Annotated in this window: 54 protein-coding genes, 2 tRNA genes, 2 pseudogenes and 1 riboswitch (1 of these 59 running past the window's edge); of the genes and pseudogenes, 45 read left to right on the plus strand and 13 right to left on the minus strand. The window is 52.9% G+C overall.

Annotated features, from left to right (window positions below; translation table 11 throughout):
* A partial coding sequence (locus tag IEW70_RS14720; RefSeq protein ID WP_505712056.1) for a transposase occupies window positions 1-559 on the minus strand: 559 nt, incomplete at its 3' end.
* Between the two features lie 822 nt (window positions 560-1381).
* On the opposite strand from IEW70_RS14720, the gene msrA reads away from it, so the two are divergent.
* Complete coding sequence (msrA, locus tag IEW70_RS14725) at window positions 1382-1855, plus strand: peptide-methionine (S)-S-oxide reductase MsrA (RefSeq protein ID WP_188648680.1); 474 nt, start codon at window positions 1382-1384, stop codon at window positions 1853-1855.
* A gap of 156 nt (window positions 1856-2011) precedes the next feature.
* Here the strand turns inward: msrA and IEW70_RS14730 are convergent.
* Together IEW70_RS14730 and IEW70_RS14735 are read right to left on the minus strand one after the other, a co-directional pair.
* A pseudogene (locus tag IEW70_RS14730) lies at window positions 2012-3091 on the minus strand (M36 family metallopeptidase); the annotation flags it as partial.
* A gap of 156 nt (window positions 3092-3247) precedes the next feature.
* Window positions 3248-4513, minus strand: coding sequence for a YeeE/YedE family protein (locus IEW70_RS14735; protein WP_188648681.1), 1266 nt, complete (start codon window positions 4511-4513; stop codon window positions 3248-3250).
* Between the two features lie 256 nt (window positions 4514-4769).
* Between IEW70_RS14735 and IEW70_RS14740 the strand changes: the two genes are divergently transcribed.
* Complete coding sequence (locus tag IEW70_RS14740; protein WP_188648682.1) at window positions 4770-5096, plus strand: ArsR/SmtB family transcription factor; 327 nt, start codon at window positions 4770-4772, stop codon at window positions 5094-5096.
* Window positions 5097-5188: 92 nt separating this feature from the next.
* Window positions 5189-6142, plus strand: coding sequence for a thioredoxin-disulfide reductase (trxB, locus tag IEW70_RS14745; RefSeq protein ID WP_188648683.1), 954 nt, complete (start codon window positions 5189-5191; stop codon window positions 6140-6142).
* Between the two features lie 94 nt (window positions 6143-6236).
* Here the strand turns inward: trxB and IEW70_RS14750 are convergent, their stop codons facing one another.
* Window positions 6237-7166 (minus strand): 1,4-dihydroxy-2-naphthoate polyprenyltransferase, encoded by a 930-nt coding sequence (locus IEW70_RS14750; protein WP_188648684.1) that lies wholly within the window; start codon window positions 7164-7166, stop codon window positions 6237-6239.
* A gap of 298 nt (window positions 7167-7464) precedes the next feature.
* Here IEW70_RS14750 and IEW70_RS14755 point away from each other — a divergent pair, with 298 nt between their 5' ends.
* The 7 genes from IEW70_RS14755 to IEW70_RS14785 all read left to right on the plus strand — a co-directional run bounded on the left by IEW70_RS14755 (window position 7465) and on the right by IEW70_RS14785 (window position 15647).
* Window positions 7465-8880: an isochorismate synthase gene (locus tag IEW70_RS14755; RefSeq protein ID WP_188648685.1), complete on the plus strand. Its 1416-nt coding sequence runs from the start codon at window positions 7465-7467 to the stop codon at window positions 8878-8880.
* Window positions 8867-10639, plus strand: coding sequence for a 2-succinyl-5-enolpyruvyl-6-hydroxy-3-cyclohexene-1-carboxylic-acid synthase (gene menD, locus IEW70_RS14760; protein WP_188648686.1), 1773 nt, complete (start codon window positions 8867-8869; stop codon window positions 10637-10639). The genes IEW70_RS14755 and menD overlap by 14 nt, the downstream gene beginning before the upstream one ends.
* A complete protein-coding gene (gene menH / locus IEW70_RS14765; protein WP_188648687.1) occupies window positions 10630-11475 on the plus strand; it encodes a 2-succinyl-6-hydroxy-2,4-cyclohexadiene-1-carboxylate synthase in 846 nt (281 codons plus the stop codon). The genes menD and menH overlap by 10 nt, the downstream gene beginning before the upstream one ends.
* On the plus strand, window positions 11472-12290 hold the full coding sequence (gene menB, locus IEW70_RS14770) for a 1,4-dihydroxy-2-naphthoyl-CoA synthase (RefSeq protein ID WP_188648688.1): 819 nt from the start codon (window positions 11472-11474) through the stop codon (window positions 12288-12290). The genes menH and menB overlap by 4 nt, the downstream gene beginning before the upstream one ends.
* A 199-nt stretch (window positions 12291-12489) precedes the next feature.
* Window positions 12490-13995 carry an o-succinylbenzoate--CoA ligase gene (locus tag IEW70_RS14775; protein ID WP_188648689.1) on the plus strand — a complete coding sequence of 502 codons (1506 nt, stop codon included), beginning with the start codon at window positions 12490-12492 and terminating at the stop codon, window positions 13993-13995.
* A gap of 1 nt (window position 13996) precedes the next feature.
* Window positions 13997-15115, plus strand: coding sequence for an o-succinylbenzoate synthase (menC, locus tag IEW70_RS14780; RefSeq protein ID WP_268234890.1), 1119 nt, complete (start codon window positions 13997-13999; stop codon window positions 15113-15115).
* Window positions 15116-15224: 109 nt separating this feature from the next.
* Window positions 15225-15647: a hypothetical protein gene (locus tag IEW70_RS14785; protein ID WP_188648690.1), complete on the plus strand. Its 423-nt coding sequence runs from the start codon at window positions 15225-15227 to the stop codon at window positions 15645-15647.
* Here the strand turns inward: IEW70_RS14785 and IEW70_RS14790 are convergent, their stop codons facing one another.
* The gene (locus tag IEW70_RS14790) at window positions 15648-15986 is read right to left on the minus strand and encodes an ASCH domain-containing protein (RefSeq protein ID WP_188648691.1); all 339 of its coding nucleotides are present in this window, start codon (window positions 15984-15986) and stop codon (window positions 15648-15650) included.
* Between the two features lie 386 nt (window positions 15987-16372).
* A riboswitch (TPP riboswitch) is annotated at window positions 16373-16487 on the plus strand.
* A gap of 67 nt (window positions 16488-16554) precedes the next feature.
* Here IEW70_RS14790 and thiE point away from each other — a divergent pair.
* From thiE to IEW70_RS14820, 6 genes are all read left to right on the plus strand, one after another.
* Complete coding sequence (gene thiE / locus IEW70_RS14795) at window positions 16555-17202, plus strand: thiamine phosphate synthase (RefSeq protein WP_188648692.1); 648 nt, start codon at window positions 16555-16557, stop codon at window positions 17200-17202.
* A complete protein-coding gene (gene thiS, locus IEW70_RS14800) occupies window positions 17193-17390 on the plus strand; it encodes a sulfur carrier protein ThiS (protein ID WP_188648693.1) in 198 nt (65 codons plus the stop codon). Before thiE ends, thiS begins: the two co-directional genes overlap by 10 nt.
* The gene (locus tag IEW70_RS14805) at window positions 17390-18160 is read left to right on the plus strand and encodes a thiazole synthase (protein ID WP_373285981.1); all 771 of its coding nucleotides are present in this window, start codon (window positions 17390-17392) and stop codon (window positions 18158-18160) included. Before thiS ends, IEW70_RS14805 begins: the two co-directional genes overlap by 1 nt.
* 33 nt (window positions 18161-18193) lie before the next feature.
* Window positions 18194-19312: a glycine oxidase ThiO gene (gene thiO / locus IEW70_RS14810; protein ID WP_188648694.1), complete on the plus strand. Its 1119-nt coding sequence runs from the start codon at window positions 18194-18196 to the stop codon at window positions 19310-19312.
* Window positions 19313-19336: 24 nt separating this feature from the next.
* Window positions 19337-20158 carry a bifunctional hydroxymethylpyrimidine kinase/phosphomethylpyrimidine kinase gene (thiD, locus tag IEW70_RS14815; protein ID WP_188648695.1) on the plus strand — a complete coding sequence of 274 codons (822 nt, stop codon included), beginning with the start codon at window positions 19337-19339 and terminating at the stop codon, window positions 20156-20158.
* A 468-nt stretch (window positions 20159-20626) separates the two neighbouring features.
* A complete protein-coding gene (locus IEW70_RS14820; RefSeq protein WP_188648696.1) occupies window positions 20627-21670 on the plus strand; it encodes an oxidoreductase in 1044 nt (347 codons plus the stop codon).
* A gap of 41 nt (window positions 21671-21711) precedes the next feature.
* Here IEW70_RS14820 and IEW70_RS14825 read toward each other — a convergent pair whose 3' ends face one another.
* Together IEW70_RS14825 and IEW70_RS14830 are read right to left on the minus strand one after the other, a co-directional pair.
* The gene (locus tag IEW70_RS14825) at window positions 21712-21903 is read right to left on the minus strand and encodes a hypothetical protein (RefSeq protein ID WP_188648697.1); all 192 of its coding nucleotides are present in this window, start codon (window positions 21901-21903) and stop codon (window positions 21712-21714) included.
* 4 nt (window positions 21904-21907) lie between these two features.
* Window positions 21908-22798 carry a GAF domain-containing protein gene (locus tag IEW70_RS14830; protein WP_188648698.1) on the minus strand — a complete coding sequence of 297 codons (891 nt, stop codon included), beginning with the start codon at window positions 22796-22798 and terminating at the stop codon, window positions 21908-21910.
* Window positions 22799-22964: 166 nt separating this feature from the next.
* On the opposite strand from IEW70_RS14830, the gene curA reads away from it, so the two are divergent.
* From curA to IEW70_RS14845, 3 genes are all read left to right on the plus strand, one after another.
* Entirely contained in the window at window positions 22965-23978 is a 1014-nt protein-coding gene (curA, locus tag IEW70_RS14835; RefSeq protein ID WP_188648699.1) for an NADPH-dependent curcumin/dihydrocurcumin reductase, read from the plus strand.
* A 426-nt stretch (window positions 23979-24404) separates the two neighbouring features.
* Complete coding sequence (locus tag IEW70_RS14840) at window positions 24405-25616, plus strand: chromate transporter (protein WP_188648700.1); 1212 nt, start codon at window positions 24405-24407, stop codon at window positions 25614-25616.
* Window positions 25617-25737: 121 nt separating this feature from the next.
* The gene (locus tag IEW70_RS14845; protein WP_188648701.1) at window positions 25738-26340 is read left to right on the plus strand and encodes a trimeric intracellular cation channel family protein; all 603 of its coding nucleotides are present in this window, start codon (window positions 25738-25740) and stop codon (window positions 26338-26340) included.
* 237 nt (window positions 26341-26577) lie between these two features.
* On the opposite strand, the gene typA is transcribed toward IEW70_RS14845, so the two are convergent.
* Entirely contained in the window at window positions 26578-28407 is a 1830-nt protein-coding gene (gene typA, locus IEW70_RS14850) for a translational GTPase TypA (protein ID WP_188648702.1), read from the minus strand.
* A gap of 198 nt (window positions 28408-28605) precedes the next feature.
* Between typA and IEW70_RS14855 the strand changes: the two genes are divergently transcribed.
* Both IEW70_RS14855 and lplA read left to right on the plus strand, forming a co-directional pair.
* Window positions 28606-30144, plus strand: coding sequence for a Na+/H+ antiporter NhaC family protein (locus IEW70_RS14855; protein ID WP_188648703.1), 1539 nt, complete (start codon window positions 28606-28608; stop codon window positions 30142-30144).
* 51 nt (window positions 30145-30195) lie between these two features.
* Entirely contained in the window at window positions 30196-31185 is a 990-nt protein-coding gene (gene lplA / locus IEW70_RS14860) for a lipoate--protein ligase (protein WP_188648704.1), read from the plus strand.
* 33 nt (window positions 31186-31218) lie between these two features.
* On the opposite strand, the gene IEW70_RS14865 is transcribed toward lplA, so the two are convergent.
* Both IEW70_RS14865 and IEW70_RS14870 read right to left on the minus strand, forming a co-directional pair.
* A complete protein-coding gene (locus IEW70_RS14865; RefSeq protein ID WP_188648705.1) occupies window positions 31219-31656 on the minus strand; it encodes a peptidylprolyl isomerase in 438 nt (145 codons plus the stop codon).
* A 326-nt stretch (window positions 31657-31982) separates the two neighbouring features.
* On the minus strand, window positions 31983-32534 hold the full coding sequence (locus IEW70_RS14870) for a GNAT family N-acetyltransferase (RefSeq protein WP_188648706.1): 552 nt from the start codon (window positions 32532-32534) through the stop codon (window positions 31983-31985).
* A 218-nt stretch (window positions 32535-32752) separates the two neighbouring features.
* Between IEW70_RS14870 and IEW70_RS14875 the strand changes: the two genes are divergently transcribed.
* The gene (locus tag IEW70_RS14875; RefSeq protein ID WP_188648707.1) at window positions 32753-33019 is read left to right on the plus strand and encodes a metal-sensitive transcriptional regulator; all 267 of its coding nucleotides are present in this window, start codon (window positions 32753-32755) and stop codon (window positions 33017-33019) included.
* Between the two features lie 378 nt (window positions 33020-33397).
* Here IEW70_RS14875 and IEW70_RS14880 read toward each other — a convergent pair.
* Window positions 33398-33781 (minus strand): annotated as a pseudogene (locus IEW70_RS14880) (RNA-guided endonuclease TnpB family protein); the annotation flags it as partial.
* Window positions 33782-34156: 375 nt separating this feature from the next.
* Here IEW70_RS14880 and IEW70_RS14885 point away from each other — a divergent pair.
* The 13 genes from IEW70_RS14885 to IEW70_RS14940 all read left to right on the plus strand — a co-directional run bounded on the left by IEW70_RS14885 (window position 34157) and on the right by IEW70_RS14940 (window position 44574).
* Window positions 34157-34360 carry a hypothetical protein gene (locus IEW70_RS14885; protein ID WP_188648708.1) on the plus strand — a complete coding sequence of 68 codons (204 nt, stop codon included), beginning with the start codon at window positions 34157-34159 and terminating at the stop codon, window positions 34358-34360.
* A 30-nt stretch (window positions 34361-34390) separates the two neighbouring features.
* The gene (locus tag IEW70_RS18200; RefSeq protein ID WP_268234893.1) at window positions 34391-34522 is read left to right on the plus strand and encodes a hypothetical protein; all 132 of its coding nucleotides are present in this window, start codon (window positions 34391-34393) and stop codon (window positions 34520-34522) included.
* Between the two features lie 95 nt (window positions 34523-34617).
* Complete coding sequence (locus IEW70_RS14890; RefSeq protein ID WP_188648709.1) at window positions 34618-36399, plus strand: serine/threonine-protein kinase; 1782 nt, start codon at window positions 34618-34620, stop codon at window positions 36397-36399.
* Between the two features lie 109 nt (window positions 36400-36508).
* The gene (locus tag IEW70_RS14895) at window positions 36509-37264 is read left to right on the plus strand and encodes a sirohydrochlorin chelatase (protein ID WP_188648710.1); all 756 of its coding nucleotides are present in this window, start codon (window positions 36509-36511) and stop codon (window positions 37262-37264) included.
* 125 nt (window positions 37265-37389) lie between these two features.
* Window positions 37390-38001 carry a TetR/AcrR family transcriptional regulator gene (locus IEW70_RS14900; protein ID WP_188648711.1) on the plus strand — a complete coding sequence of 204 codons (612 nt, stop codon included), beginning with the start codon at window positions 37390-37392 and terminating at the stop codon, window positions 37999-38001.
* The gene (paaA, locus tag IEW70_RS14905) at window positions 37946-38920 is read left to right on the plus strand and encodes a 1,2-phenylacetyl-CoA epoxidase subunit PaaA (protein WP_188648712.1); all 975 of its coding nucleotides are present in this window, start codon (window positions 37946-37948) and stop codon (window positions 38918-38920) included. The genes IEW70_RS14900 and paaA overlap by 56 nt, the downstream gene beginning before the upstream one ends.
* Before the next feature lie 13 nt (window positions 38921-38933).
* Window positions 38934-39308, plus strand: a complete 375-nt coding sequence (locus IEW70_RS14910; RefSeq protein WP_188648713.1) for a phenylacetic acid degradation protein — start codon at window positions 38934-38936, stop codon at window positions 39306-39308.
* 5 nt (window positions 39309-39313) lie between these two features.
* A complete protein-coding gene (gene paaC, locus IEW70_RS14915; protein ID WP_188648714.1) occupies window positions 39314-40108 on the plus strand; it encodes a 1,2-phenylacetyl-CoA epoxidase subunit PaaC in 795 nt (264 codons plus the stop codon).
* A gap of 7 nt (window positions 40109-40115) precedes the next feature.
* Window positions 40116-40616, plus strand: a complete 501-nt coding sequence (paaD, locus tag IEW70_RS14920; RefSeq protein WP_188648715.1) for a 1,2-phenylacetyl-CoA epoxidase subunit PaaD — start codon at window positions 40116-40118, stop codon at window positions 40614-40616.
* Window positions 40617-40658: 42 nt separating this feature from the next.
* Window positions 40659-41957, plus strand: a complete 1299-nt coding sequence (locus IEW70_RS14925) for a phenylacetate--CoA ligase family protein (protein ID WP_188648716.1) — start codon at window positions 40659-40661, stop codon at window positions 41955-41957.
* A 46-nt stretch (window positions 41958-42003) separates the two neighbouring features.
* Window positions 42004-42324 (plus strand): EthD family reductase, encoded by a 321-nt coding sequence (locus IEW70_RS14930; RefSeq protein ID WP_188648717.1) that lies wholly within the window; start codon window positions 42004-42006, stop codon window positions 42322-42324.
* A gap of 336 nt (window positions 42325-42660) precedes the next feature.
* Window positions 42661-44166: an aldehyde dehydrogenase family protein gene (locus tag IEW70_RS14935; RefSeq protein WP_188648718.1), complete on the plus strand. Its 1506-nt coding sequence runs from the start codon at window positions 42661-42663 to the stop codon at window positions 44164-44166.
* A 12-nt stretch (window positions 44167-44178) separates the two neighbouring features.
* Window positions 44179-44574, plus strand: a complete 396-nt coding sequence (locus tag IEW70_RS14940; protein ID WP_188648719.1) for a thioesterase family protein — start codon at window positions 44179-44181, stop codon at window positions 44572-44574.
* Between the two features lie 154 nt (window positions 44575-44728).
* Here IEW70_RS14940 and IEW70_RS14945 read toward each other — a convergent pair whose 3' ends face one another.
* Window positions 44729-45046, minus strand: a complete 318-nt coding sequence (locus tag IEW70_RS14945) for a hydrolase (RefSeq protein ID WP_188648720.1) — start codon at window positions 45044-45046, stop codon at window positions 44729-44731.
* Window positions 45047-45231: 185 nt separating this feature from the next.
* Here IEW70_RS14945 and IEW70_RS14950 point away from each other — a divergent pair.
* Together IEW70_RS14950 and IEW70_RS18565 are read left to right on the plus strand one after the other, a co-directional pair.
* A tRNA-Leu gene (locus IEW70_RS14950) sits at window positions 45232-45317 on the plus strand.
* Between the two features lie 250 nt (window positions 45318-45567).
* Window positions 45568-45894, plus strand: a complete 327-nt coding sequence (locus IEW70_RS18565) for a site-specific integrase (protein WP_188648778.1) — start codon at window positions 45568-45570, stop codon at window positions 45892-45894.
* 71 nt (window positions 45895-45965) lie between these two features.
* On the opposite strand, the gene IEW70_RS14960 is transcribed toward IEW70_RS18565, so the two are convergent.
* Window positions 45966-49565 carry a carbohydrate-binding protein gene (locus IEW70_RS14960; RefSeq protein WP_188648721.1) on the minus strand — a complete coding sequence of 1200 codons (3600 nt, stop codon included), beginning with the start codon at window positions 49563-49565 and terminating at the stop codon, window positions 45966-45968.
* Between the two features lie 373 nt (window positions 49566-49938).
* Here IEW70_RS14960 and IEW70_RS14965 point away from each other — a divergent pair.
* The 8 genes from IEW70_RS14965 to IEW70_RS15000 all read left to right on the plus strand — a co-directional run.
* Window positions 49939-50015 (plus strand) — tRNA-Pro (locus IEW70_RS14965).
* Window positions 50016-50194: 179 nt separating this feature from the next.
* Window positions 50195-51196 carry a LacI family DNA-binding transcriptional regulator gene (locus IEW70_RS14970; protein WP_188648722.1) on the plus strand — a complete coding sequence of 334 codons (1002 nt, stop codon included), beginning with the start codon at window positions 50195-50197 and terminating at the stop codon, window positions 51194-51196.
* 82 nt (window positions 51197-51278) lie between these two features.
* Window positions 51279-52205 carry a ribokinase gene (gene rbsK, locus IEW70_RS14975; protein ID WP_188648723.1) on the plus strand — a complete coding sequence of 309 codons (927 nt, stop codon included), beginning with the start codon at window positions 51279-51281 and terminating at the stop codon, window positions 52203-52205.
* A 53-nt stretch (window positions 52206-52258) separates the two neighbouring features.
* The gene (gene rbsD, locus IEW70_RS14980; protein WP_188648724.1) at window positions 52259-52654 is read left to right on the plus strand and encodes a D-ribose pyranase; all 396 of its coding nucleotides are present in this window, start codon (window positions 52259-52261) and stop codon (window positions 52652-52654) included.
* 27 nt (window positions 52655-52681) lie between these two features.
* Window positions 52682-54190 carry a sugar ABC transporter ATP-binding protein gene (locus IEW70_RS14985; RefSeq protein WP_188648725.1) on the plus strand — a complete coding sequence of 503 codons (1509 nt, stop codon included), beginning with the start codon at window positions 52682-52684 and terminating at the stop codon, window positions 54188-54190.
* Window positions 54177-55169, plus strand: coding sequence for an ABC transporter permease subunit (locus IEW70_RS14990; RefSeq protein ID WP_229752023.1), 993 nt, complete (start codon window positions 54177-54179; stop codon window positions 55167-55169). The genes IEW70_RS14985 and IEW70_RS14990 overlap by 14 nt, the downstream gene beginning before the upstream one ends.
* 58 nt (window positions 55170-55227) lie before the next feature.
* Window positions 55228-56178 (plus strand): sugar ABC transporter substrate-binding protein, encoded by a 951-nt coding sequence (locus IEW70_RS14995; RefSeq protein ID WP_188648727.1) that lies wholly within the window; start codon window positions 55228-55230, stop codon window positions 56176-56178.
* 530 nt (window positions 56179-56708) lie between these two features.
* A protein-coding gene (locus IEW70_RS15000; protein WP_188648728.1) for a hypothetical protein crosses the window boundary here: on the plus strand, window positions 56709-57080 show its 5' portion. 3 nt of this gene lie beyond the right edge of the window; the window shows 372 of its 375 coding nt (coding positions 1-372); it begins with the start codon at window positions 56709-56711; its stop codon lies beyond the right edge, outside the window.

Below are 57080 nucleotides of genomic sequence, written 5' to 3' on the forward strand. Positions count from 1 at the left end.
GTATGTTGTATTCTGCTGCACGTTCAAATAAACGCCTGACGTCGTAGGCGCCATCCCCCAGTAGTCGAAAAACAGAAAACAATGTGAGCTCTCCCAGCATGGAACCGGTTTGGCTATCGTGGATATTGGCGGGTGTGACTCGCCAAACCAAGGGAAGAAGGTCCTCGGATACGATGGCATGCAATTTGTACCCCACATACCATCCCAACCGGGTCCCTTTGCCCTTTTGAGCCTCTTGATCAAAGCGGGAAGCCCGTAGAGGCGTACTATCCCAATAGGTAATGCAAGTCTGAGGGTTCAACCGGTGCAATATCTCATGAAACAGCAATTCATACGAGGATTTTTCGATAGTAGTTACTCGACGAGACAGTGTACTATGATCCGGCACCTCAGAGAGCCCGATCCAAGTCCGGGCATGGGAATCGTAACGCAGACGCCATTCTAACTCTCGTAAACTCTTGATTCGGTAAAATACTTGGTAGATCATGCATTTGACAATTTGAGCATCAGAAAATTTTGGAGGACGACCACGTCTGGGCTGGTGAACATGAAGCATCATGGAATCAATTTGTTGAAACAATTGCAGCAGTGGATGTTGGTGTTTATGTAAGTTATGTGCTAAACTCAAATCAATCCGCCTCGTGGTTTGATGTTTGGGTGAGAGCTTACATCGTACCACGGAATGGCGGATTTTTCTTATCGATTTTAGAAATTATTTATGCAACAGGCTCGATATACCAGATAAGTTATTAAATGACCAAGAGGCTAAAATATTAGCAAATAAAGTACTCAAAATAAAGCCAGAAAGTGAAGTGGCAAAAAAATACATTTAAATATCATTTTTTCTTCGATCTGCCGAATTTCCTCAATAGTGGCTGGTTCCTTTAAAAACCTGCTATACCCCTTCACTTTTTGATTCAAAAGCTCTTGTAATTCGGTCCACAAGGTTGTAAAGGTTTGCTCTACTTTCATTCATCTCATGCCTTTCAGTCGATATGTTCTCCCAGAAATGAAAGAAATGTTTGGCTGGGCCTTGGTTGGATTTTTAAACAAACAAGATCGATATCCACTAAAGTACAAGACTCTCCTTCAACGAGATAACCAAAAGCATCTCCCATGCCGAATCTCCTATCAACCGCACTTCGCGAATCGGTTGTACTCTTTTGGATCTTTTTCCTTTAGGTATTCGTAATCAAAAAATTCGTCTGCTGGAATCAGCCCACTGTAAATATACACGAAGAAATCTCCATAGCTACTAAAAAAGGTATCGTTCGGGATGATGAATATAATCAGCTGTTCTTCCTGTAATTTCCGTGCTTTGAATTTTCCTTGAGCCTCTGGTATGCTGTTATTCAATCCAGCTGTGAAGGAGTGAAGCACAATGGCCACAGCAACGTTTGGTGCAGGATGTTTCTGGGGTGTCGAAGCCTTGTTTCGGCAAATAGACGGGGTAACAGATACAGCTGTCGGGTATATGGGCGGCAACAAAGAAAATCCGAGTTATGAAGAGGTATGCACAGATACAACGGGGCATGCTGAGGTTGTTCATCTGGAGTATGATCCTAAGGTCGTTACCTATGAGGAACTGCTGCAAGTCTTCTGGGAAAATCATGATCCGACCCAGTTGAACCGGCAGGGTCCTGATGTGGGAACACAGTACCGTTCCGTCATTTTTTATCATACTCCGGAACAAAAGGAAGCTGCGGAAAAATCCAAAGCAGAGCTGGAGAAGTCCGGTAAATATGACAAACCGATTGTAACGGAGATCGCCCCCGCTGGTCCATTTTACAAAGCGGAAGAGTACCATCAACGCTATTTGGAAAAGCGGGGACTTCGCTCTTGCAACATCCGTTGAGACTCCACATGGGTTGCTCTTGCCGTCCCCACAAGGGGGATTTCAAGCAACGCCGTCTTTCATCCCACGTGGGTTTTCAGTCGGCGCTTTCTGTAAACGAACAAGCCCGTCCAGCTTGAAGCTGAGACGGGCTTTCTTTCGCATAAAGATCGTATGCTATTGTGTGGAGATACCGCGAGCCGCCCAGATGGAATCGATCTGATCACCGTGGGAACCACCGTAAAGCAACAGATCTGCTTGCTTGATCGCTCGGGCCCCGTCGTTGAAGGTCGCGTCTGGAGTGAGGGACCAGTGGGATTGCAGGATGATCTTCGTCGCCACATCCCGCCCGAATGCTTTATACATGTCGTACAGACCTTGGGACCAGATCTCCCCGTCCGCATGCACTTCTCCCACCCAGTCGCGGGGGTAAACCTTGTTGTTGTCCAGACGGCGCAAGCAAGGAGGATTGGAAGAAGAGTAGGATGTAGCATCCCATTCGCCGATGCATCCGGTACCAAAGCTGGTCGAAGAAGTGGCATCTTCGTAAGTAGCTCCCAGGAAATCCCCAAAGCCTTCACCCATCGCCCCGCTTTCTGCAGAGTTTCCAAAATTGGGAAGCTGATTGTCCTGAATCGAGTGTCCGTATTCATGAGCGATGATTCCTGCATCTTCTGCGTCATCCACACCGCCGGATCCGAAGGTCAGTTCTTTCGTCGAGGGGGAGTAAAAGGAGTTGTCTTTTTTGTAGGTGTTGACGTTGGCTGTGATGGACCGGTTGTTGATATTTGTAAATCCGAGGGACTGGATGTAGCGTTGCAAGGTGTCGATGTGATAATACGCCATGACATCTTCAAAGCTGTCCTGTGAACGGGTAAAGTTGAACGTATGGGTTGCGGAGTAGGTTTTGGCGCGGGAATAGATGTTGACATACGCGTCTTTCAGATAGCCGGAGCCGTCCAAACCCAGCAGGGACACCGATTTCAACTGGTTGTTTAGTGCCGCGCTGTCGGCGTCGTTGTTATCGGAAAATCCGGTGGCGGACCCTTGAGATTCCAACGGATTCGGTGAGAACACATTGCCGGTACCTGTTGCCCGCCGGTTCAAGTCTTTCTTTTTCAGGAACTTGCCGCTGTCCGCGTGGATATAGGTTTCCCAGGCCCCAAACGGTGTTTTTGCATGCACTAGTACACGATAAACCGGGACGGCTGTACTGTTTTGGATGATATAACCGAACTGGCGGGAGGTCGGTGCCCATTTGTCATTGTTTTCGGCCCCGATTTGCTGAAACGCTTGGGACTCGGCCGCATCTACTATTAATCATTCGAGGCAATAGAGCATGACTGTATAAGTCGTTTGTTTTAGACGTGAAAAAAGCCCGCCGGTATTTAACGCCTGGCGGGCTTTTTTAAATTAGCAAACGAAATCAGTCGGTTTGGGATTTTTCATGCCGAACAGCGGACGGAACCACATGCCAACGACGCTTCCGGCAAGTGCAAGGATCATCCACACCCATCCGTGCAGGCTGAAGGAGGCGATCCCGGCGAAGTAAGCGCCGATATTGCAGCCGTAAGCGAGGCGGGCGCCGTATCCCATCAGCAGGCCGCCGATGATGGAGCCGACGGCGAGACGTCCGTTCAGTTTACTCAAAGTAAACACACCGCCAATAGAGGAAGCCAACAACGCTCCCAATACGAGTCCGAAGTCCATCACCGAAGTCGCGTCAGCAAAGACAGATGACTGAAGGGCCGCAGCGCGTTCCCCGCTCCAATACCCCCAGGAGGCGACATCGACCCCCATGGCTTGCGCTGCTTTGGATCCCCAAAGAGCGAAGGCGGAGGTGATACCCCAGGGCTCTCCTTTAACCGTAAGGGTGACAGCATTCAGGACAGCCAGCAGGATAGCGGCTGCCCACAGGGGCCAAGATCCCCGGACGATGCGAACCCATCCGCGGGCTGTAGGCAGCGGCTTCCGAACGGGCGGGTTTTTCCGTTTGGCAATTACCACGGTCAACCAGGCGATGATTCCGAATACGGCCAGTTGGACCACCAAGGCTCCGCCATAGCCCAGGGGAGTGTTTTCTGCCAGGGAGAATGCGGGGAAGGAGGGCATCTGCTTTGTCCAGAACTCCCAATGGTACGCCCCGATCACGCTTCCCGCGATGAATCCGGCCAAGGTCAAGAAAGCAGCAGTTCGTCCGCCGCCGGCAGCGTACAAGGTGCCCGAGGCGCAGCCACCGCCCAGTTGCATGCCGATCCCGAAGAGGAAGGAACCGACGACCAAGCTGACACCGAGCGGTTCCACGGAAGCTTCCGGCTTCGTACCGAAAAAGCCGATCCCCAGGGACAAAATCGGGGTGAAAAGCAGGCAAGCGACAGCTATCATCAACATGTGAGCCCGCAAACCTTCGCCTTGTCCTACGGAGAGTAGCTGACGGAAGGCGGATGTGAACCCGAAGCGGGCATGAAACAATGTATATCCCAACAAGATTCCCAAGGTGTAGAGAACTCCTTGTTTCAACCCAAACCCGTTGAATATTACGTAGCTTAACAGCAAGGCGGCCCCCAGCGTGGTGAGTGAGAGTGTGGTTTTGGGGGACGGCAATCCTGCTGGCGTAAGAGGGATTGCCGGTTGTTTTTCCTTTTGCAAAGGAGCAACTGACGCAGAAGAAACAGCCATGTTCTTTCACCTCTAATTCCTATATAATTAATCGGGATTTATATAATTAGGACTATATTACAACAGGATGGATCATTTGTAAACTGTTGGTTATAAGGAAAGATCATTTCCTTTGGCGGTTGGGCGGTCTGTTTATAGGAGTTCGGTTTTGGGTATCTTTTGTATTGTGGATAACTCTTGACCTGGGGAATGGATGGAACCAATCGGGATTTGACACATATATAAGAATATGCTTATATATACATGAGGTGATGGGATGGGGTTCGAGGAAATGGCGGAATGCTATAAAGCGCTGGGAGATAAAACGCGCTTAAAAATCCTGGCTTTGTTAATGGTTGAGGATCTATGCGTCTGCGAGTTTGTCGAGGTGTTGAAAATGACACAGCCGGCAGTTTCCCAGCACATACGGAAGTTGAAGAATGTAAAGCTGGTGAAGGAGCGGCGCCAGGGTCAATGGATTTTTTATTCCTTGGACCGGGATCGCTATCCCCATCTCCATTCTGTATGGGAATCCTTGCCGGATCTGTCCGATGAAGTAGAAAAGTTGAAAGTGAACGGAAAAAAGGTGTACTGCACAGACTGAGCACTTGCTTTTTTGGGTGTATTTACACCCCGAACGCAAAAGCGGTATGCTGGAAATACTTCAGATGGATGAACAGCAGGAGGTTGAAACGTATGCGTAAAGTAGTCGTGTTGGGTACGGGACCTGCAGGTTTGACCGCGGCCATTTATTTGGCGCGTGCCAATATGCAGCCGCTGGTGATCGAGGGACAAGAGCCGGGGGGTCAGTTGACCACCACCACGGATGTGGAAAACTTCCCCGGATTTCCGGATGGCATCATGGGACCGGAATTGATGGCCAACATGCGGAAACAAGCGGAACGATTCGGGGCTGAGTTCAAACGGGGTTGGGTAACCGATGTGGATCTTTCCCAACGTCCGTTCACATTGACCGTTGAAGGAGACGGCCAGGTGGAAACCGATGCCCTCATTATCTCCACCGGTGCTTCCGCCAAACTCCTCGGCATACCGGGTGAAAAAGAATACATGGGGCAAGGCGTCAGCACCTGCGCCACCTGCGACGGATTCTTCTACCGTGGCAAAAAGATTATCGTGGTCGGCGGTGGCGACTCGGCCATGGAAGAGGCCACTTTCCTGACTAAATTTGCTACCGAAGTACATGTCATCCACCGCCGGGAAGAGCTGCGAGCCTCCAAGATCATGCAGGACCGCGCTCGGGCAAATGAAAAGATCACCTGGGGTTTGAACCGGGTGCCGGTAGAAGTGGTCCCCAACGAAAACGGCGGCGGAATCAAAGGACTTAAAGTCCGTAACAAAGCGACGGATGAAATTGAATTTGTGGAAGCTGACGGAATTTTCGTCGCCATCGGTCACAAGCCCAACACCGATTTTCTAAAAGGCAAGCTGGAAATGGATGAGCTGGGCTATCTCAAAGTGCAGCCTGGCACTACCCGAACCAATGTGCCGGGTGTCTTCGCTTGCGGCGATGTTCAGGACAAAGAATACCGCCAGGCGATCACCGCTGCCGGTACCGGCTGTATGGCGGCGCTGGACTGCGAGCGGTTCCTGGAAGGCAGCGCCACCCACGATTGGAGCCAAGCCCTGTAATCAAGCTTCTCTGTGTAACAAAACCCCGCACCCTGAAAAAGAAGGATGCGGGGTTTTGCTTAGTGCCCACAGGTGTCCTTGTGGGCTTTCGTCGTCATATCCAGGTTTGCAAAAACAACCCTAGAGCCAGCAAAAAGCCGAATTGGGTATTTACCTGGGCGGTACATGCCATGGCCGGCATCATCTCCGCGGGTGAGGATTTGTCCTGAAACCCCCGGATGGCTTGAACAGCTTTTGGCACACTTAAAAAGACGATCAACAGCCAGGGGCTGAACATGCCGGTGACCACCCATCCCGTTACCCAGAGGTATGAGAAGAGGAACATGCCCGCCAGGAACCGGACCGCTCCGGTATGGCCCAAGAGGATGGCCAAGGTGCGGCGTCCGTTTTTCTCATCACCTACCCGATCCCGGATGTTGTTGGCCATCAGGATGGCGCCGATCAAGAGGGCAATGGGGATGCTGACCAGGATGCTTGCCAACGAAACGGTTCCGGTGTGAATGAAAAAGGAGATCACGATGATGATGAAGCCCATGAACAAACCGGCGACCAGCTCTCCGAAGGGAGTGTAGGCGATGGGCCACGGACCGCCGGTGTAAAAGTAACCTGCAGCGATGCAGAGGGAGCCGACCAGGGCCAACCACCAGCTGGACTCCATACAGATATAGATGCCTATACCGACGGCAGCCGCGCAAAAGCTGACGGCGATGCCCATCACCGTTTTGGGAGAGACACCGTCTCGGACAATGGCACCTCCGATGCCGACGGATTTCTCGTTGTCCAATCCCCGGACATAATCGTAGTATTCGTTAAACATATTGGTGGCGGCCTGAATCAGGATCGATGCGAGCAGCATTGCCAGAAAGAGCGATCCTTTGACTTCTCCCGTGGGCAAGGCCAACGCCGTTCCGATCAAAACCGGCACAAAAGAAGCCGTCAACGTATGAGGCCGCAGCAATCGCCACCATACACGCCAGCGGGAATCATTGCCCTTGGGCTGGGTTGATTGAATGTTTGGATCCAATGATGATTCTCTCCTTTTTATATAGAAACCGATGAAGAATGGAAGGAAAATGGACAGATATATTCAGAAATACTGGTCCGTTCTTAGCGGTGGAGATTCAACCGTGTCCATTTTCAGCAGATTGGGCTACAATAGTATAGATGGATACAGGGCTTTTTTCGCGGATGGTTGTTTGTCAAAAATCCGCGTGATTTGACAGTTTCAGCCTGTCAATTGTATTCTAAAGGAAGCCCGACCGATGTGCAATCGGTCCTTTTTGCATGGTTTTTTGCACGGAACGAAGTGGGGGGAAACCGTCGTGGCACTCATAAAAGTAATGGATCTGGAGGAATTGCTGGCGCGAGGCGGACAGCGAGCACGGGCGTTGGGAAGTCCTGTGCTGATCAGTCATACCCGCCTGGTCAGCGAGGTGGATCCCCTGTCTTTCTTTGCAGCTGGTGAAGACCTTTTTACGGGACAGCGTAGCTATTGGGCGGATCAGGATCGCCGGGTCCAACTGGTGGGATTGGGAGCGGCTCGCTATGTCGAAGCGAACGGGACCAACCGCTTTTCCGCAGTGGAAACCGAGTGGCAAAGCCTGTTGGACAATGCGCTGGTAGAACCCCGGGATACCCATATGGCCGCCGGCCCAGTATTGTTGGGCGGCTTTTCCTTTGACCCGCTGAAGCCAAAAAGCAAGCTGTGGGCTTCTTATGCGGATGCATCCTTTCAATTGCCTCGTCATCTGTTGGCGGTGATGGACGGGGAACTGACGCTTACTTTCAATGTCTTGCTGCAACCGGATGAATCCTGGCAAGCAACCGCCATCCAGGCGGCAGACGAACAGAATAAGCTGATGGAACGGGCGCATCGGCTGACGGTAAAATTGCACCCTGCATCCGGGAAGATTCGGGAGCGGGAGCCGGAATCCTACCATCGTATCGTGGAAAAAGCGGCAGGACACATCCGGGAAGGGGCACTGGAAAAAGTGGTACTGGCCCGGAAAATGGAAGTGGATATGGACCATGTGATCTCACCCGGACAGGTATTGAAGCGTTTACACGATCAACAAGCGCACAGCTTTCTTTTTGTCTTCGAGCGGGGGGCATCGTGTTTTATCGGGGCGTCGCCGGAGCGGCTGGTGAAACGGGAAGGCAATCGCCTGATCTCCACCTGCCTGGCTGGATCCATTCCCCGCGGCAATACCCCGGAGGAAGATGAACAGTTGGGACAGGCGCTTTTGGAGGATCACAAAAACCGAGTGGAACACGCGGTAGTGGTCCATATGATCCGGGAAGCGTTTGAGTCGGAATGCACCGATGTTCAAATACCGGAAGCGCCGCGTCTGTATAAGGTACGGGATATTCAACATCTGTATACACCGGTGGTGGGTAAGGCCGGAGCGGATACTTCTCTGTTGCGGATGGTGGAGCGGCTGCATCCGACACCAGCGCTGGGCGGCTATCCACAGCAACAGTCGGTGGAAATGATCCGGGAGATGGAAGGATTTGACCGTGGATGGTACGCAGCTCCCATCGGTTGGTTCAATCACCGGGGCGACGGGGAGTTTGCGGTAGCGATCCGCTCCGGGTTGCTGCATCGTGAGCGAGCGGTTTTGTTTGCCGGCTGTGGTATCGTGGGAGATTCCGATCCCGACAGCGAGTACGAAGAGACGTGGGTCAAGTTTCGGCCGATGTTGTCGGCATTGGGAGGGATATCCCGTGACGACCGATGATCTGACGCTGTATGTGGGCGCCTTTGTGGACGAACTGGTGGAGAGCGGTGTGGTTCATGCCGTGATCAGTCCCGGTTCCCGTTCCACTCCGCTGGCGATGATGATGGCTGAACATCCCGGCATCAAGGTGTGGATGCATGTGGATGAGCGATCCGCCGGTTTTTTTGCTTTGGGCTTGGCCAAAGCCCGGCAAGAACCGGTGGTTTTGTTGTGCACATCAGGCACGGCGGCAGCCAACTACCTGCCTGCGGTGGTGGAGGCCAAGCTGGCTCGCGTTCCGCTCTTGGTACTGACGGCGGACCGGCCTCACGAACTGCGGGATGTGGGAGCACCGCAAGCGATCGATCAAATCAAGCTGTTCGGCTCCCATGTGAAATGGTTCACGGAGATGGCACTCCCCGAATCCTCGGAAGCCGCGCTTCGATATGTTCGAACGGCGGCAGGGCGGGCAGCGGGAGCGGCTCGTACCGGACCCAAAGGGCCGGTCCACCTCAACTTCCCCTTCCGCGAGCCTTTGCTGCCCCGTTTGGATGCGCCGGATCTATTTCAGGGAGGAAAACGGGACCGGGGAGCTTATGTCCGGCTACATACGGGCAGACGAAACCTGGATCCGGTTTTGTTGGACTCCTTGGCCGCTGAACTGACAGCGGTCCAGCGCGGAGTGATCATCTGCGGACCCCAAGAAGATCCCCGGTTGGCCGAAGCGGTGGTTCCGTTGGCAAGAGCCCTCGGTTTTCCTATTTTGGCAGATCCTCTGTCCCGGCTGCGCTACGGCTCCCACGACAAAGAGTTGGTGCTCGACGGGTACGATGCCTTTCTGCGGGTGCCGCGTGTGGTGGAAGAGATGGCTCCGGAGGCGGTCGTCCGTTTTGGAGCGATGCCGGTTTCCAAAGCGTTGATGTTGTATCTGAAAGACCATTCCGCGTGTCGGCACATCGTTGTGGATGCCGATGAAGGGTGGCGGGAACCGACAGCCCTTGCCTCGGACATGGTGTATGGGGATCCGGCTGCCTTTTGCGAAGGGATCCTTACCCGGATCGGCGGCGGACAAGCCCGTTCTTCTGTTTGGCAGCAGCAGTGGACTCGCCTGAACCGGATCACCGGGGAGGTGCTCCGATCGGCGGCAAAACGGGAGGGTGCTCTCTTTGAAGGGCGGGTGTTCGCAGAGCTGCATGATTGGCTTCCGGAAGGGGTGGTCCTCTTTGCCGGCAACAGCATGCCGATCCGGGATATGGACACCTTTATGACCAACCGGGAGGGTGCCCTCCTCCCCCTCGCCAACCGGGGGGCCAACGGGATCGATGGCGTGGTTTCTTCCGCGATGGGGGCTGCTGCGGCAGGCAATCCGGTGGTTTTGGTGATCGGGGATCTGTCCTTCTTTCACGATATGAACGGCTTGTTGGCTGCCAAGTGGTATGGCCTGAACATCACGATTGTGCTGGTAAACAACGACGGCGGCGGCATCTTCTCCTTTTTGCCCCAGGCGCAGGAGAAGACGCATTTTGAACAGTTGTTCGGTACGCCCATCGGGCTGGACTATGCCCAGGCGGTTCGGATGTATGGGGGCATTCATCAACGTGTGACAGAGTGGAACGGATTCCGTGAGGCGGTGCTCAAAGGGATCAGCGGATCTGGTTGGACGGTGGTGGAAGTTCCTACGGATCGCGAGGAGAATGTCCGGATGCATCGGGAGATCTGGCAAGAGGCGGCCGCTCGGGTGGAGAGCGCGTTGCAAGAGGAGTGGGACACATGCGATTAACGGTTCGCGGTGTCACGTACCGGGTGGAAACGGTCGGGCACGGGCCGCCGCTCTTGTTACTCCACGGTTTTACCGGCTCCCGTACCACCTGGTATCCCTTTGCGGCAAAATGGGCTGCGCATTTTCGCTTGATCATGGTGGATCTGCTCGGTCATGGGGAGTCGGATGCACCGGCCGACCCGCAGCGGTATGCCGTGGAGGAATCCGCTGCCGACTTATCCGCCCTGTTGGATCGGCTTGCGATCGATTCGGCGCATGTGCTGGGATACTCCATGGGCGGTCGGTTGGCCGTGTCTGTTGCCGCGCTGTATCCGGATCGGCTCCGTTCGCTGGTGTTGGAAAGCAGTTCCCCGGGCTTGGCGGATCCGGAGGCGAGACGGAATCGGAAGGAGCTGGATGATGCCTTGGCCGAGGGGATTGAAGAAAAAGGCATCCCTGCTTTTGTTCAGCGGTGGGAGACCATTCCCTTGTTTGCTTCCCAACGGCAGCTTCCTTGTGAGGTGAAGGAACGTCAACGGGCGGAGCGCCTCCGGAACCGGCCGGAAGGGTTGGCTAACAGCTTGCGGGGAATGGGCACCGGGGTGCAGCCGTCCTGGTGGACACATCTGTCTTCTTTCTCTTTTCCGGTCCTGTTGATCACCGGTGAATGGGATGAAAAATTTTGCCGGATTGCCGAATCGATGGCGAAACAGCTGCCCCGTGCAGAGCACCGTGTGGTTCCCCGGGTGGGCCATGCGGTTCATCTGGAACAACCCGATCTTTTTGGTACAATGGTAATGGACTTTCTTCAAGGTTTGGATGTCTCTTCAGCAAATGAGGGAGGTTGGAGCCAGTGACAGTGGAGTGGAAACCGGTTCGCAAATATGAAGATATTTTGTATGAAACCTACGGCCAAATCGCCAAAATCACCATCAACCGGCCGGAAGTGCGCAATGCATTCCGTCCGAAAACGGTGATGGAAATGATCGATGCGTTTTCCCGGGCACGGGATGATTCCGAGATCGGTGTGATCATCTTGACCGGCGCCGGAGAGAAAGCGTTTTGTTCCGGCGGCGACCAAAAAGTGCGCGGCCACGGCGGCTATGTGGGAGATGACCAAATCCCGCGTCTCAATGTGTTGGATCTGCAACGCCTGATCCGCACCATCCCCAAGCCGGTGATCGCCATGGTGGCAGGCTATGCTATCGGCGGCGGCCATGTACTCCATGTGGTCTGCGACTTGACCATTGCTGCGGATAACGCCATTTTCGGCCAAACCGGCCCCAAAGTGGGCAGCTTCGACGCCGGTTATGGTGCGGGTTACCTGGCACGTATCGTCGGTCACAAAAAAGCCCGGGAGATCTGGTATCTCTGTCGTCAATACAATGCCCAGGAAGCTTTGGAGATGGGCTTGGTCAACACCGTGGTTCCGTTGGAGAAGCTGGAGGAAGAAACCCTCAAGTGGTGCGAGGAAATCCTGGAGAAATCCCCGACGGCGCTGCGTTTCCTGAAAGCCTCCTTCAACGCCGATACCGACGGCCTGGCCGGTTTGCAGCAGCTGGGCGGCGACGCTACGCTTCTCTACTACACCACCGACGAAGCCAAAGAAGGCCGGGATGCTTTCAAAGAAAAACGGAAACCCGACTTCAAACAGTTCCCTCGCTTCCCGTGATCGGCGCGGGGAATACGCGGGATATATACTGGATGATCAGCGGCAACCTCCGTGGCGGGGTTGCCCTTTTGGCATCCGTGGGAAAGTGTTTCGGTCGATGGAAGCAGTTGTTTCCGTTTATCCCGACGAAGCATTTGCTAGGGTAAGAGTGATTTAAAGAAGGTTTGGCAATGTATTTTCAGACGCGAGGTGGAAGCGAATGATGCAGGAGTTGAGCTCCCGTTCCCTCCCTCACTGGCATACCAAACGGGCGGATTTGACCCCGGATCGCCCGGCGTTGCTGGCGGAAGGGGTGCAATGGTCCTTTCGTGAACTGCATGAACGGGCGCGGACGACTGCCGGGAAATTGGCCGCTCTGGGGATTCAAAAGGGGGACCGGGTCGGGGTGCTGATGCACAACCGCCCGGAAATGGTGCAACTGGTTCACGCTTTGTCCTACCTGGAGGCGGTGTTGGTGCCGTTGAACATCCGTCTTTCTCCCGTGGAAGCGGGTTGGCAGATACAAAACGCCGAGGCCAAGTTGACAGTATATGATGGGACCAACCGGAAGACCGCGCAAAAAATCCGGGAGATCGACGGTGCCCTTGCTCTCCTCGCCTGGGAGGAGTTGGAGCAACAACAGCCGGTCGATTTCCAGCCGCCGGTGAGAGTCGGCTTGGACAGCCTCCATACCATCATGTATACTTCCGGCACCACAGGCAAGCCCAAAGGTGTCATGCTCACTTATGGAAACCACTGGTGGAGCGCTGTCGGTTCCGTGCTCAACCTGGGGCTTCAACCCGACGACCGCTGGCTGATTTGTGTTCCCTTGTTTCATATGAGCGGTCTTTCCATCCTGATGCGGAGTGTGATTTACGGCATAACGGCGGTGCTTCACGCTTCTTTTGAGCCGTCCGCGGCCAACCGCGCGATCCGGAAGGAAGGCATTACCCATATGTCGGTGGTAAGTGCGATGCTCACCAGGATGGTAGATGATTTGGGGGATCAATGTTATCCTGCTTCTTTCCGCTGTATGCTGCTGGGGGGAGGGCCGGCGCCGCGGCCTCTCTTGGAGCGATGCAAGGAGAAGGGGATTCCTGTTTTTCAAACTTACGGGATGACGGAAACCGCTTCGCAAATCGTCACTCTGGCGCCGGAGGATGCGCTCTCCAAATTGGGGTCTGCCGGTAAGCCCCTATATCCGGCTGAACTTCGCATCCTTCGCGACGGGCGGGAGGTCCCCCCGGGAAGTGAAGGCGAGATTGTGGTTCGCGGCCCCAATGTAACGCCGGGTTATTGGCGTCGGGAAGATGCGTCTCGGGAAGCGATCCGGGATGGCTGGCTCCACACCGGAGATCTGGGCCGCATGGATGAAGAAGGGTTTCTGTATGTGCTGGACCGGCGCAGCGACTTGATCATTTCCGGCGGAGAAAACATCTATCCGGCGGAAGTGGAGGCAGCCCTCCTCGCTCATCCTGCTGTGGCCGAGGCGGGAGTAACAGGCCTGCCGGATGAACGGTGGGGACAAGTGCCGGCAGCAATCGTGCGGCTGCAGGATGGTGCCGAGGTGACGGAAGCCGACCTGATGAAGCACTGCCGGGAGCGGTTGGCGAAATACAAAGTGCCTGTCCGCATCCATCAGGTGGGCCGGCCCTTGCCCCGGAACGCCTCCAACAAGCTGTTGCGACGCAAGCTGGCGGAACTGCTGCCGAAAGGGGAGTGCTGAGGTGAAGGCGGTTTCCATTCGCAAAGTTACTCTGTATCAGATTCGCATGCCGCTGCGCGCCCCCTTTGTCACCAGCTTGGCCACGGTGACAGACCGGGAGCTGATTTTGGCAGAAGTGACCGATCAGGATGGGATGACGGGGTTTGGCGAGTGCGTCGCCTTTGACACCCCTTGGTATACCGAAGAGACGGTAAAGACCGCATGGCATGTGATGGAAGATATTCTGATTCCCCTTCTGTTGGAGGAATCGCTGGCACATCCGACAGAGGCGGCCGGCCGCTTTGCCCTGGTACGCCGTCATTTCATGGCCAAAGCGGCCTTGGAAGGAGCGGTGTGGGACCTTTTTGCCAAGCGGGCGGGCGTGTCTCTCGCCCGGTATGTGGGAGGGACACGAGAACGGATCGCATCCGGGGTGGCGATCGGTGCCCAACCCACCCTCGAAGCGATGGTGGAACAGGTGGGCCGGCGGGTGGCGGAAGGGTATCGCCGCATCAAGGTGAAGATTAAACCGGGAGCGGATGGGGAGATCTTGTCCGCGATTCGTCAGGCCTATCCGGAAGTACCCTTGATGGCTGATGCCAACTCGTCTTATACGCTGCAGGATATCGAGCGTTTAAAGGAATGGGATGATCTTGATCTCCTCATGATCGAGCAACCCTTGGCCGCAGATGACATTATTGATCATGCCCGATTGCAGCAAGCGATCCGGACGCCTGTCTGTTTGGATGAGAGCATTACCTCGGCTGAGGATGTGCGAAAGGCGGTACAGCTGGGCAGCTGCCGCATCATCAATGTGAAACTGGGCCGGGTCGGCGGCTGGACGGAAGCCTTGCGCATTCACGAATGGTGTCGGGAGCACGGTGTCGATCTGTGGTGCGGGGGCATGTTGGAATCCGGCATCGCCCGTGCGCACAATATTGCCCTGGCCTCCCTTCCCGGATTTACGCTGCCCGGGGATATCTCCGCTTCCGCCCGCTACTGGGAAAAAGATGTCATCCATCCCGAGGTGGTCGTGGAGGAGGGTATGATCCGGGTTCCGACAGAGCCAGGGATCGGGGTCGATTTGGACTGGGAATATTTGGAGCATGTGATGGTACGGAAACAAAGCTGGACCCCATGAGAGAAAATCCAGGAGGATTTTCCCTGCTGTTTCCAAAAAATATAAAATCGGGTACAATGCAAGAAGAGAGAATCGCGTCGATATCGACTCGTAAAGAGGGTGCAGTCGAGTGAGAAAGGAAACGTGGCTGGTGTTGAATGTCTCCTTTTGGTCTTTTGCAGCAGGGTTCGTCATTCATCTTTTCAGCGGCTTGTTTTACGTCTCTTCGTTTGTAGGAGAAAGAGATCCGCTTCTGTTGCTTATGCTCACAGTGTATATGCTTTCCGGCAATCTCGTTTTGCATGGTTTCCTCTACTTTGCTGTGGCTGTCCCCCTGATGGCCGGTCTCTTTCGCTGCTGGAATCCTGCCGACCCGGCGATGTATCCTCTGTCAGGTTCGGGAATCGGGCTGGCAGTTGCCCTGGTTGCAGCGTTTTTGGTGAAGACGGTTGACTGGTATTCGATGATGTTATGGGTGTCTGCAGGGTTTGTGTTTGGCTGTTTGTGGTGGAACCGGCTGTATGCTGCGGGGGAGAGTCAGTATGCCACCTGATTAATGGCCCATCGGTTCAAATTCATGCACCCACATGGGCATATCCGGAGTCAGAGGAATCCCTGGATGAATCTGTTGGATAGCATCAACATAGGCATGTACGCTTTTAAATCCTTCACTCTGTGCATCACGGTCGGTCATTTCGCCCAGTCGTTGCCGGTAGACCGCTGTGATGCGAAAGGATTCGCCTTGAAGCAACAGGATCTCACCGGGGTCGGCGTAGCGTCCATTGCGGCGGGTGGCCCGTTTTTTTCCGGTGAGTACTCTCTGAATATCTTCCTGTCGCGTAATGAGACGGTCAATGGAACAAGTTTTCGGCGGCAGTGGATCAAGGGACATGAAATTCCTCCTCTTCATGGGGATAATGACTCTATTTTCTCATCAGCATGATTGGTTGTCATCCGTTTTCACTCAGGCTATGAATTTCCTATTCGATTTCATAAATTCATCGATGGAGCCCCGGGTAAATTCGCAGTATAATGAAAGCATATCATAGAGGCGTTTCTAAGTATAATCCTCACCGGGGTGGCATACATGATTAAAAAATTAATCAAATACGCTGCGATGGAAATCGGAAAGCGACTGGTGAAAAAGCTGGTGAGAAAGTTTGTCAAGTGAGGGCAAGGAACGGGTGGCAGGATATAGGTAATGGGAGCTTGCCACAGGTTTATCTTGTCCTTCAACGGTATTTTTGCCATAATGAAAGAAACAAACCCATAGAGCTATCAGTGGACTAGGGGTGCCTGGATGACGGCCGGGCTGAGAAGAAGAGCCGCTCTCTCTTCTACCCTTGCACCTGATCTGGATCATACCAGCGTAGGGAAGTCCGTCGGAAGAAGTATTCTCATACTCTCATTCCAACGCTGGGATGAGGGTTTTTATTTTGCCTGAAACAGAGGAGGGGTCGATGGTGGACTTTCGCTTGTATGGGATTACCGGGGAGCGGTTTCATCCGGGGCGAGATCTGGTGGAAGTGATGGAAGAAGCTATTCAAGGAGGAGTCGATATCCTTCAGCTCCGGGACAAAACCGGAAGCAAACGGAAAGTGCTGGAGAAGGCCCGGCGTTTACGGGAGCTGACCCGTCGATACGGGATTCCTTTTATCGTAAACGACCATCTGGATATCGCCTTGGTGGTGGATGCAGATGGAGTTCATTTGGGACAGGACGATTTGCCGCTGCCGGAAGCGCGCAAGATTCTGGGCCCGGACAAGATTATCGGCATCTCCACGCATACCATCCAGGAAGCACGGCAAGCGGAACAGGAGGGTGCCGACTATATCGGCGTGGGACCGGTGTTTCCCACGGATACCAAATCCGATGTGGTGGATCCCGTGACGACAGCGTATGTTCGGGCAGTGGCGGAAGAGATCCGCATTCCGTTTGTAGCGATCGGCGGCATCAAGCTGCACAACGTGGATGAAGTCCTGCGGGCGGGTGCAACACGCATTTGCGCCGTGAGTGAGATTGTGGGCAGCTCCGATGTAAAGGGGACATGCCGGCAGTTTTTGCAGAAGATCGAACAGGCAAGGGAGACGTCAGCAAGATGCAACTGAAGATTAACGGGGAAACGCGGGAAGTTGCGGCTCGGACTTTGTCAGAGCTGATTCATCAATTTGGTTTGAATGAACGGTTGGTTGTAGCAGAAGTAGACGGGGAGATCATCGATCGGAGCGAATGGGAAGAGGCCCGGTTGACAGAAGGCATGTGCATTGAACTGGTGCAATTTGTGGGGGGAGGTTGATACGTGTGAAATGGAAAATTGGCGGCAAACCGTTAACTTCGCGCATTTTTTTGGGAACAGGACGCTTTCCCAGTCCGCTGGTGCAAAACCAGGCTATCGAGGCTTCCGGTGCGGAAGTGCTGACCTTCGCCATCCGCAGAGTGCATCTGGACGCTCCCCACGATGATGCGATTTTGCAGCATTTGGAGGGGGATCATTTCATCTACCTTCCCAATACCTCCGGGGCGAGCAACGCGGAGGAAGCGATCCGGATCGCCCGGCTGGCACGAGCGTCTGGACTGAGTGATTGGATCAAGGTAGAGATCCACGCAGATCAAAAAACCTTGCTTCCGGATCCGGTAGAAACTTTAAAAGCGACAGAAGCTTTGGTGAAGGAAGGATTTGTTGTGCTTCCTTATACATCGGATGATCCGGCATTGGCGCGCAAGCTGGAAGAGGCGGGTGCCGCGGCCGTCATGCCAGGAGGATCGCCGATCGGAACGGGGCTGGGGTTGTTAAATCCGTACAACCTCGGCTTAATCGCCGAAGAATTGCGTGTGCCGGTGGTGGTGGATGCCGGGATCGGCAGTGCAGCCGACGCCGTTCAGGCGATGGAGCTGGGAGCCGATGGCGTCCTGATCAATACCGCGATTGCCCGGGCAAAAGATCCCGCTGCTATGGCTCAAGCGATGAAGTTGGCAGTGGAGGCTGGACGCCTGTCCCGGATGGCGGGCCGGATTCCCAAGAAAAAGTATGCGACTGCCAGCAGTCCGCTGGGATTAGGAGTATAAAGGCGGCCAGGTTTTTCGGAAAAGAGGGGTTTCATGAGCAAACATATCCTTGTTATCGGAGGAGGCGTGATTGGCCTTTCCGCAGCCTTGGAATGCCGTCATCGCGGACATGAGGTCACCGTATTGGAAGCTGGCACCTGCGGCGGGCAGGCTTCCGGAGCAGCAGCCGGAATGTTGGCGCCTTATGCGGAAGCGGGAGAAGAGCCGGATGCATTGTTCCGATTGTGCCAGTTGTCTCTCCGGCGGACCGCGGACTGGGTGCAGAAGGTGGAAGAGGAGTCGGGAATCTCTGTGGGCTATCGGAAAAACGGCAGCCTGCAGGTGGTTTTTCATGAGGCAGATGCGTTTCTGTTGGAATCCAAACGCCGTTGGTTGCGAGAAGCAGGTGCAGAAGCGGAGGTCGTGTCTGGAAACCGGCTCGGACAGATGGAACCGGGACTGGGGCAAGGGGCTGTCGCGGCACTTTGGTGTCCGGAGGAGGCGCATGTCTACTCGCCGGATTATGTCCAGGCTCTACAGTCCGCATGCCGTAAAGCCGGTGTGCGGATTCGGGAACAGTTGGGCCGCTTAATTTGGCAGGGACATCAGGGGGACAAAAGAGTGAAGTCGCCGGCAGGTGAAGCGTTTGAGGGAGACGAGGTGGTGCTTGCGGCCGGGGCTTGGTCCTGTGAGTGGGAACAAAGCCTGGGGATGGCGGTTCCGGTACATCCGATCCGGGGACAGATTTGTGCATATACGGGTGTAGATGCTCCCCGTCACCTCGTGTTTACCAGTCAGGGATACCTGGTGGCCAAGCCGAATGGCACGCTGGTGTGCGGAGCGTCGGAGGATGTGGCCGGCTTTGACACCCGGGTCACGGAACGGGGCATTCGTCGGTTGGAGAGTTGGAACAAAGACGTATGGCCTGCCTTGCAAGGAGAACAACCCTTTCACCACTGGGCGGGTTTGCGTCCGGCTACGCAAGACGGCTTTCCTTTAATCGGAAGGCTGACGCGTCATCCCGAGGTGATCCTGGCGACGGGCCATTATCGAAACGGGATCTTGATGAGCCCGATCACAGCAGAAATCATAGCCGATCTCGTCGATGAAAAAAGCCCGGCTTTACCATTGGATTCCTATCATCCTGAACGATTTGCAGTTACATCCTATTAATTCACTGTGAGAGGAGGAGAGCGGATGAAGAAAGTATTGACCATTGCCGGTTCGGACAGCGGCGGCGGAGCCGGTATCCAGGCGGATCTGAAGACGTTTCAAGAGCGAGGGGTTTTTGGCACCAGTGTGATCACTGCCATCACCGCACAAAATACATTGGGCGTACACGGTGTATATCCACAGGAGTTGTCCGCTGTGGAAGCCCAACTGGATGCGGTTTTATCCGATATCGGCACCGATGCCGCCAAAACGGGCATGTTGTTTTCTGCGGAGCTGATCCAGTTGGTAGCACGCAAAATCCAAGAATACAGTGTCCCATCCCTGGTGATCGATCCGGTGATGATTGCCAAGGGAGGTGCCCCTCTCCTGAAAAAGGAGGCGGTGGAAGCGCTGCGGAAAGTACTGCTGCCACTAGGAGCGGTGATTACCCCCAATGTGCCGGAAGCGAGCGAGCTGCTTGGGGGCAGGAGGATTGAAGGTGTGAAGGAGATGGAAGAAGCGGCCAAGGAACTCTATCAACTGGGTCCGAAAGCCGTTGTGGTTAAAGGCGGGCATTTGGACGGGGAACAATCCGTTGATGTGCTTTTTGACGGAGAGAAGTGGTACCACTTTGCCAGCGACCGGATCGAGACGCGGCATACCCACGGTACAGGGTGTACCTTCTCCGCCTGTATCGCAGCAGAAATGGCGAAGGGACGGACGATCCCGGAAGCGGTACGAACCGCCAAAGATTTTATCACCCATGCCATCCAGCATTCCTTGGAGATCGGAAAAGGGGTCGGCCCCACTCACCATGCCGCCTATCGGTTGGTTGGGGAAAAATCTCCAAGCAGTCCAACTGTTTAAAAAAGCTCAAAGCCGCTGTATCCCTTCAACAAAGCTCCTTCTGCTGGTGGGATCGATTCCGTTCGCTTTAAAACAAACATTCTCCCCTTTCAGGTATAATGTAACGGAAGGGAGGTGCGTCTTGTAATTCGGCCGCAAGATGCACCGCCAAATGGAGCTCCAACTGCTCGGACGGAGCCTTCGAGGAGAGGGGGAGGTGGCTACCCTCGATGATCCGAGAAGCCCACGGTTTGAAGGCGTGTCTGGTCATTTAAGCTGCTTCGAAAGATGGGGAGTCGGTGTGATCGGGAAGATCCTGTGCGCTTTTTTCAGGAGATCGGAGACGGCCATACCGAACCGGCCCCCTATAACAAATGATCAGACAAACCCTAGCCGTGTGGAGCAAGTCACGATATTCTGAGACGAAAAAAAGGATCTCCATCTTTATTTGATACCCACTATCATCGCTGCAGAAGGAGAGAAAAGGATATGAGTATCCGAGTTGGATTGGTTGGCTATGGGTTGTCGGGTGCTGTGTTTCACGCCCCCCTCATTGAAAGTGTCGAAGGATTGAAGCTTGTATCTGTCGTATCTTCCCGTCCCGAAGCCGTGCACCGGGATTATCCGGGAGTTTCCGTTTTCCCTGCGCTGGATCAGATGTTGGAGAACGGGGAAGAGATCGATCTCGTCGTGATTGCCACCCCCAATACCTCTCATTATGAATATGCCAAACAAGCCCTTACGAAGGGCAAGCACGTCGTAGTCGAAAAACCATTCACGATCACTACCCGGGAAGCCGAGGAATTGATCGAGCTGGCTAGGGAGAATGACGTGTTGCTCAGCGTTTACCAGAACCGCCGCTGGGACAATGATTTCCTTACGGTTCGCAGCCTGTTGGAGGAGGGATTACTTGGGGAGCTGGCGGTTTATGAAGCCCACTATGACCGGTATCGCCCCCAGGTTCGGGATCGTTGGCGGGAGCGTGAGGGAGAGGGAAGCGGGATGCTCTACGATTTGGGATCCCACCTGATTGATCAGGCGCTGTTTCTATTTGGCCGCCCGCAAGCGGTTACCGCCGATTTGGGAGCCCAACGAAAAAAGGGAACAGTCGTGGATTATTTTCATTTAAATCTGGATTACGGGACGTTAAAAGTGATTCTCCATTCCGGATCCCTTGTCAAGAAGCAGGGACCCCGATTTCAGCTTCATGGCGAAAAGGGAAGTTTCATCAAATACGGACTCGATCCGCAAGAGAATCAGTTGAAGCAAGGAAAACGGCCCGGAGATGAAGGGTATGGGGAAGATACGGAAGATCAATACGGACAGCTGGCCTTGGAACTGAACGGTTTATGCGTGGACGGGAAAGTCCCGACGCTTCCAGGTCGCTACCAGTCCTTTTATGAGGGGATCTATCAATCCATCGTATCGGGGCAAGTACCGCCGGTCACCGCGGAAGAGGCACGCGATACCATCCGCGTGATTGAATTGGCGATGCAGAGTCATGAGGAAAAGAGAACGATCCCTTGGGAGTAAGTGGTATCAAGAGGAAAGGCCATCGGTTTCGATGGCCTTTATTACTTGTGGAAGAGGCGGGCGTATTTTTTTCGCAATGCTTTCCGTTCACTGTCAAAAAAGCCGTTTTGAATCACTTCCTGAACCAACTGATTCCGGGTAATTTCGCCGTTCACATATTTCTCGTTCAACTCACGGCTGCGCTCAAGGGAAAGATGAGGACCATCCATTGGATGTTTCTCGGCCACAGACATGCATTCATCCCCTTATATTAGTGGTTTTACAGGCTCGGCGCTCGATTTCTTCCAGATGACGATAGATTAATGGAAACAAGATTCCGGCCCAGAGGGTGACACGGTCACGAACTGCTTTGCTCTCCGGATTCGCTTCATTATATGCATCTTTTGGAATCCCAGTGATCGATAGAACCCCGATCCTTACGGTTTCTTTACCCTTCTCACAGAGGATTGGAACACAAAGTAGGGATCGGAATTCCGGATCCTCGCGGTATTCATATCGCTCAAACACATACTGGGGATCGTACGTATCAGGTACATAATATTCCTTTTTCGTTAACCAGGCAAGTCCCGCTGAGCTTTCATGGATTCGGGGTCGCCGCTGTTTCACCTGGGGGGAATGGCGGTAGGCTGCCAAGCATTTTAACATGCCCGGTTCCTCTTCATTTTCCACCCAGATGGCCATACGCGGATTGAGATCCCGATGATGTTTGATCGTGCTGATCAAGCAATCCATGATCGTTTGATATATCCCTTCCGGTTCCTCCAAAAACCCTTCGAAATGACAAAAACACCAGGATACCCATTTGTATGCATTCATCGCTTGGTTGATGGTATGAGTATTTTCTTTTAATATTCCATCTTGTTCTTCAATCAACAGCAAAGCTTCTTTCAGTGTTTCATCGGTATCTTCCGCTGCAGAAACCGGATCGTCGGATGCTGCTGAGTGGGAAAAAACGTTTAATGCCACCGCCAATAGAAAGCCAACGAACAGAGAGACCCACAGGGGGATTTGATAAGAGAAAAAGTCCCAGTTGGAATAAAGCATGCCCACGAAAGTCAAGATGCTGGATAATCCCAGGAGGATCGTCATGAACTTATGTTGATTCCACCACGTTCGAATACGCTTCAATGACCTCCCTCCCGTATTTTTCATACAGTGTATTCGCTTTTCGCTCTTCTTTTCCTCTGAAAATGTCAGAGTTTATTTAAAATATGTTAAGCTAGAGTTGGTTAGTCTTGTGTGATGATGGGCAGGGAACCCGGTGAAAGAATCGATAACTTTTGGGGGGAACAACATGGCTCAGACCAATCGCCAAATCTTGTTTATGCAACGGCCAAAGGGCATGCCGAATGATGCTGTTTTTCAAATGACCGAGACGGCCATTCCCGAGTTGCAAGAGGGAGAAGTGCTGGTTCGGACGGTCTATCTCTCTGTAGATCCCTACATGCGCGGGCGGATGAATGATCGGAAATCCTACATCCCCCCTTTTGAATTGAATCAACCGTTGACCGGCGGGGTGGTCGGACAAGTGGAAAAGTCCCGCCATCCCGAATTTGTTGAAGGGGATATTGTGGCCGGTATGATGGATTGGGCGGATTACTCCGTCGTCAAAGGGGATAAGCTGAACAAGGTGAATACCGGCCTCGCCCCGATTTCTACGGCGTTGGGCGTGTTGGGCATGCCGGGATTGACGGCCTACTTCGGCTTGCTGGACATTGGGCAGCCCAAGGAAGGGGAAACAGTGGTGGTCTCCGGTGCGGCTGGAGCTGTCGGCAGTATCGTGGGTCAAATCGCCAAACTAAAAGGCTGTCGCGTGGTAGGGATCGCCGGTTCCCAGGAAAAAGTGAATTACCTGATTGATGAGCTGGGCTTCGATGGGGTTATCAACTACAAAACGGATGATGTGAAACAAGCGTTGAAAGAAGCCTGCTCCGACGGAGTGGACGTTTACTTTGACAATGTCGGCGGTGATATCTCCGATGCGGTGATGTCCCTCATCAATTATCAGGCACGCATCGTCCTCTGCGGTCAGATCTCCCTGTACAATCTGGAAAAACCGGATGTGGGTCCGCGGATGCAGGGGCAGCTTCTCATCAACAGTGCCCTAATGAAAGGCTTTATCGTCCGGGATTATCAAGATCGCTTCAAAGAAGGGATTTCCCAGTTGGCCGAGTGGGTGGCCCAAGGGAAAATCGGCTACCGTGAGAATATCGTAGAAGGTTTGGAGAACGCGCCGGATGCCTTTTTGGGCCTGTTCAAAGGCGAAAACATCGGCAAGCAATTGGTCAAAGTTTCGGAAGTGAAGTAAGCAGTATTTCTGCGAGGTTGGCCCCCTTACGTGATGAAAGGGGAGACATCTGACAAGCCCCTCTTCGGGAAAGAAGAGCACATCTCACAAGAAGCGACCTTTGAACGCCGGGTAGAAGGGCATCGTCTGTTAACTAGACAGGTTTTTATCAAGCTGAGCCCCTTTTCGTCGAGGAAAAGGGACTTTTTCCCTGAACGATTAAAAAATAGTTGTGGGGTGAGGGGATTCTGGTTCCAATGGATGGAAACGTACTTGACCTAAGGGAGGAATTACCCTTGATCAATCGGTTGTGGTGCAGTCGATGGAATCGATGGAAGGATAAGACTGGACTGCGCGATTACGAGTATCGAATCTTTGCATGGATTTAACATGGATCAGGTAGAATGGGCAGGTATCCATCGGTATGGAGAGTCGAGGTGATCCATTTTGTCCGCGAGTCATGGAGAGAATGCTCATAGAAGAGAAACCGCAACCAAAGGGTCCCTATGGGAAGTGTGGGCCGTATCCACCCGTTTGGGACTCACTTCCTTTGGCGGCCCGGCGGCTCACTTGGGCTATTTCCGAGAGGAGTACGTAGAGCGTCGAAAGTGGCTGCATGAGAAAACCTATGCCCAGTTGGTTGCATTGTGTCAATTTTTGCCCGGACCGGCCAGCAGTCAGGTAGGGATCGCCATCGGCCTCTTACGTGCAGGCGTATGGGGTGGAGTGGTGTCTTGGCTGGGCTTTACCCTGCCTTCGGTCATCCTTCTGACGGGGTTTGCCCTTGCCTTGCAGGGAGCGAATCCGGAGAGTGCGGGGTGGTTACGCGGTTTGTTGATTGCAGCCGTCGCTGTGGTAGCTCATGCGGTATGGGGGATGGGAAAGAATCTGGCCCCGGACCGCTCCCGAGCTACTTTGGCGTTGTTCTCTGCAGTGGCTGTACTCCTTTGGCCCCATGGGTGGATGCAGGTGTTGGTAATCCTTGTTGCGGGCATGTGGGGATGGAAGTTTTTCAAGCCATCCAACACGGAACATCCTGTTGCCGTACACATCCCCATCAGCAGAAAAGGGGCCTTGATCGCCTGGATCCTGTTTGCGGGTTTGCTCTTGTTTCTTCCCCTTCTGCGCCAGATGAACGACAATGTCTGGCTGGCGATGTTGGACAGTTTTTACCGCACCGGTTCGCTGGTGTTTGGTGGGGGCCACGTCGTGCTGCCCTTGCTGCAATCGGAAGTGGTCCCCAATGGCTGGATGTCAACCGGTGAGTTTTTGGCAGGCTATGCGGCAGCTCAGGCAGTGCCGGGGCCGATGTTTACCTTCGCTGCCTATCTGGGAGCCGTGATAAAGGGATGGACTGGGGCGTTATGGGCTACAGCAGCTATTTTTCTGCCCTCTTTTTTGCTCCTGTTTGGCATGTTGCCTTTTTGGGAGTCGATCCGTCGCCGTCCCGGCATTCAAGCGGCATTGGCCGGCATCAATGCAGCCGTGGTGGGCATCTTGTTGGCTGCCTTGTACGACCCGATTTGGACCAAAGCGATTCATAGTCCGCTTGATGTTGGTTTTGCGTTGGTCACCTTTGCCCTGATCACCTTTTGGCGATGGCCCGCCTGGCTGATTGTAGGGCTTGCTGCTGTTGGGGGAATGGTGTTGTATGAGTAATCCATTCCCCCGCATCGGGTGTTTTGTCGGTAATCAGAATCAGGGTTGGAAAACGGGTCAGACCTCGTTATAATGTTCATTTGTGAAAGGATTATCGGTTCGGTAAGGCGAGGTGTCAGCCTTGGTCTGGGAAATACTTGGTATTATAGGTACGATTGCTTTTGCTGTAAGCGGGGCCTTGGTGGCACTGGAAGAGGATTATGATCTCTTTGGCGTGCTGGTGCTGGGCTTTGTAACCGCCTTTGGCGGCGGGATTATTCGAAATGTGCTGATCGGCGTTCCCGTCCCAATGCTTTGGGAACAGGAAACTTTGATAACCATCGCACTGGCGAGTATCCTGCTGGTGTTCGTCACTCCGGCCGAGTGGCTGCGCAAGGGGAAAAAGTGGTATATCATCTTTGATGCCGTCGGGTTGTCTGCGTTTGCCATTCAAGGGGCGATGATGGCCGATGCAAAGAGCCTGCCCCTGATTGCCGTCGTCGCGGCGGCTGTGTTGACGGGGATCGGCGGCGGAGTAATACGCGATGTGCTGGCTGGACGCAAGCCGTTGGTATTTCGACAGGAGATCTATGCGCTGTGGGCGGTATTAGCCGGTGTGGTGATTCACTCGGATATCATCAGCGGCGGATGGGCGATGTATGGTTTGTTTGCAGCGACGTTGATCCTGCGGCTGGTCTCGCTGATTTATCATTGGCGGTTGCCCCATCGCTTTGTGAAAATCTGACCGATGTCATAGATACGATTCTGTCCGCTTTGACAATAGCGAGCGACAAAAAACACGACCGTCGATTCTTAAGTGAAAGGACCGAGGCGCGAGCCAAAGGAAATGCTTGAATGGCTCGCGCCTCGGTCCCACTTTTCAAGTACGTCGTTCAAAGGACACTCCTAGAGAGATGTGTCTCATCTTTTCCTGATGGTTATCATCAAGCCTCACAACCTTCAAAAGCAGGAGGGCTGTTTTTTATTGCTTTACCCGGCCTGCCTGTTTGGCGTGGCGGCGGCGTTGGTTTTTGGGCAGAATCCGTTTCCGGATGCGGAAGTCTTTCGGGGTGATTTCCAGCAGTTCGTCATCAGCCAGATACTCCAAGGCGTCGTCCAAGGAGAGGTTACGCGGCGGTTCCAGGCGCAGGGCCTCGTCGGAGCCGGCGGCGCGGAAGTTGGTCAACTGTTTTTTCTTGCAGACGTTGACGTCCAAATCTCCTTCCCGGATGTGTTGACCGACGACCATGCCCTCGTATACTTCGGTGCCGGGGCCGATGAATAGCTCACCGCGTTCCTGGGCGGCGTGCAGGCCGTAGGTGGTGGCTTCGCCGGGCTCCCAAGCGACCAAAGAACCGTGGTCCCGGGTATGGATCTCCCCGGTGTGAGGCTGGTATCCGGCAAACAATGTATTCATGATGCCTTCGCCCCGCGTGGCCGTCAGAAACTGCTGCCGGAATCCGATCAGGCCCCGGGTGGGAACGAGGTAGCGATAGCGGATCGAGCCGTCATCCAGGATCTCCATGTCCTGCATCTGCCCTTTCCGTTTCCCGAGAAGTTCCACGACAGCGCCTTGATGCTCGTTGGATACTTCCACTTCCACATTTTCTACCGGCTCGTGCCATTTGTCCTCGATTTTCTTCAGGATCACTTCCGGCTTGCTAACCTCAAATTCGTAACCTTCCCGACGCATGTTTTCAATCAGGATTCCCAGGTGCAGTTCGCCTCGTCCTGCCACGAGGAAAGTGTCGGGGGATTCGGTGTCGGTTACCTTCAAGGCCACATCTTTTTCTGCCTCGATGTACAGCCGCTCCCGCAGTTTCCGGGAGGTGACGAAATCACCTTCCCGACCGGCAAAGGGGCTGGTATTGACCCCGAAGGTAACCCGCAGGGTAGGTTCCTCCACTTTGATCGGCGGCAACGGCTGAGGGTTTTCGGGATCGGTGATGGTATCTCCGATACCTACATCCCCCAGCCCGGTTAAGGCAACAATATCTCCGGCTACGGCTTTCTCCACCTCTACCCTTTGCAGCCCTTGGTGTGTGAAGACCTGGGCCACTTTGAGGGAATGCTGGTTCCCTTCACGATCGATGCGGAGCACGTTTTGGTTCTTTTGGATGGTACCGCTGTTCAGGCGGCCGATGACGATTTTTCCTTTGTAGTCATCGTATCCCATCAGGGTGGCTTGTAGCTGTAACGGACCTTCCTGTTCCACCTGTGGTGCGGGCAGGGTTTCCAAAATGCTGTCAAAGAGCGGGACCAGGTTGTCCGTCATTTGATCCGGCTCCAATCCGGACACACCTGTCAGGGCACTGGTGTAAATGACGGGGAAGTCCGCCTGTTCTTCGCTGGCTCCCAGGTCGACAAAAAGATCAAAGGTTGTATTGACTACATAATCCGGCCGGGCATTGGGCCGGTCAATCTTGTTGACGACGACGATGACTTTGTGGCCCCGTTGCAGGGCATGACGCAAAACGAATTTGGTCTGGGGCATGGGACCTTCGACAGAGTCTACCAACAGCAGCACCCCGTCCACCATGTTCATTACCCGTTCCACTTCCCCGCCGAAATCGGCGTGGCCGGGGGTGTCGACAATGTTGATTTTCACTCCGTTGTAGGTGATGGCGGTGTTTTTGGAGAGGATGGTGATCCCCCGCTCCCGTTCCAAATCGTTGGAGTCCATCACCCGTTCGGCTACCTGCTGGTTTTCGCGAAAAATTCGGCTCTGTTTCAGCATCGCGTCTACCAGGGTGGTTTTTCCGTGGTCGACGTGGGCGATAATGGCGATGTTGCGGATATCTTGTGGCTTCATTGTACCTGTAGGCGCGCAGGCGGTTCGCGCCCCTACCTCCTTTTGTATAAAATCACCCGGCGTAAAGGCCGGGATGTGTGACGTGCCTGTTTTTCTCCCGATTGAAAATTATATCACAGGCAGAGGCAAGAAGCGATTGCATGATTCTCCGCTGGCAGCAAACATTAAGAGGGATCCAATAAAAGGAGAGTGGAGCGGATGAAAGGATCCTGGTGGTCATTAATTCCTTTTCTGACGGTGATTCCTCTGTCGCTGCTCACCCGGCAAGTGTTGCCGGGATTGATTGCGGGACTGCTGGTGGGCGCGTATATGGCGGTGCCTGCCCTTATAGGCGGTATCGAGGCTGCAATGGGATACATATTGAAAGAGGTGGCAGTTCCCGATAATTTGCGCCTGATGGTGTTTTTATACGGGTTTGGGGCTTTTGTGGGATTGGTCCGGGTCACCGGCGGCGTGCATGGGTTTGCCCAGTGGATGAACCGGCGGATCCGCTCGGTCCGGGGGGCTTTCGGTCTTACCTGGCTCTCCTCCCTGGCGACCTTTATGGCGCCGGATTTTCGAATTATTACGATGGGACCTGTGATGAAGCGGGTCTTTGAACGGTTGAAAGTACCGGCATCCAAAGTGGCGTTCGTCATCGATGCCACCTCTACCCCTTTGATCTCTTTGATTCCGTTTGGCACGGCTTTTGTGGCCTATATGGTGGGGCTGGTGGCCGATGCTTCTCGCCATCATCAGTTGGACGGGGGCGCTTTTCAATTGTTGCTTGCCAGCATCCCGTTCAACTTCTTCTCGATTCTCATGGTGATCTATGCCCTCTATTTGTCGTTTTTCAAAGGGTCAAAAGGAGAGGAGGAAAGCGATCAAAAAAAGGATGAAGAGTGTCCGCCCCATTACAAAAGCCCATTCCGATTCAGCCCGCAGGTTGCTTATTTGGAACGGGCTTGTGAAGGGGATGCACCTTCCATCGATCCGTCCAAATTATCAGGCGACAGCAGCGAGCATGAGCCGGAGCAGGATTTCCCTGATCCCGTGGAGATGGTGGCGGACAAAGTGACGCCCCGGACGGAGAACTTGGTCTTTCCCTTGGCATTATTATTGGGGTCCACCTTTTTTCTGACTTGGTGGGATGGCCGGAACAAAGCCGATTCCTTCTGGATGGCACTGGCCCAGGCCAATGCGGCCAAGGCCATGCTGGAAGCGTTGTTTTTAACCTTGGCTGTCAGCTTGGTTTGGTATGCGATTCGCAAGCAGCCGATTCAGCGGATTTTGTTCGGTTTGCTGCAGGGCGGCAATGAAATGATGGGGGTAAATGTGCTGCTAGCATTGGTGTGGGCACTGACCGCAGTCTCTACTGATCTGGGCTTCCTGACCTATACGAAGCAACTGATCAGCGGCATCGTTTCCGAAGCTTGGCTGGTACCGGTTCTGTTTGTGGCAGGTTGTGTCATTTCTTATATCATCGGCTCTAGCTTTGGGGCATGGGCGTTATTGATGCCCCTCGGCTTTTCGCTGGCGGCCGGGACCCACGTCTCGCTCCCTCTGATCGCGGGAGCGGTGTTTGCCAGCGGGAGCTTTGGCGGGTTTGCCTCACCCTTGAGCGACAATACCGTCGCGATGGCTACCGTGATGAAACTGCCGTTGATGAAATATGCCCATCAAAAACTGAAAGCGGCGCTGTTGGTGGGAGCAGTCAGTGCGGCTTTATACGGGCTGTTCGGTTGGTGGATGCGCTGAGCTTCCATTTGTAAAATAAAGAGGTGCATAACCCACGAGAGGAGAAGGACGATGCTATTCATCGATAATCAGAATATCACCGATCCCAGGATCAATCTGGCGATAGAGGAGTATGCACTGACGCATTTGGACGGTAACGACGAGTATTTGCTGTTTTACATCAATGAGCCGTCCATCATCATTGGACGCAATCAGAATACCTTTGAGGAGATTCACGTAGACATCTGTCGCGAACGGGGGATTCATGTGGTGCGCCGGTTGTCCGGAGGCGGGGCGGTGTATCACGATACAGGCAACCTCAACTTCAGCTTTATCACCCGGGATGACGGGAAGAGCTTCATGAACTTCCGCAAGTTTACGGATCCGGTGATCAGGGCGCTGCGGGAGTTGGGAGTGGAAGCGGAGCTGACCGGTCGCAACGATATCCAAGTGGGGGAGAAGAAAATTTCCGGCAATGCCCAGTATGCTGCTCAGGGACGCATGTTCAGCCACGGAACGTTGATGTTTGACGTCAACCTGGAGCAGGTTGCGGAAGTGCTCAAGGTGAAAAAGGAAAAATTCCAATCCAAAAGTACCAAATCGGTGCGCAGCCGGGTGGGCAATATCCGGGATTTTATGGATCGGGATATGAACATCGGCCAGTTTCGGGAGTTTCTGCTGCGATATATTTTTGAGGGGCATGAGGAGATTCCGGAATACCGTCTGCAAGAGTCTGATTGGAAAAAGATACGGGAAATCAAGGAGAAACGATACGGCAACTGGGATTGGAATTTTGGACGCTCCCCCAAATTTAATGTCGAGAACAGCAAGCGGTTCCCTATTGGAAGTATAGATGTTCGCCTAAATGTTAAGAAGGGAATGATCACGATTTGCACCATCTATGGAGACTTTTTCGGGTTTAAGGATGTGAAGGAAATAGAAGAGCGTCTCACCGGGATTCGTTATGACCGGAAAGCGATCGAGAAAGCGCTGGAGGGCATCGACATCCAGCCGTATTTCGGGAACATCACCAAAGAAGAATTTGTGGATTTGGTGTATTAAAAACCCCCTGCCAATCCGGCAGAGGGATATGGATCATTCTTCCCACACTTTGACTTCTTTCATCCGCTCGCCTGGCTTCATGTTCAATACCGCATCCAAGCCGTCCGTTACCCGGCCGAACACGGTATGAACACCATCCAGGTGGGGCTGGGGCTCATGCACGATGAAAAATTGGCAGGATCCCGTATCTTTTCCGGCGTGAGCCATGGACAAGGCGCCGGGTTCGTGTTTATGAGGGTTGTTGGCGGTTTCGCAGGGGATGGTGTATCCGGCGTTTCCCGTTCCTGTACCGTGAGGGCATCCGCCTTGACTGACAAAGCCGGGAATTACCCGGTGAAAGGTCAATCCGGTATAAAAGCCTTCATTGGCCAGCTTTCGAAAGTTGGCTACGGTGCCGGGAGCGGCTTCCGGGAAAAACTCCAGCAGGATTTTGCTGCCGTTTTCCAATTCAATGCTGCCTTTTAATGCCATGGAAATTCCTCCTCCGATAGAATCCACCTCATTCTATCACATCCTGCAAGCACACTGGGATGCCAGGATGATGGCTATCCGGTTTACTTTCAGCCATTTCACCATCATTCGGGTTATCATGGCTTGGGGCCTGTTTTTCCGCCATTCTAATCAACGCCCTATCCTTTTGGTGACAATTTCATAAATTAATAGGAAGAAAGGGTGTAAGTTACTCTTTATCCCTTTCTTCAGTCCGAATCCGTACCAACCTATGCCTCCCCAAAACACGAACGGATCTTGTCCCGGTGACAACCGGGACTTTTTTTGGAATGAACCATACGAGTCTATCAGGAAGCGGCTCTGGTCTTTTTCATTTCCAATACTTCCTCCGGGTCCGCTTTGATGCGACCGTAATATTTCTTGGAGCGGAAGTTGTGAATCTCTTCGCAGGCGGTCGCCATTTTTTTCATCACTTCTTCTTGCGAAATGTTTTCCGGACTCCAATAATAGATGTCCATATCCAAAACATCTCCATCGTCTGTTTCCCGTTGGTACACAATTTGATCGGCTTTGATAAAGCCGTTTTTCTCATAAAAACGTACCCGCTTGCGGGTGTCTTCATTATGTTCATCTATCGGCTCCACTTCCAGCAAAATCGGCTTTCCTTTTTGCTTCAGGTAGCGGAGAACTTTGGTGCCGGTGCCTTTGCCCCGGGTATGCGCGCTGACGAGGAGATAATCGACAAATATAAATGAGGAGAATTCCCCGTACATGAGGATGTAATCCTCTGTTTCTTTCTTGTGGTATGCATCTTTGTCCTCGATCAAATCGCGCATCTGACCAGGGTGCTTCATTTCTTCCTCAGGAAAATATTCGTTCAATCGGTCATACCAATCCACAGATTTGTTTCCTCCCGTGCGTTTTTTTGACGAGAAAACAATAGCGTGCCGTCTGGCAACACGTATTACTGTAACATGACAATGAAAATACCCGGGAAAAAGTGAGAGTAAACCCCAAACGGATCTGGTTTTTCAGGGGTTGACAACATCTATGTATCAAGGGGTATCGTGAAGGGTGTCCCGTATGAAAGCTGAGGAGAGAGGAGAAGGATGGGACGATGGCATATCAAGAAGAGATGCAAAACCGGTTGAAACGCATTGAAGGGCAAGTCCGCGGCGTACTCCGTATGATGGAAGAAGGGAAGGATTGCAAAGAAGTGGTTGCTCAGATGTCGGCGATCCGTTCGGCTATGAACCGGGCCATTTCTTATGTGGTGGGGATGAACCTGGAACAGTGCATCCGGGAGGAGCTCGAGAAGGGGAATGAAGGGGACTCCAAAAAAGTTGTTCAGGAAGCCATTGAACTGTTGATCAAGAGTAACTGAAAAGCCAAAAGAGCCCTACGCCGACAGCGTTTCGGGCTCTTTCTTTAACCTATCAGCCATTTGATGAGCACGACAGAGCCCATGATGGCAACGGCAAGTACAATTCCCCAAACTGGGGATTTGCCCGGCTTTCAAGTTCCCCCCGAACACCGGATGGGCGGTTGATTTTCAGCCAATCTTGCCACTCCTTTCACCCGCGCCGAAAAAATACTATTACGTGTAGGGGTATAATGACATTGTAAGGGGGGGTTTTGTGAAAAATCAAGAGGTTTCTGACTTGACACTCCCACGCCTGAAGACGTGGGATTCTTGGTTCTTCCTGCCGGCTCTTGCCGTACAGTCCCCAAGCTGACACCGTGTGTCCCACGGCCTAAAACGTTATCCTGCGGGCTTTAATCCTTCCTTGAGGATGTTTTTCGCCGCATTGAGATCCCGGTCGTGGTGAATACCGCATGCGGGACAGGTCCACTCCCGCACATTCAGCTTTTTCACCTCTTTGTTTCGGAACCCGCATTGAGAACACAGCTAGCTGAACGGGAACGTCTTCCCGACGAGACGAATCCTTCGCCCGTACCAGCGGGCTTTGTATTCCAGCATGGACCGGAACTCGGACCACGCCGACTCCGAAATGCCGCGGGCCAGCCGGCGGTTCTTCACCATATTCCGCACTTGCAAATCTTCCAGGCATACCGATTGATTTTCACGGATGAGCCGAGTCGAAAGCTTGTGCAGGAAATCCTGCCGACCGTTGCGGATTTGTTTCTGGTTGGGTAGATGCGAAACCGATACGCCTTGTAGATCTGCACTCACCTCCTTGTCCTCTTGGTTTTACCCCAACAGGAACGTATGTTCTAGTCTTTGGGCGAAAAAATTGTCGGACAGTTGAGAGGGGGCAAGCCCTCCCTTCTCCGACGCTCACTTTCACCCAACTCGAAAGGGCTGGGTTTTCCCGCTCGCTATTTATAATAGGCCGGGGCACCTATGTTCTAGGTCGATTTTTCTTGTCATTGATGACGATTTATAGTATCTTGAATGTGCATTTATGCAGTGCGCAAATAGATATGGGAATATTTTGATATCTCCTTGATTTCACCATTTTTGTCACCGTGCTATCAAAGGGGAAGGGAGGGTGTCCAGATGAGTGAATCGCTTTGTATCCCCAACATCGGAAAAAAAGAGCGGAAAAAATGTTATATCCGAAGTGTGTGTTTCTTTGCTGTAGCGGTAATCGCCATTGCTTTGCTGTTGATGTCCGGGGTTTCCGCCTGGTGGCGCCTTCTGTTGGTATTACCTTTTTGGATGGGATTTATGGCGTTGTTTATTGCACGCGGTAAAACCTGAGTGTTCTTTGCCGCGCAAGGTGTGCGCGATATGGATCATGGCAAAGAAAAGATCGAAAACGAAGCAGAACGGGTGCAGGTGAAAAAGCAAGCAGGTCAGGTACTGGCAAAGACAGCACTGTGTACGGTTGTATCCGTTTCGATTTTGTTGCTGCTCCCTTAACCTCTAGGTTGCTAGAGGTCTTTTTTCTGGATGGGAAAAAATAGCCGAAATTCCTGGTTGAGAAAGAAACGACAGACGAGTATTGAGGGGTAATCATGGGAAATAAGCGTTCGGAAAGCCGTTTTTATGAGCGATATCAGGTAGAAGACGTGTTGACTTTTATCACGCGGCAGCTGGTTCAAGCAAAAACGGTGGACGGTTCGCAGATTTACATCCAGGAGATCGAGACCAAGGGGACATTGCCCCCGGGAACCAAGGAGATGCTGGCCAATCTTCAGCATCGCCACGTGGCACCGGTGCATGATGTGACTGTGGAACGCGGGAGGATTACGTTGATCCATCCGCCTTTTGCCGGGGATCCGCTGCCGTTGTTGGTGAGTGAATCCTCCCTGCGTCCGGCGGAGGCGCTGGATATCTTTTATAAGCTGTTAAATACCATGGAAGAGTTGTCCCGGTTGCCGATCCCCTTGACCACCACCTTGGATCCCAAGAATATCTGCGTATCGGACGAACCATATTTATTGTTTTACTGGGTGAAGAAATACAGTGTCGACCAGCCGGAAGAAAAGTGGCGCGGACTTCTGTTCTATATGCTGACAGGAAAGTATCCCACCCAAGAGGCGGATGGGGTTTCCTTCAAAGATGAGTCATCTGTGCCGGAGCCTTTGCGGGAATTGGCGCTTTATTGCTTGGATACCCGTCATTCTCGCAGGGAAGTGTTGGCGAGAGCGCGGGAGCTGGTGCAAAGGAAGGATTGGATTCGGCAGGAGGAGAAGCAGAAGCGCTGGCAGCCTGTTGCCTGGCGTGTGGGAAAAGTGGCTTCTCTGCTGGCTGTGATCGTATTGGGAGGATGGATGGGGTATCAAATCGCTTTTTCAGACAAGCCGCTTCAGGTTCCTTTTGCCAGTGTGGGGAACTTTTCTACGGTGACGAAAGAGCAACCGCTGGAGAAAGTGATGTTCAATGACCAACGGACTCATTATCGCATTCCGGGACGGGTGGACGATAAATCCCTGATCCACGGGGAGTTTCGGTGGAAAAAAGACGGAGCTTTCTCAACGGTAATGACCGGTCAGTATTCCCCCTATCGGTATGAGTTGGAAATCACCAAAAAGGGAGAAGTCGTGATCACCCAGTCCGATGAAAAGAACCGTTACCAACTGCTCAAATCCGATTCCAACCAGATTCGTCCCGACCGGACGTATCATTTCGAAATGTTGTATGTGCCCAATGAGCCGCTGCATTTCTTGATTCGAGATAAGAAGACGAACCAAACTTGGATTGCGACAGGCCCGGTCCCCTTGGATTCCATTTTCCATGTGGATTTCAAAGGGGCAGGAGGGACGGAGCTTGCTTGGCCCGGCAAAGATCCAGTAAGCTCTCCAGAGAAAGCGCTTGATCGCTGGACGGGAAGTTTCCCCTGGTATATGATCGATGGATACGGGATCAGAGATCAGCAGGCACTTTCGTTGAAAAAAGGCAAAGTGGAAGTGATGAAACGCAACGGCTCCTTTGACTTTGCCTTTATGAGGGAGAAAGAAAACAGCGAGCCGCTCCGTTTGGAAATGGAGAGCGTGGATGGCGTTCATTATACACTGGTGTGGAAACAAACCGGTGTAGTGCAGTTGTATCGTTCCGATAACCAGAATGTATTGCTGTTGGAGCGGTCGCTTCCTTGGAAGTGGGAGCCTCGAAAAGAAGCCCGTGTTTCCGTGATCAACGCTTTGGCGGGTTCTGCTATTATCATTCAACAGGGCAATCAGAAATTGGTGATGGATATCCCGCAAGAAGAACCCATCTCGCTGCGGGAAGTAAGAATTGTGAATGAGGATCCTTTGAAATTGGTTCAGCCACCGCAAAACCAGACAGGACCCTGACAATAAACCCAGCATCCGACGGAACGGATGGCTGGGTTTATTGTCTGGCATCCCAAAGAAAACCGTGCTACATTGGGAACAACATCTGTATGCAAAGGAGGCTTTAAACATGTCCGTACAAGAAAAAAGAGGCGTATTGGTTCTGGCCCACGGTTCCCGTAACTCTGCATGGGTTCAAGAGGTCGATGATGCTGTCGGAGCGGTTGAGTCAAACCTGCCTGTGGAAATCGGATACCTGGAACTGGTGGAGGGACGCAGTATCGCCGATGGCATTCGTCGTCTGGAAGCGAAGGGAGTCGCTCATATTCTGGCCATTCCCCTGTTTGTTTCTTCCGGGAGCACGCATCTGGAGGAAATACGCTGGGCGTTGGGTTTACAGGAGACTACCCGTGCGGAGTCCTGTTTACCCCCGATCTCTGTTCATGCCCGGATGGAATGGGGCAGGGCAATGGATGATCACCCTTTGATGCTGGACATCTTGAGTGAGCGGGCGGAAAGATTGAGCCGGCATTCGGAGGAGGAAACCTTGCTGCTGGTGGCTCATGGAAGTACGCAGCCCGGCTTTCGCGACGAGTGGGAAAAAGGACTTTCCTCGTTGGCGATGGGATTGCAACAGCGCTTCGGATTTCGCCAGACGGATTTTGCGATGGTGTCAGCAGATGATGTCGCCGAAAAAGCCGGCAACTTGGCAGAGAAAGGAGAATTGCTGGTACTACCCGTTTTTTTGAGTAAGGGCTATTTTACGAAAAAGGTGATTCCGCAACTGCTGGAGGGAATTCCCTGTCAATATGAAGGGATAACCTACCTTCCGCATCCTTCGGTATCCCGCTGGCTGGAAGAGCAGATCCGAGAGTATAATCCTTGACCCGGCAGGGGACCTTGACTAAGAAGTTTGTGTAATAAATAATTATAGTCTGACTATTGACAAATTTCATTCCTTTTTATATGATCAAACCAAGCAAGCGCTTGTTTTTTGGAGAGGGGAGCAGGATGTCCAGAAAAGGACGGAAAGAACAGATATTGCAGGAAGCGAGCCATTTATTCAGCCACAAGGGATACCACGGGACGAAGATTCGGGACATCTCGGAAGCCAGCGGCATATTGTCCGGTAGTTTGTACGCCCACATTCAATCAAAAGAAGATTTGCTGTTCGAGATTACGGACCGGGGAGGAGATGCTTTTCTGGATGCTTTGCGTCCCATTGTGGAGAGCGAGGCTCCTGCGGAAGAGAAATTTCGCCGGGGCTTGAAGGCCCATGTACGGGTCATTGCGGAGAATCTTGAGGCAGCGACCGTTTTTTTTCATGAATGGAAAGCACTTACAGATGAACGGCGGAAAATCATTCAAGAAAAACGGGATGAATATGAAGCATTGTGGGCCCGTATTTTGGATGATGGAGAGCGGAGGGGAGAATGGCAACTGACGGATGCCAAATTTACCCGGCTGTTGCTGTTATCGGCGGCCAATGGTTTATATCAGTGGTATCGACCGGAAGGGGATTTGACACCGGAGGAGATTGCCCGCCGGTTTGCCGATATACTCCTGAATGGCGTGGCGGGAAAAAAGGGGGAACGAACCATTGGGGGATGCGAGCAGGTTTGAACGGTTTATGGAGAGGCTGCATCGCGGGGAAAAGATCGAAGCGACGGATTGGATGCCGGATGAGTATCGTCAGCTTCTTCTGAAACTGATCCATATGCATGCCGTCAGTGAGATTATGGGCGCCCTTCCGGAGAAGGAATGGGTACCCAAAGCCCCTACTTTAAAGCGGAAGCTGGCCATTATGGCCAAGGTGCAGGACGAGATGGGCCACGGACAGCTCCTGTTGCGGGTGGCCGAGGATTTGGCGGCTCCCCTGGGGAAAACCCGGGAGGACTTGGTAACGGATGTGATTACGGGGAGGGTCAAATTTCACAACGTGTTTCATATGGAAGCGCCGACCTGGGCAGACGCCGGCGTAATCGGTTGGCTGGTGGACGGGGCGGCTATCATCAACCAGGCAGCTCTGCTGGATACTTCCTATGGTCCCTATGCCCGGGTGCTGAAGCGCATCTGTGCCGAAGAGAGCTTTCATATGCAGCATGGAGAAAACATTATTCTCGCGCTGGCCCGGGGAACTGAAGAGCAACGGGCCATGCTCCAGGATGCGGTCAACCGCTGGTGGGAATCCCTGCTCTTCTTTTTCGGGCCGGTGGAGGTGACGGATGCCGCCCGCCGGATGATCGAGTACAAAATCCGCACCAAAACCAATGAGGAGCTGCGGCAACAGTTTTTCAACAAATATGTGCCCCGAATCCGTTCCCTGGGACTCACCATTCCGGATCCCGAGCTCCGGTATGACGAACAGGAAAAGCGATGGATCTACACCCAACCGGATTGGAAAAAGTTTGGCGAGATCGTCAGGGAGAACAAGGGGCCCAAATCCCGGGAGCGAATCGCATTGCGCCGATTTGCCCATATGGATCAGCGGTGGGTGCGGGCAGCGCTGGCCCGGTACAGTGAACCGGAATTTGTCGGGTGAAAGGAGGCGCAGGATGGAACAGTCGGAACCCCGGATCGATTATGGTATATATGAGGTGTTTGTACAAAAATCCCACGGCGATTTTCATATCCATGTAGGCAGTGTGGCGGCCCCGTCCCCGGATTTAGCTTTGCAAACCGCCCGGGAAAACTTTCTGCGCAGGGATCGGGCTGTCAATCTATGGATTGTGCCCCGTAAACACGTGTATGCCACTCCCTATGACGATCCGGATTTTTTTGCGCGGGAAACGGATCGGAAGTACAGGGAGGTCGGCGGGTATACGGAAAATGGCCGCTTGTGGCGGATGTTCAAGGAAAAGGCCCTGCATCTGGAGGACATCGTCCGTTCCTTGCGGGATTTGGAAGGAAATCAAAAACCCACGGAGTGAAGCTGATGCAAGTGAAACATGCGGAACAAGCCCAAACCAACCCCCGATACAAAGCTGCCGTGAGAGATTTGCTGCTGCAGTTGGCGGATGATGAGTTGTGTATCGGCCACCGGGATTCCGAATGGTTGGGGTTGGCCCCAGATATTGAGGAAGACGTGGCCTTTAGTTCCATTGCTCAGGATGAAGTGGGTCATGCTGCTTTTTATTTGAATTTGTTGCGTGACTTGGACGGAGAGGATCCCGATGCCGCCGCTTTTTTTCGGAAAAGCCGCGACAGAAGAAACGCGGTGTTGGCCGAACGGCTCAACGGAGACTGGGCAGAAACCATTGTTCGCCGTTATTTTTACGATGTATTTGACGAGATTCGGACGGAAGCGTTGCGGGAATCCAGTTATGTGCCATTGGCCCGAGGAGTAGCCAAGATCCGCCGGGAAGAGCGGTACCATCTGATGCACTTCCAGCTGTGGTTTACCCGGTTGAGTGCGGCGGGCGGGGAAGCCAGGGAAAGGATGAACCGGGCAGTGGAAGGGTTGTGGCCCGAGGTGAAGGGTTGTTTCTCTTTGGGAGGATGGGAGCGGCAGTTAGTTGCAAGCGCTGTCATTTCTTTGGATTCCAATGAAATGGAGCGGCGGTGGCTGAACCGGATGAAGCCCGTGTTTGCCCAAGCGGGACTGCAATGGCCGGGACCGTTGCCCATGGTGAACCAGGATGGGCGGTGCGGTGCGCATTCCTCCCATTTGGAGGAACTGCTGCAGACAATGGGTGAGGTGGTCCGTCAGGATCCTGCAGCGCGCTGGTAAGAGAAAGATGAAAGGAGGTGATCCCGTGGGGAACGGAAGGGAAACGGAAGTGATGCGGGCGTTGCAGGAGGTGAAGGATCCGGAGATTCCCGCTGTCAGCATTTTGGAGCTGGGCATGGTGAATCAGGCGACGGTGACCGGACACCATGTCCGGGTAGAAGTCACGCCGACCTTTGTCGGTTGCCCCGCTTTGGATTGGATTCACGGACAGATCGTGGAACACCTGAAAAAGATACCCGGGATTGAAGAAGTGGAAGTGGTGTTTGTGATCGACCCTCCTTGGACCAGTGACCGTATCACTTTGGAAGGGAGGAGGAAGCTGGAATCCTTCGGCATTGCCCCGCCTCCGAAAACGGAGGACCCGGACCCTCTCAATACAGTTCCCCGTTGTCCCTATTGCGGTGCCGATCAAGGGGAAGTGAAGAATTTATTCGGTCCCACTGCCTGCCGGTCGATCTATTACTGCAAACATTGCCGTCAACCCTTTGAGGGGATGAAGGCAGTCTAGATACACAGCCAGCGTCATATCCTGTTCCAGGGGGGATGCGCGTTGTTTCAGCAGTCTGAAGAGACTCTGAACCGGGAAGAACTGCGTCAGTTGCAGTCTAATCGGCTGAAGAAAACCGTGAAACGCGTTTATGAGCGGGTGCCGTTCTACCGAAAGCAATTGGAGGACAGAGGGATTCATCCGGATACTTTTAGAGGAGTGGAACAACTAGAGTTACTTCCCTTCACACGAAAGGCGGATCTGCGGGAAACCTACCCCTTCGGTCTGTTTTCGGTACCAACAGGGGATTGTTTGCGGCTGCACGCTTCCTCCGGCACGAAGGGAAAGCCGACGGTTGTCGGGTATACCCGCACCGATTTGCAAAGCTGGGCGGAAGTCTGCGCCCGGGCCATTGTCACAGCCGGAGGAAAGCGGGGCGATGTGTTTCATAACGCCTATGGTTATGGTCTGTTTACCGGGGGACTGGGTATGCATGCCGGGGCGGAGATGGCCGGAGTGACCGTGGTTCCGGCTTCCGGGGGGAACCGGTCTCGGCAAATTACGCTGATCGAGGATTTTCAACCCAGGGGCATTGCGGGGACGCCCTCCTTCATCTTAAGCCTGGCGGAAACGATGGAGCAGATGGGGAAAGATCCGCGCTCCACCTCCCTGGAATACGGTATTTTTGGGGCGGAGCCCTGGTCTGAGGAAATGCGGAAGGCGCTGGAAGAAAGATGGGGCATCGATGCATTGGATATCTACGGGCTGTCTGAGGTGGTAGGTCCCGGCGTGGCTATCGAATGCCGGGAAGAGAAAAACGGGTTGCATATCGCAGAGGATCACTTTTTGGCGGAAGTGGTGGATCCGTCGACAGGGGAACCGTTGCCGGACGGGGAGGAAGGCGAGCTGGTGTTCACCTCCTTGACCAAAGAGGCGATCCCGCTGCTCAGATACCGGACCGGAGATATCGCTTCTTTGGATCGGAAGCCTTGCCCTTGCGGCAGAACCCACGCACGGATGTCGCGGATCAAAGGGCGCCTGGATGATATGTTGATCATCCGGGGGGTTAATATGTTTCCGTCGGAAGCGGAAAGGCTGGTCCTCGCTCAGAAAGAACTGGCTCCCCATTATCAATTGGTAGTGGAGCGGGTGGGAATGTTGGACAAGCTGACGGTTGAAGTGGAAATGTCGCAAGATTCCGACCGCCTTTCTGCTCAACAACTGTCCGGCCGGTTGCGGGAGCTGTTCAAAGAGGGGCTGGGGGTGACTGTCGAAGTGATCTTGCACCCGTCGAAGACTCTTCCCCGCAGCGAAGGAAAAGCAGTACGCGTCATTGACCGCAGAGGAGAAGTAAAGATCTGACTCAACGAAGGATGGCTCTTTATTTTAAAAAGAGGAGTGGATCCATTTGGTAAAACTGATCGCTTTGTACCGTCACCCTGAAGATCAGCAGGCATTTGATGATCACTATGAAAATGTGCATGCTCCTTTGGCACAAAAGATGCCGGGATTGCAACGGTTGGAAGTGACCAAGATAGCCGGGACGCCGATGGGGGAACAGGCACCGTATTATTTGGAAGCGGCGATGTACTTTGAGAGCGAAGAGGCGTTGAAACAGGCGATGGGTTCTCCTGAAGGCCGGGCGGCTGCCAAGGATCTGATGGGATTTGCGGGGCCGTTGGTTACCATGATGATCGGGGAAGTTACCGCGACCGGTGAGCGTGTGTAACCCCTGATAGCGGATATTCAGAAGACCGCCGTGCCTGGAGCGGGGCCGATGGACGGTGGAATCGCCGAAGTGCCGGCCGGGGCCGGCTAGGATGTGGTGATGTACGACCATCTTCGGAAGCGCTAGCCAGAGGGGTGGAATCCCATCGCAAACGGGTGGAAGGGGTGGGGGATTGAGGGCAATTATGAACGAAGCGGTGATTGTGGAGCGGGTACGGATCCCGTTGGGAAATATCGGGGAGAGAGTGTGCAACCGCAGTGGGGGAGCTTGCTGACCAAGTCGATGTGTGAGATCAAGTTGGTAGCCAACAGTTCAACAAACGGAGGGGGAACGGACATGCTGAAAGAAGAGGTCAAAGCATCTTTGTTAAAAGAGCGATATCCGCTGTTGATCAATGGGGAGTACGTCGACGGCAGTTCCGGAGAATGGTTTGAAACCTACAATCCGGCAACGGGGGAAACCATCGCCCGGGTGGCCAAAGCGACCCGGGAGGATGTGGATAAAGCCGTCTCCGCGGCCCGGGAGGCTTTGGAAAAAGGGAAATGGAGCAGATGGCCGGCGTCCCGCCGGGGCCAGATCCTCAACAAAGCAGCCAGAATTATGCGGGAACGGTTCAACGATCTGGTTCACCTGGAGGTATTGAACAGCGGTAAAGCCTGGTCGGCAGCTCAGGGCCAAGTACATCAGGCGATTGAGGATTTTGAGATGTATGCCGGGGCGGTTCATACCCTGTCCGGAGAAACCAAACCGGTGCCGCAAGGCTTCCTCAACTATACTTTGAAAGAGCCGGTGGGGGTTTGTGCCCAGATCATTCCCTGGAATTATCCGTTGATGATGGCTGCTTGGAAAATTGCCCCCGCATTGGCGACAGGCTGCACCATCGTCTTAAAGCCCGCCAGTCTGACTCCCGTAACGTCTCATGTATTGGCGGAAATCTGCCAGGAAGCCGGAGTTCCGGCCGGGGTGATCAACATCATCACCGGCAGCGGTGCCGATGTGGGAGCTTATCTAACCGAGCATCCGGGTGTAGATAAAGTGGCCTTCACTGGTGAGACAGGCACCGGGAAGGACATTATGAAAACCGCCTCGGAAACTTTAAAACGGGTGACGTTGGAACTGGGCGGGAAATCTCCCAACCTGGTTTTTGAGGATGCGGATGTGGATGCTGCGGTGGACGGTTCCGTGTTTGGGATCTACTATAACACCGGGCAGTCCTGCGAAGCCCGTTCCCGGCTTTTTGTGCATGAATCGATTTATGATGAGTTTGTGGCCAAATTTATCGAGAAGACGAAAAGGCTGAAACTGGGAGACACATTGGATAAATCCACTCATGTAGGGGCCGTGATTTCCCAGGCACAGTGGGATGTCATCCATTCCTATGTAAAATCGGCAGTAGAGGAAGGGGCCAAAGTAGTCTACGGTGGCGGCCGTCCGGAGGGAGAGGAATTTACCAAGGGCCACTGGTATATGCCCACGGTGATCACGGAAGTGACCAATGACATGAAGGTGGCTCAAGAAGAGATCTTCGGCCCGGTGGTGGTTATTCTCAAATTCCGTGATGAAAAGGAAGCGATCCACCAAGCCAATGACACCATCTACGGACTGGCAGCCGCCATCTGGACAAAAGATTTTGGACGCGCTCACCGGGTGGCGGCACAATTGAAAGCAGGCACCGTCATGGTGAACAATCCCTTCTCTGCAATGCCGGGCTTGCCCTTCGGCGGGTACAAACAATCCGGCTTTGGCAGGGAGTTGGCGCTGGAAACCCTCAACCTGTACACCGAAACCAAGAGTGTCAATGCTTACATTGGATCCAAGCCGCTAAACCCCTTCGGCATATAAAGGCGGTTGCCGATGAAACCAGGGTTGCTGCCGGGAATTCGTGAAACGATGGAGGTCAGAGTGACCCGGGATATGACGGCTGCTTTTGGAGGAGTGGAAGTTCATCCCGTCCTGTCTACGGTATCCATGGTGTATTACATGGAGTGGGTGGGCCGCCGCATCCTCCTCCCTTACCTGGAGGAACACGAAGAAGGTGTAGGGGGTGTCATCTCCGTCCGGCACAGGGCTCCCGCTCCCGTTGGTTGTTCCGTTATCTTCACCGCGGAAGTGGTTAAAGTGAAGTTGAACAAAGTGATTTGCCGCGTCCAGGCAGAGCACACCAAAGCGATCATAGGAGAAGGAGAATTTGTTCAAGCTGTGCTGCCAAAGCGAGTTATTGAGGAACGAATCCGCGACATGAAGCAGTAAGGATGTTAAGGAATAGCACATGGGATTGCTGCTGGTAGACAGTTTTTTTCCGATTAGCGGCCTTTGGGAAAAATGGGACCGAGGCAAACAATGTACATCACAGGTTTTCTTTTTGTTCCCGCCTCGGTCCGTCTTATTGGGTGTGAATCTGGGATTAGATCAAATTCATCTCTTTCATTTGGCGTTTGGTCGTATCCGTACCCAGTTGATACACTCTGTCGTAGATCGATTGCAATGTGTCTTCATAATCTGCACTCTGTCCCTTTTGGTCCTTGGACAAAAACGGAATATGGGAGATCCAAAAAGTTTTGGTATCTGCTTCGGCGTTTCGAGTCATCAGAGCATGAAGATCCCGCACTTCATCCTCGTCGGCTTCGATCTCAAATTGATAAGGGGAAGCCCCTTTTTGCTGAGAGATTTCTCCAGAAATCTCTCCGGAGTGGACGGAAACGTAGTATTTCTTTTTATCCATGGGGCACACTTCCTCGGTTCCGCTGTACGTGATATTAACTCTAGGATGTGTGACTTCGATGATTTTATTCCGGTTAAATATCAGAAAAAACAAATCAAAAATATCCCTTGACTTTTACCTGTGAGGATTCTATAATAACAATTGTCGCCGCTGACGCGGGACAACAAAAACCGACAACACAACTTGCCGAAGTGGCGGAATTGGCAGACGCGCACGACTCAAAATCGTGTTCCCTCGTGGAGTGTGGGTTCGACTCCCACCTTCGGCACCAAAACTACAGTAACGACGCGGGTTTTCGACGATTGAGTCGGCCCGCGTCTTCGTATTATTCACCGAAAAAATAGTGCGTGGGAATAATGCGAAGTGTTTCGGGGACATGCGTACGATTCAAATCGAACGAAGGAGGAGTAATACGCTATGTCCCGTAGACGCAAAAATACCCTCGCACCTGAAAATGTGGGCGCAGAGTCCCTCACAACGGATTTTGAAATGGCCCGCGATGCCTTTCTCCGCATTGCAGAATCCGTAACCTCTCTGAACATACCGTTAAATACTACCGTAATGAGTTGAACGCTCTGCAAAAATTACTCGAGCGGCAGGGCGTCAATACTGACCCAACAAAATTTACATCCCGCATGATTAAAGAAAACGTAATTCTCCGTATGATGGACGACGGCAGAAAAGAAACCGCGATCAACGCACGCATAAGGGCAATGCGATCATTCTTTAACTTTCTGGAGCACCGAATCGTACAAAATCCGATGGATGTCTTAAACGTGTGTCAGAAACAGGGCCTTCTCCAGCAGACCGAGATGAGCCCGGTAAAGTACCGGGCTCAGGCTGCATAGCAGAAGGAACCTTGTTTTTTTATTGTCTACTTGACAGAGGGAAGCTTATTCATCGGGGCTCTTTTTATACTTTACTCCGGTCGCCATTCTGCTGATAGGGGGATGGTCAGGGCATCTCCTTCCCGGATGTTATAGACAAATCCTTTGGAAAAGTCATCGGGATCCGTATAACGGCGAACCAAGGTAGTATCTCCTACTTGGAGTCGGTACTGATCCCCCTGGATGTGCTCAACGCTGCGAATGGTATACACTGCGTTTTGCTCGTTGTCATTGTGTATGTGAATCATTCGTCCTAGCAGGGACTTCGGTTGGATCGATCCGAGGGAAAGTTGGACCGTGATCTCGTTTTCTGCGCTTAAATCCCGGGTGAAAGAGAGCACGTTTCCTTCCAGTCGGGGCTTGGGTTGATGGATCAGCGGCTTTCCTTTGGTCTGCAACAGCGTACCATCACTCACAAAAGCGTAGGCAGGCGTCCCTCCTTTTTCGGAAAGGACGGCAAAAAAGCCGCGCACATGAATGCGTCCGTCGACGATGTACTCCCGGTCGGCATCAAGGGAGTTAAAGATGGTATCGACTCGACCATTTTTCAGAGTGACTTTTAACGCTGTCACCCGATCCGGCTGTTCGTCTCCTCCATCGGCGGGTGTGACGGGAACGGCTTCGATGGAACGGATATCCCGCTGGTCTTTATAGGCTTCAATGACGGAGACAAACTGGCTTTTCAATGAACTGCCGCTCCTTTTGGCCAGGAAATAACGCAGGCGATCCGGGTTGCCGGGAAGCTGAGGCGGGATCCCGTCAGCCAGAGCAGCTTCATCTACCGCGTTCAGCATGGTCAATCGCAGATGGATATCGCCCACTTCCTCCAAGACCCCCCAAGTGTCCCGGATCTTCCAATCCACGCTGAAGGGTGAAGAGGGACGGTCGTCTCGCTCCACATTTTTCAGATAGTGAAAACCGCTTCCGGCATAATCCCATCCCTCCGGCTGATCCGGTTCTTTTTGTCCAAAAGGAACATCCGGTCCGGCGTAGGTGCCCTGCTCTTGAGGAATGAGCCGGAGCCCTTCGGTGGCAACATCCCCTTCCGCGCCGTGAAAGCTGAAATGGTGTTCCTCTCCACCGTGAATCCGGAACAGATCGACGGCGTAGGAATGTTGTTTGTCGATGGGGATATAGGCTGTGGTCCGCCGGTACAGGTCCGTTTGCGGATAAACGCGGGGGGCTTCCACATCCACCAGCTGTACCCGGCCCAACGTTTCCACATGGCGGGGAATACCGCCGGTGGTATCCTTCTGCTTTGCCCGGTCCACCACTACCGTATTGTGGGCGACAGTATTGCTGACCCACTCAGTTCGGGTTTTAAAGCTGTCGGGGTAGCCCAGGTCGGGGCTCAAATCTAGTCCAAAACCGTGTATGCCCAGATTCAACGTATCTTTATGGCCGTGCCGGCCCACTTGATTGCGGCCGTAGTACATCCATATTCCCCGTTGCGAATCCGAATCACTGGAGACTTGCGCCTGCTTATTCCGGAGACTCAGTCGGAGGACCCCCATTTTGTATCCGGCAGCCGCTTTCCTTTTGCCACGGTTGACGAAAGTCAATGTGTGAGAGCCCTGGGACAAGGGTTGCCGGGCAATCGTGACCGGTTTTTCCGAGCCGGAAGGGCCATAGAAATCCAACTCCTTTACAGGTGTTCCGTCCAATTGGATCTCATAGCGGCCATAGGAGGCGGATTTCAGCGGTGTGATCGCTACCTCATAATGATCGGTTTTGGGAACATCGAAGGTAAAGCTGAGACGCTCACCCGGTTTCTTTGCCAACAGCTGTACGGCGGGGCTCTCCTCATAGTAGGATTCCGGCATATCGAATGCTTCCGGGATGTGTTTGGCCAGGTCGTCCGTCTCCATATAAAGAGAACCCAAATGGTCCGAGGTGTCGGCGGTGGCTTCCGTTTGTTTCAAATCGGAGAAGGGGTAGGTTACACCGTCTTCTTCATCCTCGTCTTGCCCATGGCGAAAGGCGGTGAAACCGAATCCCGACAGCTGTGTAGTTTTTAGTTGAAGCGGTCCTTTGTTTCGAATGACTTCCTGAATATCCCGGATGACTTTTTCCGGATCAGCGGAAAAGATATCGCCGTGGAGGTTGTCCATCGAATGGCCGTTTAACAGGTAGGCGGTTTGTGCATAGACAGGGTCGCCAAACTTTTCAAACGCTTTTACATGCTCCTGCACCGTACCCACAATGAAGGGAATACCGGTTTTATAGGAATCGCCGATCATGGGGGTGTAACGGTCTGACATGATCAAAGGATAGCGGGTATCAAACATCTTTCGGAACTTGACTTGCTTGTACAAATCGGCCTGGGGATAACGGGTATAGGAATCCAGAATGTCAGCCACTCCCTGGATTTGACGCAGCCAGTAGCTGTTGTACTCGGTCGAAGGTTCATCTCCGAATCCATCCCGGTCCACTTGATTGACAAGGGTAGCCAGGACATTGCCGCCGGTCAAGTGCCAGTCGGGATTGGAAACCAGCCCTCCGGATTGAAAGATCCAATCGATCCACTGCTCGGAAACACCGGGCTCGTCTAACACAACAGCAGCCATGGCCAATGTGCGCTGATGCATCCCAAAGTTGCCCCGGATTTTGGCTTCTTTGATCGCAGGGAAAATTTGCTTGAGCAAGCCCTCTTCGATATTTTTGCGAATGGCGGCTACGCTGTCTTTCCGGTTGGCCATCTGGTATTTTTCCGCTTTTTCCCGGAGAAAGGGAACGATCTCTGCCTGTTCCATACCGGGGAAAAAGGCATCATAGGCAGAAAGATATTCGGTGACTGCCGTCGCCTCCCAAATGCTGCCGCGGATTTTTCCTTTCCCCGTACCGCCATGGGAATTGAGAAAGCCATCGGAGGCTGGGTAAGGGGCGAGGTCCATATCCGGGTATACGTCCGCGATGCGATCCAACAGAATCGTTCCGGCTTGTGCATACTTCGCATCTCCTGTGTAGAGATAAGCATCCCGAAAAGCGCGGAGAGCATTGTCCACTATTCCTCCGTGCCATACATGCCAGTGATTGTAGTAAGCGATAAAGGTCCAGCGGTTTCCTTGTTCGTCCACCCAACCTCTTCCGTCATCTACGCCCCAGTTTTTCCCCTTTTCGGGATAGAGCTCGTTGACCAAATATTTCGGATCGGCTCGTTTGGGGTCAAAAATCCCGTGTTCGTTCAACCCGCTTTGGTAGTAAGAAGCAAAATCGTTGGTGGGAAACACATACCCGCTGCTCGGATCGACCAGTTTCCATGGTCTGTTCATCGGATCGGCCACCCAGCCCCGATAACCGTACTTTTTGTTGAATTCCTTGCCGGTGATGGGGGAACCTAATTCCAGATTGACCGCGAAACTACGGGGGATCGACTGGGGAGTGATCGTCTGCCAAAGTCGATCCAATCCCATCGACAGATACCGGTCTGCATCCTGTACGGCGTTGTCTTTGATGTCCCGCGCCCACTCAAACCGCTGGACATTTCTTCGGGCATTGGCCACTTTTTCAGCGGTATAGTAGGTGCTTTTTTTCTTGATGTAGGTTTGATCCTCGGCCCGGATTCGCTGAAGGGGAGCGGATTGTGCCAGCAGTAACACAAAGAGCAGTAGACAACTGATGGATCCTTTCATCGGAAACCCTCCTCGAATGGATTCCGAATACAAAGTTACAACATTTGTAATATTAGGCTAACTCCCTTCTGTGAAGAAGACAAGTCTATTATGTGTCCAAAAGCATGGGGATATGTTTAATCAATTAACCAAAGAATACAAATGAAGCTTCATTGTCGTCGAAATCAAGTGCCACTGTGTCATAAAGGACAGTTGAGGCAGCATATTAAAAAGGACGATACGTGTGAATAGATTTGTTGTCGATCATGGTTAAAATTTAGGGTTGCCCGAAGTGTATCGAACCCTGTATAATAGTCTCTGCGGTGTTTGTTCTTCGGCTGAAGTGCTCATGATGTTGTTGTATTTTGGTTGTAAAAGGACGCCGCACCAATAACGGGGCGTGGCTCAGCTTGGTAGAGCACCTGCTTTGGGAGCAGGGGGTCGCAGGTTCAAATCCTGTCGCCCCGACCATATAGAAACGGACCAAACGGGCCTTTTTTAGGTCCGTTTGTTTTGTTATCATTCGGTGATTGCAAAGCCAACCTGTACCAACAGAACAAAAAAGTGGTTGACAAGCCTCTCCCTTCAGCCTAGTATTAATGTAAACGTTTACATAGTAATTATATCATCGTTTTATACTGGAGCGAACCATGGTTACTATCAAAGACGTAGCAAAAAAGGCGGATGTTTCTGTTGCGACGGTGTCACGGGTGATTAACGGTTTGGGAGGCGTTCGTCCTGCCACCGAAGAGCGTATTCGAAAAGCGGTTGAGGAACTGAATTATCTCCCCAATGTTATCGCCCGTAGCATGGTGATGAAGCGGACGGAGACGATCGGTGTGATTGTCCCGGACATCGCCAACCCCTTTTTTCCTGAAGTGATCAAAGGGATTGAAGAGCAGGCGAGAGACTCCGGTTATACTCTCTTTTTGGCAAACACGGACGAGTCGGTGGAAAAGGAGCGCCAACTCCTCCATGCCTTGCGGGAACGACGTGTAGACGGGTTGATTGTGACGACAGCCGATGAACAGCACAGTCCGTTGATGGATCTGGAGCTGGGAGGCCTGCCCGTTGTGCTGGTGGATCGCCATATCCAAGATAGTCCCTACGATTCAGTGGTGATCGACAATGTAGACGGCGCTTATACGGCGATCAAGCATCTGGTTACTACAGGACATACCAAGATCGGTCTCATTGCCGGCCCAGACCACGTCACGCCCGGTCGCGAACGGACGGAGGGGTATGTGCAAGCCTTGAGGGATTTTGAAATTCCGGCAAGGGATCAATATATGAAAGAAGGGGACTTCAAAGAGGAGAGCGGATACCAGCTGGGGAAAGAATTGCTGTCGCTGTCCGATCCTCCCACCGCGATCTTCTCCGCCAATAACCTGATGACACTGGGTTTGTTAACCTGCATCCGTGATCAAGGGCGGGAGTTGGGGAAAGACATCGTCGTGGTTGGCTTTGACGATTTGGATATCGCCACTTTTGTGGATCCCCCCCTCACCGTTGTCTCACGGCCAATGCGGCAAATGGGGGAAATCGCAGCGGATATGCTGGTGGAGCGCATCCAAGGGAAGACCTTTCCAGAACCGAGAAAAGTCATACTCATTCCCCGCCTGATTGTACGATCACCGGATCGTGTGGAATAAGCTGTGTGCACACTTTTATCACGTTTGTTTTTTTATCGCAAAATGTAAACGTTTATATTTTAGAAAATTCAGGAGGATTCGGATGGCAAAAGAACCGATCATCACAGTGTTGGGAAGCATGACCATGGATTTGGTGGCCAAGGCGGGGCGGCGTCCGTTAAAAGGGGAAACGCTGATCGGTGAAACCTTTGGGATGGTGCCCGGGGGCAAAGGGGCGAATCAGGCGGTAACCGCAGCCAAGCTTGGCGTCAAAACCTACATGGTCGGTCGGTTGGGAGAGGATTTGTTTACCGAGCCCGTGTTGCAAAACCTCCGGAAAGAGGGAGTGGAGACGGAATATATCCAAATCGATCCCACTTCCGCCACGGGTATTGCGCATATCACCGTTGACGCACAGGGAGACAACAGCATCATCGTGGTGCCCCAAGCCAATGCCAATCTCAGCCGAGCCGATGTGGACCGAGTGGAGGATCTTATTGCGCGCTCCAGCCTGTTGATGTTGCAGCTGGAGGTCCCGCTGGAAACGGTTGTTTACGCGGCCCGCGTCGCCAAGAAACATCAGGTGCCCGTCATTCTAAATCCGGCGCCGGCCCAACCGCTGCCGGAGGAGCTGTATCGCTCTGTCGATGTGTTGACACCCAACGAAACAGAAACGGAGATTTTGACGGGGATTCAGGTGAATGATCTGGAGTCAGCCAAGATTGCCGCCCGGGAGTTGCTCGGCCGCGGGGTGAAAACGGTTGTAATCACCCTTGGGGAAAATGGGAGTTTGCTCGCTTCGGCGTCCGGTTTTACGCATATACCGGCCAGAAAAGTGGACGTCGTCGACACAACGGCGGCAGGCGACGCCTTCAACGGCGGGATGGCGGTGGCCTTGGCCGCCGGGAAGCCAATCCTGGATGCGGTGCAATACGGGGGAACGGTGGGAACTCTGGCCGTGACCAAGTTTGGTGCCCAATCCTCCTTGCCGTCTCTGGAAGAAGTGAACGAGTTTTTGGTTCAGCAGTAATGCTGTCTTCGTGAAGTCCATTCATCGAATCTCAGAGAAAGAAGGAATGCCCGATGAAAAAATCCGGAATCTTAAACCCCCAGTTATCCCGCGTTATCGCAGAAACGGGGCATACCGACATGCTGGTCGTCACCGATGCGGGATTGCCCATTCCCCAGGAAATCGAGCGGGTGGATTTATCACTGACTGCAGGTAAGCCCGCTTTTCTCGATGTGTTGAAAGAAGTGATCGCTGAGGTGGAAGTGGAAAAAATCATCCTGGCAGAAGAAACGGAAAAGATCAGCCCCGAAATGTATCAAGCCATTCTTGCGCTGTTTCCCGGCATCCCCGTCGAGGTCATGCCTCATACCCAGTTCAAGGAGAAGACCAAAGAGGCGAAAGCGGCGATTCGATCGGGAGAATTCACCCCTTATGCCAACATCATTCTGGTGGCCGGTGTGGTGTACTGAATTTGCCGGTGAAAGGAGCGGGTAAGAATGAGCGTTGCCTTGTTGGATCTTAGAGGGATCCAGAAATCCTTTTTGGGTGTTCAGGCGCTGGCGGGTGTCGACTTACACGTCCGTGCGGGAGAAGTGTTGGCCGTGCTGGGTGAAAACGGTGCCGGCAAGTCCACCTTGATGAAAGTGATCGCCGGTGTTCACCAACCGGATCATGGGGAGATCCGGGTCGATGGAAAGCCGGTCACCATCAAAAATACTCAACATGCGCAAGCTCTGGGGATTTCGATCATCCATCAGGAGTTCAATCTGATTCCTCATCTCAGTGTGGCAGAGAATATTTTTTTGGGCCGGGAACCGATGAAGCCCGGGAGATTATTGATTGATTGGAAAAAGATGATGGAGGAAACCCGTGCGTTGTTGAAAAAAGTGGGGCTCTCCGTTCATCCGAAGCGTTTGGTCGGTTCGTTGAACGTTGCCGAGCAACAGTTGGTGGAGATTGCAAAATCCTTGTCCTTTCAGCCGAAGGTGATCATCATGGATGAACCCACCGCGGCGCTGAATGACGAAGAAACGCACAACCTGTTTGCCATCATCCAAGAGCTGAAAGAAGCTGGCACGGGCATCATCTATATTTCCCATCGGCTGGAAGAGATCTTTCACATTTCGGATCACATCATGATTTTACGAGACGGCACCTTTGTCGATCGACTCCGAACCGATGCCGCCAACAAGGATCAAGTGGTCGCGCTGATGGTGGGGCGGGAATTGACGGATTATTATCCGGTGCTTGCGGAACCGTCGGATCAAGTGCAGATGGAAGTCCGGAATTTGTTCGCCGGGGGCAGATTGCATCAAGTTTCCTTCCGTGTTCATAAAGGAGAGATCCTCGGCATTGCCGGACTCATGGGGGCGGGGCGCTCGGAATTGGCGAAAGCGCTGTTCGGTGTGATCCCCGTCGAGGGGGGCGACATCCTTCTTAACGGGACAAAGATGATGCCCAAAAGCCCGAAACATGCCATCCGACAAGGGATCGCCATGGTATCCGATGACCGAAAGGGAGAAGGACTGGTTTTGTCCATGTCGATTGAAGAGAATCTGACCCTGGCCAATCTCGATCCGGTCATCCATTTCGGGTGGATCAATCAAAGCAAGCAAAAAGAAGTGGTTTCGCGCAATATGGAACGGCTGAAGATCAAGGCGGCCAGTTCCGAATTGCCGGTACAATTCTTGAGCGGCGGCAACCAGCAGAAAGTGGTGCTGGGCAAGTGGTTGGAAACCCGTCCTCAGGTGCTCATCCTTCACGAACCGACGCGCGGGGTGGATGTGGGAGCCAAAGCGGAAATCTATCAATTGATGAAAGAGTTGGCGGAGCAAGGGGTGACGATCCTGCTTCTTTCTTCGGAACTGCCGGAATTGATGGGCATGAGTCATCGGATCCTGGTGATGCATGAAGGGCGTATTACGGGAGAGTTTGATCGGAAAGAGGCAACACAGGAGAAAATCATGCATTGTGCGACAGGCGGTGATCAGAGTGGCGTGGCTTAATAAATATCGGACATTGTTTGTACTGATTCTCATCGTGGGAATCGCATCCTTTTTAAACGAAGCGTTTCTAACGCCGGACAACCTGTTAATCGTCGCACGACAGGTTTCGGTGACAGCGATTGTGGCAGCGGGAATGACATTGGTGATTTTGGTGGCGGGGATCGATTTGTCCGTTGGCTCCGTGTTGGCCCTTTGCGGTGTGGTGGTAGCGGGAGTACTAGGATCGACGGGGAATGTGGTCGCAGCGATTGCCGCTTCTCTGGGAGTGGGTGCCTTGTTCGGCCTGGTGAACGGGTTCCTGACCACCAAGGGTGGCATGCCGTCCTTTATCGTCACATTGGCAACGATGGCGATTGCCCGGGCCATTACTCTGGTGTTTACCAACGGGAACCCGGAAGTGATACGGGATGCTTCCTTCCGGGAAATCGGCGGCGGTTACATAGCCGGGATCCCGATTCCCGTCATTGTGATGTTTGTGATCTTCGCCGTCCTCTATCTCATGTTAAAGCACACCCGCTTTGGACGATACATCTATTCCGTCGGCGGCAATGAAACAGCGAGCCGTCTGACGGGTATCAATACCGATCGCATTATCATGGCGGCCTTTGTCTTGAGTGGTCTCTTTGCAGCCCTGGCCTCCCTGATTTATACAGCGCGGCTGAGCTCGGCGCAACCGACGGCGGGGACGGGTCTGGAGTTGGATGCGATTGCGGCGGTCATTTTGGGCGGGACAAGCCTGGCTGGCGGGCAAGGCGGTGTTGTTGGTACGTTGATCGGTGCATTTATCATGGGCATTCTCGATAACATTTTGAACTTGATGGATGTGAATCCCTACTACCAGGGAGTGGTGAAGGGCATTGTGATTATCCTGGCCGTCTACGCCGACAACAAATTCACTTCGCTCCTTCGGGCGCGCAGAAAACACCCGCCCGTTGCACAGGAAAAAGCGGCTGGCGGAGAAACGGTCAAGGGTGCATGATGGATTCATCACATTTCATGTCGGGGGATATTGATCGATTTAGAATGGGGGATGAATAATGAAAAAAGCAGGCAAGACACTGATGGTCGCGTTATTGATGGTGAGTTTGATGGCCGCTCCGATGTTGGGTTGTTCCAAAAGCGCATCCGATGCGGACGGAAAGTTGACTATTGGTTTGGCGATGAACACCTTGAATAACCCTTTCTTCGTGGCGGTAAAAGAAGGGGCCCAGGCCCGGGCCAAAGAGATCGGTGCCAAACTGATCATCACGGATGCGCAAAACAACGTGGGGACTCAGTTGAACAACATTGAAAGCATGATCCAGCAAAAACCGGATGTCATCATCATCGATCCGGCGGATTCCGATGCGATTGTCCCAGCTGTGGAATCCGCCAATGCGGCCAATATACCGGTGCTGACCATCGACCGGAAAGCCAACGGTGGAAAAGTGGCGGCCCACGTCGGTTATGATGCCGTGGATGCGGGACGGATGGCCGGCGACTGGCTGGCCAAAGAACTGAAAGGCAAGGGAAACGTTGTGGAGTTGACCGGGATCATGGGAACGGATGTGGCGCAGGATCGTCATAAAGGTTTTACGGACGTGATGAAGGAACATCCGGGGATCAAAGTGGTATCGAGCCAGACGGCCAACTTTGACCGGGGTGAAGCCTTGAATGTGATGGAGAACATTCTCCAGGCCCATAAAAAGATTGACGGGGTTTATGCAGCCAATGACGAAATGGCGATCGGAGCGGTAAAGGCCTTGGAAGATGCCGGCATGGCAGGCAAAGTGAAAGTGGTGGGGACCGACGATATCGATCCGATGAAAGAGTTGATCAAATCCGGAAAAGCCCACGCCACGGTGGCGAATCCCCCGTTTTTCCTGGGCAAGGACGCAGTAAATGCCGCCAAAAATCTCGCTGCGGGGAAGAAGCTGCAAAAAGAGGTAATTTTAAAGGCACAAACCGTCACTAAAAAGAACGTGGATAAGGTGAAAACAAAAGATTAAGGAAAGCAGAGTGCAAGCGTACGATCAACGAAGGAATGGTTACAGTAAGCCCATGGCTATAAATCCGAAGCGAAAAAGGAATGAGGCAGTGAGTAACAAGCCCGGCGATTCCGCTGGGCTTGGCTTATTGTATAAGTGAAAGTAGGGGCGTCGGACGACCTATTATCAGGATCGATCCAGGCAGGGCGAAGCAAGTCACCATGAATGGTTAATTGTAGAGGCAGGTCAATGCTTGTACGCTAAAAGCCCGGGTTTTCAGCTGACGGCAGGTAGCGGCTCGGCGGGCGAACTCTGTAGCAGTAATTGGTTCTTTCTCTTGTCCCACTGGTACCCTCTCCCTTACTTCTTCTATCAGAAGGATATCATATCTCTTTCCTTCTGCTTAGAGCAAATCCCTGCTATCGTATTCGGTTCAAAATGACATCTGGGTACCTAACATTCACTCAGCTAGGTCACCAATCGTCACCATCGAAATGCTAAGGGCATATAACTGGGAAAAAGATGTTGGCATAAAGAGAGGTGGGTCCTGGATGTCCTGCTCAGGTGATTGTGGGAAAGGAAATTTTAGACCGCAAAAAGTATCAGGTGATCGTCGTCAGTATTGTACCCCTGTCCCTTATACCTATGACCAATGTATGGCGGAATGTACATCTGGAGAAAATCCAGGTTATGTTTATGAATGTGAGCCAGTATGTCGGACGTATAAAACAAGACCTTGGTATATGCAATGTACAGGACCTATGGCATATACACCTTCAACACCTTATGGCATGAGTCAACCAGCACCTTCCAATCCATGGCCATATTTATATCCTGGAACTATATCTGTAAACCCATATTTCTCTCCTTATCAGTCCTATGTCTATCAAGGTTATCTTGGCGTAGATGATCCCATCCTCTAT

Source organism: Marinithermofilum abyssi (genome assembly GCF_014641195.1).
Taxonomy (GTDB): domain Bacteria; phylum Bacillota; class Bacilli; order Thermoactinomycetales; family DSM-45169; genus Marinithermofilum; species Marinithermofilum abyssi.

Excerpts from the sequence above, each read along its gene's own strand:
- rbsD (WP_188648724.1), top strand. The coding sequence starts at position 52,259 with ATGAAAAAATCCGGAATCTTAAACCCCCAGTTATCCCGCGTTATCGCA.
- msrA (WP_188648680.1), top strand. The coding sequence starts at position 1,382 with ATGGCCACAGCAACGTTTGGTGCAGGATGTTTCTGGGGTGTCGAAGCC.
- IEW70_RS14820 (WP_188648696.1), top strand. The coding sequence starts at position 20,627 with ATGAGTATCCGAGTTGGATTGGTTGGCTATGGGTTGTCGGGTGCTGTG.
- IEW70_RS14895 (WP_188648710.1), top strand. The coding sequence starts at position 36,509 with ATGTCCGTACAAGAAAAAAGAGGCGTATTGGTTCTGGCCCACGGTTCC.
- IEW70_RS14775 (WP_188648689.1), top strand. The coding sequence starts at position 12,490 with ATGATGCAGGAGTTGAGCTCCCGTTCCCTCCCTCACTGGCATACCAAA.
- IEW70_RS14865 (WP_188648705.1), bottom strand. The coding sequence starts at position 31,656 with ATGGCATTAAAAGGCAGCATTGAATTGGAAAACGGCAGCAAAATCCTG.
- rbsK (WP_188648723.1), top strand. The coding sequence starts at position 51,279 with ATGGCAAAAGAACCGATCATCACAGTGTTGGGAAGCATGACCATGGAT.
- IEW70_RS14790 (WP_188648691.1), bottom strand. The coding sequence starts at position 15,986 with ATGTCCCTTGATCCACTGCCGCCGAAAACTTGTTCCATTGACCGTCTC.
- IEW70_RS14875 (WP_188648707.1), top strand. The coding sequence starts at position 32,753 with ATGGCATATCAAGAAGAGATGCAAAACCGGTTGAAACGCATTGAAGGG.
- paaC (WP_188648714.1), top strand. The coding sequence starts at position 39,314 with ATGCAAGTGAAACATGCGGAACAAGCCCAAACCAACCCCCGATACAAA.
- IEW70_RS14935 (WP_188648718.1), top strand. The coding sequence starts at position 42,661 with ATGCTGAAAGAAGAGGTCAAAGCATCTTTGTTAAAAGAGCGATATCCG.
- IEW70_RS14855 (WP_188648703.1), top strand. The coding sequence starts at position 28,606 with ATGAAAGGATCCTGGTGGTCATTAATTCCTTTTCTGACGGTGATTCCT.
- IEW70_RS14740 (WP_188648682.1), top strand. The coding sequence starts at position 4,770 with ATGGGGTTCGAGGAAATGGCGGAATGCTATAAAGCGCTGGGAGATAAA.
- thiE (WP_188648692.1), top strand. The coding sequence starts at position 16,555 with ATGGTGGACTTTCGCTTGTATGGGATTACCGGGGAGCGGTTTCATCCG.
- IEW70_RS14900 (WP_188648711.1), top strand. The coding sequence starts at position 37,390 with ATGTCCAGAAAAGGACGGAAAGAACAGATATTGCAGGAAGCGAGCCAT.
- IEW70_RS14970 (WP_188648722.1), top strand. The coding sequence starts at position 50,195 with ATGGTTACTATCAAAGACGTAGCAAAAAAGGCGGATGTTTCTGTTGCG.
- trxB (WP_188648683.1), top strand. The coding sequence starts at position 5,189 with ATGCGTAAAGTAGTCGTGTTGGGTACGGGACCTGCAGGTTTGACCGCG.
- IEW70_RS14945 (WP_188648720.1), bottom strand. The coding sequence starts at position 45,046 with ATGGATAAAAAGAAATACTACGTTTCCGTCCACTCCGGAGAGATTTCT.
- IEW70_RS18200 (WP_268234893.1), top strand. The coding sequence starts at position 34,391 with ATGGATCATGGCAAAGAAAAGATCGAAAACGAAGCAGAACGGGTGCAG.
- thiO (WP_188648694.1), top strand. The coding sequence starts at position 18,194 with ATGAGCAAACATATCCTTGTTATCGGAGGAGGCGTGATTGGCCTTTCC.
- IEW70_RS14940 (WP_188648719.1), top strand. The coding sequence starts at position 44,179 with ATGAAACCAGGGTTGCTGCCGGGAATTCGTGAAACGATGGAGGTCAGA.
- IEW70_RS14960 (WP_188648721.1), bottom strand. The coding sequence starts at position 49,565 with ATGAAAGGATCCATCAGTTGTCTACTGCTCTTTGTGTTACTGCTGGCA.
- IEW70_RS14910 (WP_188648713.1), top strand. The coding sequence starts at position 38,934 with ATGGAACAGTCGGAACCCCGGATCGATTATGGTATATATGAGGTGTTT.
- IEW70_RS14890 (WP_188648709.1), top strand. The coding sequence starts at position 34,618 with ATGGGAAATAAGCGTTCGGAAAGCCGTTTTTATGAGCGATATCAGGTA.
- thiS (WP_188648693.1), top strand. The coding sequence starts at position 17,193 with ATGCAACTGAAGATTAACGGGGAAACGCGGGAAGTTGCGGCTCGGACT.
- typA (WP_188648702.1), bottom strand. The coding sequence starts at position 28,407 with ATGAAGCCACAAGATATCCGCAACATCGCCATTATCGCCCACGTCGAC.
- curA (WP_188648699.1), top strand. The coding sequence starts at position 22,965 with ATGGCTCAGACCAATCGCCAAATCTTGTTTATGCAACGGCCAAAGGGC.
- IEW70_RS14825 (WP_188648697.1), bottom strand. The coding sequence starts at position 21,903 with ATGTCTGTGGCCGAGAAACATCCAATGGATGGTCCTCATCTTTCCCTT.
- lplA (WP_188648704.1), top strand. The coding sequence starts at position 30,196 with ATGCTATTCATCGATAATCAGAATATCACCGATCCCAGGATCAATCTG.
- menH (WP_188648687.1), top strand. The coding sequence starts at position 10,630 with ATGCGATTAACGGTTCGCGGTGTCACGTACCGGGTGGAAACGGTCGGG.
- IEW70_RS14735 (WP_188648681.1), bottom strand. The coding sequence starts at position 4,513 with ATGGCTGTTTCTTCTGCGTCAGTTGCTCCTTTGCAAAAGGAAAAACAA.
- IEW70_RS14995 (WP_188648727.1), top strand. The coding sequence starts at position 55,228 with ATGAAAAAAGCAGGCAAGACACTGATGGTCGCGTTATTGATGGTGAGT.
- IEW70_RS14885 (WP_188648708.1), top strand. The coding sequence starts at position 34,157 with ATGAGTGAATCGCTTTGTATCCCCAACATCGGAAAAAAAGAGCGGAAA.
- IEW70_RS14985 (WP_188648725.1), top strand. The coding sequence starts at position 52,682 with ATGAGCGTTGCCTTGTTGGATCTTAGAGGGATCCAGAAATCCTTTTTG.
- paaA (WP_188648712.1), top strand. The coding sequence starts at position 37,946 with ATGGCGTGGCGGGAAAAAAGGGGGAACGAACCATTGGGGGATGCGAGC.
- thiD (WP_188648695.1), top strand. The coding sequence starts at position 19,337 with ATGAAGAAAGTATTGACCATTGCCGGTTCGGACAGCGGCGGCGGAGCC.
- paaD (WP_188648715.1), top strand. The coding sequence starts at position 40,116 with ATGAAAGGAGGTGATCCCGTGGGGAACGGAAGGGAAACGGAAGTGATG.